This is a genomic window from Corynebacterium sp. SA-MJD20WY100, assembly GCF_039822565.1.
GTDB lineage: Bacteria > Actinomycetota > Actinomycetes > Mycobacteriales > Mycobacteriaceae > Corynebacterium > Corynebacterium phoceense_A.
This window is the reverse complement of the sequence record NZ_JBCJKS010000017.1, coordinates 1-56191: the sequence shown is the minus strand read 5'-3', so window position 1 is coordinate 56191 and position 56191 is coordinate 1. Positions and strand designations below refer to the sequence as shown.

The 56191-nt window shown below is 64.3% G+C and carries 53 protein-coding genes, 1 pseudogene and 1 riboswitch; of the genes and pseudogenes, 38 read left to right on the top strand and 16 right to left on the bottom strand.

Features of this window, described 5'->3' with window-relative positions:
* Positions 1–10: 10 nt before the first annotated feature.
* Together smc and ftsY are read left to right on the top strand one after the other, a co-directional pair.
* Positions 11–3523 (top strand): chromosome segregation protein SMC, encoded by a 3513-nt coding sequence (gene smc, locus ABJ196_RS09820; protein ID WP_347306660.1) that lies wholly within the window; start codon positions 11–13, stop codon positions 3521–3523.
* Positions 3524–3573: 50 nt separating this feature from the next.
* Positions 3574–5328: a signal recognition particle-docking protein FtsY gene (gene ftsY / locus ABJ196_RS09815; RefSeq protein WP_347306658.1), complete on the top strand. Its 1755-nt coding sequence runs from the start codon at positions 3574–3576 to the stop codon at positions 5326–5328.
* Between the two features lie 53 nt (positions 5329–5381).
* On the opposite strand, the gene ABJ196_RS09810 is transcribed toward ftsY, so the two are convergent.
* On the bottom strand, positions 5382–5510 hold the full coding sequence (locus ABJ196_RS09810; RefSeq protein WP_347306656.1) for a hypothetical protein: 129 nt from the start codon (positions 5508–5510) through the stop codon (positions 5382–5384).
* A 224-nt stretch (positions 5511–5734) separates the two neighbouring features.
* On the opposite strand from ABJ196_RS09810, the gene ABJ196_RS09805 reads away from it, so the two are divergent.
* The 6 genes and pseudogenes from ABJ196_RS09805 to ABJ196_RS09780 all read left to right on the top strand — a co-directional run.
* Positions 5735–8710 (top strand): DUF4040 family protein, encoded by a 2976-nt coding sequence (locus tag ABJ196_RS09805; RefSeq protein ID WP_347306654.1) that lies wholly within the window; start codon positions 5735–5737, stop codon positions 8708–8710.
* Positions 8711–9181 carry a cation:proton antiporter subunit C gene (locus tag ABJ196_RS09800; RefSeq protein ID WP_347306652.1) on the top strand — a complete coding sequence of 157 codons (471 nt, stop codon included), beginning with the start codon at positions 8711–8713 and terminating at the stop codon, positions 9179–9181.
* Complete coding sequence (locus ABJ196_RS09795) at positions 9181–10719, top strand: monovalent cation/H+ antiporter subunit D family protein (protein ID WP_347306650.1); 1539 nt, start codon at positions 9181–9183, stop codon at positions 10717–10719. Before ABJ196_RS09800 ends, ABJ196_RS09795 begins: the two co-directional genes overlap by 1 nt.
* Entirely contained in the window at positions 10720–11262 is a 543-nt protein-coding gene (locus ABJ196_RS09790) for a monovalent cation/H+ antiporter subunit E (protein ID WP_347306648.1), read from the top strand.
* The gene (locus ABJ196_RS09785; protein WP_347306646.1) at positions 11262–11552 is read left to right on the top strand and encodes a cation:proton antiporter; all 291 of its coding nucleotides are present in this window, start codon (positions 11262–11264) and stop codon (positions 11550–11552) included. The genes ABJ196_RS09790 and ABJ196_RS09785 overlap by 1 nt, the downstream gene beginning before the upstream one ends.
* A 5-nt stretch (positions 11553–11557) precedes the next feature.
* Positions 11558–11875 (top strand): annotated as a pseudogene (locus tag ABJ196_RS09780) (Na+/H+ antiporter subunit G); the annotation flags it as partial.
* 165 nt (positions 11876–12040) lie between these two features.
* Here ABJ196_RS09780 and ABJ196_RS09775 read toward each other — a convergent pair.
* Complete coding sequence (locus tag ABJ196_RS09775) at positions 12041–12205, bottom strand: hypothetical protein (protein ID WP_347306644.1); 165 nt, start codon at positions 12203–12205, stop codon at positions 12041–12043.
* 545 nt (positions 12206–12750) lie between these two features.
* On the opposite strand from ABJ196_RS09775, the gene ABJ196_RS09770 reads away from it, so the two are divergent.
* The 5 genes from ABJ196_RS09770 (at position 12751) to ABJ196_RS09750 (ending at position 19658) form a co-directional block, all read left to right on the top strand.
* Entirely contained in the window at positions 12751–14157 is a 1407-nt protein-coding gene (locus tag ABJ196_RS09770) for an ammonium transporter (RefSeq protein ID WP_347306642.1), read from the top strand.
* Positions 14158–14160: 3 nt separating this feature from the next.
* Entirely contained in the window at positions 14161–14499 is a 339-nt protein-coding gene (locus tag ABJ196_RS09765) for a P-II family nitrogen regulator (RefSeq protein ID WP_347306640.1), read from the top strand.
* Between the two features lie 4 nt (positions 14500–14503).
* Positions 14504–16606, top strand: a complete 2103-nt coding sequence (locus ABJ196_RS09760) for a [protein-PII] uridylyltransferase (protein ID WP_347306638.1) — start codon at positions 14504–14506, stop codon at positions 16604–16606.
* A 52-nt stretch (positions 16607–16658) separates the two neighbouring features.
* A complete protein-coding gene (ffh, locus tag ABJ196_RS09755; RefSeq protein WP_347306636.1) occupies positions 16659–18293 on the top strand; it encodes a signal recognition particle protein in 1635 nt (544 codons plus the stop codon).
* A gap of 213 nt (positions 18294–18506) precedes the next feature.
* A complete protein-coding gene (locus tag ABJ196_RS09750; RefSeq protein ID WP_347306634.1) occupies positions 18507–19658 on the top strand; it encodes a TIGR04053 family radical SAM/SPASM domain-containing protein in 1152 nt (383 codons plus the stop codon).
* Between the two features lie 113 nt (positions 19659–19771).
* On the opposite strand, the gene ABJ196_RS09745 is transcribed toward ABJ196_RS09750, so the two are convergent.
* Entirely contained in the window at positions 19772–22009 is a 2238-nt protein-coding gene (locus ABJ196_RS09745; RefSeq protein WP_347306632.1) for an acyltransferase family protein, read from the bottom strand.
* 363 nt (positions 22010–22372) lie between these two features.
* On the opposite strand from ABJ196_RS09745, the gene rpsP reads away from it, so the two are divergent.
* Positions 22373–22879 (top strand): 30S ribosomal protein S16, encoded by a 507-nt coding sequence (gene rpsP, locus ABJ196_RS09740; protein ID WP_066486968.1) that lies wholly within the window; start codon positions 22373–22375, stop codon positions 22877–22879.
* A gap of 272 nt (positions 22880–23151) precedes the next feature.
* On the opposite strand, the gene ABJ196_RS09735 is transcribed toward rpsP, so the two are convergent.
* From ABJ196_RS09735 to ABJ196_RS09725, 3 genes are read right to left on the bottom strand one after another with little or no spacing between them, the layout of a single operon-like run.
* Positions 23152–23520, bottom strand: a complete 369-nt coding sequence (locus ABJ196_RS09735) for a hypothetical protein (protein WP_347306630.1) — start codon at positions 23518–23520, stop codon at positions 23152–23154.
* Positions 23484–23849, bottom strand: coding sequence for a TetR/AcrR family transcriptional regulator (locus tag ABJ196_RS09730; protein WP_347306628.1), 366 nt, complete (start codon positions 23847–23849; stop codon positions 23484–23486). The genes ABJ196_RS09735 and ABJ196_RS09730 overlap by 37 nt, the downstream gene beginning before the upstream one ends.
* Positions 23850–23906: 57 nt before the next feature.
* Positions 23907–24320: a cupin domain-containing protein gene (locus tag ABJ196_RS09725; RefSeq protein ID WP_347306626.1), complete on the bottom strand. Its 414-nt coding sequence runs from the start codon at positions 24318–24320 to the stop codon at positions 23907–23909.
* 81 nt (positions 24321–24401) lie between these two features.
* Here ABJ196_RS09725 and rimM point away from each other — a divergent pair, with 81 nt between their 5' ends.
* From rimM to ABJ196_RS09710, 3 genes are read left to right on the top strand one after another with little or no spacing between them, the layout of a single operon-like run.
* Positions 24402–24902: a ribosome maturation factor RimM gene (rimM, locus tag ABJ196_RS09720; protein ID WP_347306624.1), complete on the top strand. Its 501-nt coding sequence runs from the start codon at positions 24402–24404 to the stop codon at positions 24900–24902.
* Complete coding sequence (gene trmD / locus ABJ196_RS09715; protein WP_347306622.1) at positions 24899–25759, top strand: tRNA (guanosine(37)-N1)-methyltransferase TrmD; 861 nt, start codon at positions 24899–24901, stop codon at positions 25757–25759. Before rimM ends, trmD begins: the two co-directional genes overlap by 4 nt.
* Positions 25749–26111, top strand: a complete 363-nt coding sequence (locus tag ABJ196_RS09710; RefSeq protein WP_347306620.1) for a hypothetical protein — start codon at positions 25749–25751, stop codon at positions 26109–26111. The genes trmD and ABJ196_RS09710 overlap by 11 nt, the downstream gene beginning before the upstream one ends.
* 85 nt (positions 26112–26196) lie before the next feature.
* On the opposite strand, the gene ABJ196_RS09705 is transcribed toward ABJ196_RS09710, so the two are convergent.
* Entirely contained in the window at positions 26197–27180 is a 984-nt protein-coding gene (locus ABJ196_RS09705; protein WP_347306618.1) for an FAD-dependent oxidoreductase, read from the bottom strand.
* Between the two features lie 37 nt (positions 27181–27217).
* Between ABJ196_RS09705 and ABJ196_RS09700 the strand changes: the two genes are divergently transcribed.
* Positions 27218–29497, top strand: coding sequence for a Tex family protein (locus ABJ196_RS09700; protein WP_347306616.1), 2280 nt, complete (start codon positions 27218–27220; stop codon positions 29495–29497).
* 65 nt (positions 29498–29562) lie between these two features.
* Positions 29563–30426, top strand: a complete 864-nt coding sequence (locus ABJ196_RS09695; protein WP_347306614.1) for an NAD(P)H-binding protein — start codon at positions 29563–29565, stop codon at positions 30424–30426.
* Between the two features lie 160 nt (positions 30427–30586).
* Here the strand turns inward: ABJ196_RS09695 and ABJ196_RS09690 are convergent, their stop codons facing one another.
* The 6 genes from ABJ196_RS09690 to thiC all read right to left on the bottom strand — a co-directional run bounded on the left by ABJ196_RS09690 (position 30587) and on the right by thiC (position 36144).
* Positions 30587–31657, bottom strand: coding sequence for a ThiF family adenylyltransferase (locus ABJ196_RS09690; RefSeq protein WP_347306612.1), 1071 nt, complete (start codon positions 31655–31657; stop codon positions 30587–30589).
* Positions 31654–32433, bottom strand: coding sequence for a thiazole synthase (locus tag ABJ196_RS09685; protein ID WP_347306610.1), 780 nt, complete (start codon positions 32431–32433; stop codon positions 31654–31656). Before ABJ196_RS09685 ends, ABJ196_RS09690 begins: the two co-directional genes overlap by 4 nt.
* Before the next feature lie 2 nt (positions 32434–32435).
* Positions 32436–32630, bottom strand: coding sequence for a sulfur carrier protein ThiS (thiS, locus tag ABJ196_RS09680; protein WP_347306608.1), 195 nt, complete (start codon positions 32628–32630; stop codon positions 32436–32438).
* Positions 32631–32632: 2 nt separating this feature from the next.
* The gene (gene thiO, locus ABJ196_RS09675) at positions 32633–33745 is read right to left on the bottom strand and encodes a glycine oxidase ThiO (protein WP_347306606.1); all 1113 of its coding nucleotides are present in this window, start codon (positions 33743–33745) and stop codon (positions 32633–32635) included.
* Positions 33742–34395: a thiamine phosphate synthase gene (locus ABJ196_RS09670; RefSeq protein ID WP_347306604.1), complete on the bottom strand. Its 654-nt coding sequence runs from the start codon at positions 34393–34395 to the stop codon at positions 33742–33744. The genes thiO and ABJ196_RS09670 overlap by 4 nt, the downstream gene beginning before the upstream one ends.
* Before the next feature lie 3 nt (positions 34396–34398).
* Positions 34399–36144 carry a phosphomethylpyrimidine synthase ThiC gene (thiC, locus tag ABJ196_RS09665; RefSeq protein ID WP_347306602.1) on the bottom strand — a complete coding sequence of 582 codons (1746 nt, stop codon included), beginning with the start codon at positions 36142–36144 and terminating at the stop codon, positions 34399–34401.
* Positions 36141–36256: riboswitch (TPP riboswitch) on the bottom strand. It overlaps the preceding gene by 4 nt.
* A 171-nt stretch (positions 36257–36427) precedes the next feature.
* Here thiC and rplS point away from each other — a divergent pair.
* The 3 genes from rplS to ABJ196_RS09650 all read left to right on the top strand — a co-directional run bounded on the left by rplS (position 36428) and on the right by ABJ196_RS09650 (position 38373).
* On the top strand, positions 36428–36772 hold the full coding sequence (gene rplS, locus ABJ196_RS09660) for a 50S ribosomal protein L19 (RefSeq protein WP_066486884.1): 345 nt from the start codon (positions 36428–36430) through the stop codon (positions 36770–36772).
* A 94-nt stretch (positions 36773–36866) separates the two neighbouring features.
* Positions 36867–37868: a cutinase family protein gene (locus tag ABJ196_RS09655; RefSeq protein ID WP_347306600.1), complete on the top strand. Its 1002-nt coding sequence runs from the start codon at positions 36867–36869 to the stop codon at positions 37866–37868.
* Entirely contained in the window at positions 37795–38373 is a 579-nt protein-coding gene (locus ABJ196_RS09650; protein WP_347306598.1) for a hypothetical protein, read from the top strand. Before ABJ196_RS09655 ends, ABJ196_RS09650 begins: the two co-directional genes overlap by 74 nt.
* A gap of 104 nt (positions 38374–38477) precedes the next feature.
* Here the strand turns inward: ABJ196_RS09650 and ABJ196_RS09645 are convergent, their stop codons facing one another.
* Complete coding sequence (locus ABJ196_RS09645; RefSeq protein ID WP_347306596.1) at positions 38478–39413, bottom strand: DUF559 domain-containing protein; 936 nt, start codon at positions 39411–39413, stop codon at positions 38478–38480.
* A gap of 286 nt (positions 39414–39699) precedes the next feature.
* Here ABJ196_RS09645 and lepB (ABJ196_RS09640) point away from each other — a divergent pair, with 286 nt between their 5' ends.
* The 8 genes from lepB (ABJ196_RS09640) (at position 39700) to ABJ196_RS09605 (ending at position 46423) form a co-directional block, all read left to right on the top strand.
* Positions 39700–40452 carry a signal peptidase I gene (lepB, locus tag ABJ196_RS09640; protein WP_347306695.1) on the top strand — a complete coding sequence of 251 codons (753 nt, stop codon included), beginning with the start codon at positions 39700–39702 and terminating at the stop codon, positions 40450–40452.
* 82 nt (positions 40453–40534) lie between these two features.
* A complete protein-coding gene (lepB, locus tag ABJ196_RS09635) occupies positions 40535–41191 on the top strand; it encodes a signal peptidase I (protein WP_347306594.1) in 657 nt (218 codons plus the stop codon).
* Positions 41178–41852: a ribonuclease HII gene (locus ABJ196_RS09630; protein ID WP_347306592.1), complete on the top strand. Its 675-nt coding sequence runs from the start codon at positions 41178–41180 to the stop codon at positions 41850–41852. The genes lepB (ABJ196_RS09635) and ABJ196_RS09630 overlap by 14 nt, the downstream gene beginning before the upstream one ends.
* A 38-nt stretch (positions 41853–41890) precedes the next feature.
* Entirely contained in the window at positions 41891–42196 is a 306-nt protein-coding gene (locus ABJ196_RS09625) for a DUF2469 domain-containing protein (RefSeq protein ID WP_257034886.1), read from the top strand.
* Between the two features lie 207 nt (positions 42197–42403).
* A complete protein-coding gene (locus ABJ196_RS09620) occupies positions 42404–42778 on the top strand; it encodes a YraN family protein (RefSeq protein ID WP_347306590.1) in 375 nt (124 codons plus the stop codon).
* Positions 42765–44330 (top strand): YifB family Mg chelatase-like AAA ATPase, encoded by a 1566-nt coding sequence (locus tag ABJ196_RS09615; RefSeq protein ID WP_347306588.1) that lies wholly within the window; start codon positions 42765–42767, stop codon positions 44328–44330. Before ABJ196_RS09620 ends, ABJ196_RS09615 begins: the two co-directional genes overlap by 14 nt.
* Positions 44327–45508 carry a DNA-processing protein DprA gene (dprA, locus tag ABJ196_RS09610; RefSeq protein ID WP_347306586.1) on the top strand — a complete coding sequence of 394 codons (1182 nt, stop codon included), beginning with the start codon at positions 44327–44329 and terminating at the stop codon, positions 45506–45508. The genes ABJ196_RS09615 and dprA overlap by 4 nt, the downstream gene beginning before the upstream one ends.
* Before the next feature lie 21 nt (positions 45509–45529).
* Positions 45530–46423, top strand: coding sequence for a tyrosine recombinase XerC (locus ABJ196_RS09605; RefSeq protein ID WP_347306584.1), 894 nt, complete (start codon positions 45530–45532; stop codon positions 46421–46423).
* A 10-nt stretch (positions 46424–46433) separates the two neighbouring features.
* Here ABJ196_RS09605 and ABJ196_RS09600 read toward each other — a convergent pair whose 3' ends face one another.
* Entirely contained in the window at positions 46434–46961 is a 528-nt protein-coding gene (locus ABJ196_RS09600) for a peptidoglycan DD-metalloendopeptidase family protein (protein ID WP_347306582.1), read from the bottom strand.
* Positions 46962–47256: 295 nt separating this feature from the next.
* Here ABJ196_RS09600 and rpsB point away from each other — a divergent pair, with 295 nt between their 5' ends.
* The 5 genes from rpsB to ABJ196_RS09575 all read left to right on the top strand — a co-directional run bounded on the left by rpsB (position 47257) and on the right by ABJ196_RS09575 (position 51670).
* Entirely contained in the window at positions 47257–48063 is an 807-nt protein-coding gene (gene rpsB / locus ABJ196_RS09595) for a 30S ribosomal protein S2 (protein ID WP_347306580.1), read from the top strand.
* 231 nt (positions 48064–48294) lie between these two features.
* On the top strand, positions 48295–49107 hold the full coding sequence (tsf, locus tag ABJ196_RS09590; protein ID WP_347306578.1) for a translation elongation factor Ts: 813 nt from the start codon (positions 48295–48297) through the stop codon (positions 49105–49107).
* 237 nt (positions 49108–49344) lie between these two features.
* Complete coding sequence (pyrH, locus tag ABJ196_RS09585) at positions 49345–50034, top strand: UMP kinase (RefSeq protein ID WP_347306693.1); 690 nt, start codon at positions 49345–49347, stop codon at positions 50032–50034.
* 91 nt (positions 50035–50125) lie between these two features.
* Positions 50126–50683, top strand: a complete 558-nt coding sequence (frr, locus tag ABJ196_RS09580; RefSeq protein WP_347306576.1) for a ribosome recycling factor — start codon at positions 50126–50128, stop codon at positions 50681–50683.
* A gap of 93 nt (positions 50684–50776) precedes the next feature.
* Complete coding sequence (locus ABJ196_RS09575; protein ID WP_347306574.1) at positions 50777–51670, top strand: phosphatidate cytidylyltransferase; 894 nt, start codon at positions 50777–50779, stop codon at positions 51668–51670.
* A 60-nt stretch (positions 51671–51730) separates the two neighbouring features.
* On the opposite strand, the gene ABJ196_RS09570 is transcribed toward ABJ196_RS09575, so the two are convergent.
* Positions 51731–52141 (bottom strand): lipopolysaccharide assembly protein LapA domain-containing protein, encoded by a 411-nt coding sequence (locus ABJ196_RS09570; protein ID WP_347306572.1) that lies wholly within the window; start codon positions 52139–52141, stop codon positions 51731–51733.
* A gap of 93 nt (positions 52142–52234) precedes the next feature.
* Between ABJ196_RS09570 and rlmN the strand changes: the two genes are divergently transcribed.
* The 3 genes from rlmN to ABJ196_RS09555 are packed head-to-tail and all read left to right on the top strand — an operon-like array spanning position 52235 to position 55749.
* Positions 52235–53341 (top strand): 23S rRNA (adenine(2503)-C(2))-methyltransferase RlmN, encoded by a 1107-nt coding sequence (rlmN, locus tag ABJ196_RS09565; RefSeq protein ID WP_347306570.1) that lies wholly within the window; start codon positions 52235–52237, stop codon positions 53339–53341.
* A 30-nt stretch (positions 53342–53371) separates the two neighbouring features.
* Positions 53372–54175: an ABC transporter ATP-binding protein gene (locus ABJ196_RS09560; RefSeq protein WP_347306568.1), complete on the top strand. Its 804-nt coding sequence runs from the start codon at positions 53372–53374 to the stop codon at positions 54173–54175.
* Entirely contained in the window at positions 54172–55749 is a 1578-nt protein-coding gene (locus tag ABJ196_RS09555) for a hypothetical protein (protein ID WP_347306566.1), read from the top strand. The genes ABJ196_RS09560 and ABJ196_RS09555 overlap by 4 nt, the downstream gene beginning before the upstream one ends.
* Positions 55750–56191: the final 442 nt, after the last annotated feature.

Sequence of the window (56191 nt, the reverse complement as noted above, 5' to 3'; positions counted from 1 at the left end):
AATTGCACGAATGCACCTCAAATCGCTCACGCTCAAAGGATTCAAGTCCTTCGCGTCGGCGACGTCTATGAAATTTGAGCCCGGCATCTGCGCCGTGGTTGGTCCCAATGGCTCCGGCAAATCCAATGTCGTCGATGCCCTCGCGTGGGTCATGGGGGAGGGCTCCGCCAAAACGTTGCGTGGCGGCAAGATGCAGGACGTCATCTTCGCCGGTGCGGGTGACCGCAAGGCCTTGGGGCGCGCCGAGGTGACGCTCACCATCGACAACGCGGATGGTGCGCTGCCCATCGAGTACTCCGAGGTCTCCGTCACCCGCCGCATGTACCGCGACGGCGCGAGTGAATATGAGATTAATGGCGCCAAGGCCCGCCTCATGGACATTCAGGAGCTCCTCAGCGACTCCGGTATCGGCCGCGAGATGCACGTTATCGTCGGGCAGGGCAAGCTCGCGGAGATCCTCGAGTCGCGTCCGGAGGACCGCCGTTCCTATATCGAAGAGGCGGCCGGCGTCCTCAAGCACCGCCGCCGCAAAGAAAAGGCGCAGCGCAAGCTCACCGGCATGCAGGCGAACCTGGATCGCCTGCAGGACCTCACGGATGAGCTGGGCAAGCAGCTCAAGCCCCTCGCGCGACAGGCGGAAGCCGCGAAGCGCGCCGCCACGGTCCAGGCGGATCTGCGCGACGCCCGCCTGCGTCTCGCCGGCGACCAGGTCGTGCGCCTGCGCGCCGAATACGACAACGCGGAGAAACAAGCCGAGCTCCTCGCCGAACAGGTCGCCACGCTCCAAGCCCAGCTCGAAGCTGTAGAAGAAGCCCACGCCGACGTCGAGGCCCAGCTCGCCGTCGCGGCACCGGCTGCCGATGCCGCCCAAAAGCTGTGGTTCGATCTGTCCTCCCTTGCCGAGCGCGTCTCCGCGACCCAGCGCATTGCCACCGAGCGTGCCCTCAACGTCGGCGCCCAGGTCGCCTACTCCGGCCAGGATCCCGAGGACCTTGAGGCCCGCGCTGCGCGTGCCGACGAGGAACACGAGATGCTCCTCGAAGCGGCAGAGGAAGCCGCCATGCGCCTGGAGTCCCTGCGCGAAACCTTGCTGGAGAAGCGGGAGGCCTTCGAGGCCGCCGACCGCGAACACATGGCTCAATTGCGCGCCATCGCGGACCGCAGGGAGGGCGTTGTCCGTCTTATCGCCGCGGAGGAGTCGCTTTCTGCCCAGGTCGAGTCCGTCGAATCCGAGCTCTCCCGCCACGAGGAGGCCCTCGGTTCCACCCGGGAGCGCACGCAGGCCGCCCAGCGCGAGGCCGACAGCGTCGCGGACAAGCTGGCGGCCCTTGACGCGGAGCGCCAGCCCCTCGAAGAAGCCCACGTGCGCGCCGCTACGGAATCCGATGCCGCCGATAAGCGCCTCGAGCAGCTGCGTGACGGCCAGCGCGAACGCGAACGCGCCGTCTATACGCTGCGCTCGCGCATCGAGACGCTGGCAACCACCGCGCCGGAGACCGCTGATCTCGGTCCCGACTTCCATCCGCTCGCGGACTTCCTCACGACCTCGCAGGAAACGGCCGTCGCCGCGGCGCTGGGCGCCTTCGCCGACGCCCAGGCCGGCAGCCTCACCCCTGAGCTGCTCACGCAGCTTTCCGATGCCGCCCGCGCCACGCTCTTCGACACCTCCACGTACCACGACCCGGGGGACTGGCGCCTCGACGCGACGCTCCCAGGTGGCTGCTCGTGGCTACTCGACCACGTCACCGCAGTTCCGGAAGTCCGCGCCGCCGTCACGCGGCTCCTCGCCGACGTCGTGCTTGCCCCCGACGCGTCTGCAGCCCGCGCCCTCGTCGCGGAGGATCCGCGCCTGCGCGCCGTGACGCCTGACGGCCTTCTCGTCGGTGAGGGCTGGGTTCAAGTCGGCACTGGCGCGCAGACCACCGTCGAGGTCGCCGCCCGCATCGCCGCCGCCGAAGCCGAACTCGTAACCGCCCAAGCGGAGCTCGAGGAACTTTCCGGCACGTTCGAGGGCGCCAAGCTCGCCGCGGAAGACGCCCGCGTCACCGCCGCCTCCGCGAAGGCCGCGCTGCGCGAGCACGACACGCAGATTGAGGCGTGGAAGCGCGACCACCAGCGTCTCCTGTCCCAACATGCGGCGAATAAGGCGGAACACGAGAAGGCCGCCGCTCGCGCCACGGACATCGAGGTCCAGCTCACGCAGCTGCGCGAGCAACTCGCCGAGGCCCGCGACCGCCTCGCCCGCGTCGACGCGGACGACACCCCAGACGAGCCCAGCTCCCAGGCCCGCGACGAGGCGAACGCCGCCCTCGAACAGGTCAAGGCCATGGAGGTCGAGGCCCAGCTCGCCGCGCGCTCCGCCCAGGACAAGGTCGCCCAAGTAGCCGGCCGCGGCGATGCCCTGCGCCGCCAGGCTGAGCACGAACGCCAAGCGAAGGCCCGCCACGAACAGGCCATGGCCCGCCGCCGCGCGCAGGCCGAACTCGCCGGCACCGTCGCCCGCCACGCCCGTGACCTCGCCGCGCGCGCGAGCCTCGCCCTGGATCGCGCCACCGAAGAACGCGACGCCGCGCTGGCCGAGCGCACCCGCCTCCAATCCCACGTCCAGCAGGCCGCAGCCCAGGTCTCCGCCGCGCGCTCGCAGCTCGACCGACTCACCTCGAACGCGCATAACTCGGATATCGCGCGTTCCCAGGCCCAGGTCCGCCGCGACGAGGCTGAAGCTAAGCTGGTCGAGCAGCTCGGCCTGTCGATGACGGATCTGCTCCGCGATTACACGCCGGGCGAGGACTTCGACCGCGCCGCGGAGACGAAGCGCCTCAAGCAGGCCGAAAAAGACTTGAGTTCTCTGGGCAAGGTCAACCCGCTGGCGCTCGAAGAATACAAAGCGCTGGAGGAGCGCTACACCTTCCTGTCCACGCAGCTCGATGACGTCATCCAGGCGCGCAAGGACCTCACTGGCGTCATCGAAGACGTCGACGAACAGATTCTCCAGCTCTTCACGGACGCGTGGAATGACGTCGAGGCCGAGTTCCCCAAGGTCTTTCAGACCCTCTTCCCAGGCGGCGAGGGCCGACTCATCCTCACCGACCCGGATGACATGCTCACCACGGGCATTGAGGTTGAGGCTCGCCCGCCGGGAAAGAAGGTCAAGCGTCTGTCCTTGCTTTCCGGTGGTGAGAAGTCGCTCACCGCGCTGGCCATGCTCGTGGCCATCTTCCGCGCGCGCCCCAGCCCGTTCTACGTCATGGACGAGGTCGAGGCCGCCCTCGACGACGTCAACCTGCGCCGACTTATTGCGCTCTTCGAGGAGCTGCGCAAGGACTCGCAGCTCATCGTCATTACACATCAGAAGCCGACGATGGACATCGCGAACGTGCTCTACGGCGTGACCATGCGCGGCGACGGCGTGACGCGCGTCATCTCGCAGCGCATGACGCGCGCCGGCGACGCCCCAGGCTCGGAGGTCGCGGCTGCCGATGCCGCCCGCCTGGGCGTGGACGCCCCCGCTAGCCGGGGGTGAGTCGCGGCTTTGCTGTGCCCGACTCGCGCGTCTTTGGCACTATAGAGAGCATGAACACAACTCTTATCGTCGTTATCGTCGTTGTTGTCCTGCTTCTCATCATTCTTGGAGTGATTATTGGAGGCAAGAAGCGCGGCGAAGCGAAGAAGGTCTCTTTCGAAAAACCGGCTGAGATCGAGGAAAAGCAGCTCACGCAGGAGCAGAAGTCCGGCAACTACCAGGCCCAGGGCGGCTTTAACTTCACACAGGCGGGCCCGGCGAAGGAACCGGTGACTCCGCCGTCGAACCCGAGCACACAGCCGGGTTCGGCTGAGCCGAACGCAACGGCGATGGCCAACGAGCAGTTGCGCGGCGAGACCCCGAAGACTGAGCCTAAGAAGCCAGAGCCCGTGAAGTCGGATCCCGCTGCGCCGGTCCAAGACTCAAAGGTCGTCGAGGAAACTAAGCCAGAGCCGGTGAAGTCCGAGCCGACCGCCCCGGTTCAGGAACCGGAACCGGAGAAGCCTGCTGCAGCAGCAGCTGTTAGTGCGGCGGCGGCCGAGAACGTGGAGGCCGAAGAAGCCGCTGCCAAGGCGGATGCCGCGGCGGAGACCACGCGCGACGAGGTCGAGGAAGAATCCGCGACGGAAGACTCGCCGGTCTTTGACGAGGTTGCTGAGGATACGGATGACGCCGACACCGCGGATGCGGTCGGCGACATCGAAGACGACGCGGATCGCGAGCGCACCCAGGAGGCTGCGGCAGCGGCCGAGGCACAGACGGCATCGGCAGCTGAAGCCCGCGAGGTCACCGAGGTTCCGGAGGAGCCGACGTCCGAGACCGCGTCCGCGGACACCGAACTGGTGGAGACGCCGGAACAGCCGATGGAGGACATTGCGCCGGCGGCTGGCCGTCTGGGCAAGCTGCGTGGACGCCTGTCGCGTTCGCAGAATGCCATCGGACAGGGCCTCATGGGCATCCTGTCTGCGGGCGACCTCGACGATGACGCGTGGGAGGAAATCGAAGATACCCTCATCATGGCGGACCTAGGTACTAAGGCCACGATGAAGGTCACCGAGTCTCTGCGCGAGAAGATCGCCGAGCGCGGCGTGAACTCCGAGGCGGAGGCCCGTGAGATGCTCCGCGAGTCGCTCATCGAGGTCGGCCACCCCGAGATGGACCGCTCCATCAAAGCCATGCCGAACGAAGGCAAGCCGGCGGTCATCATGGTTGTGGGCGTCAACGGCACCGGCAAGACGACGACCACGGGCAAGCTCGCCCGCGTGCTCGTCGCCATGGGCCACCGCGTCCTGCTCGGTGCGGCGGATACGTTCCGTGCCGCGGCTGCTGACCAGCTCGAGACCTGGGGTCGCCGCGTCGGCGCCGATACCGTGCGCGGCAAGGAAGGCGCGGATCCTGCATCCGTCGCATTCGATGCCGTCGCGAAGGGCGTGGAGCAGGGCGTCGACGTGGTACTCATTGACACGGCCGGCCGTCTGCACACGTCGACTGACTTGATGGATCAGCTGGGCAAGGTCAAGCGCGTGGTCCAGAAGAAGGCGGAGGTCGACGAGGTCCTCATGGTCATTGACTCGACCGTGGGCCAGAACGGCCTCGTACAGGCGCGTGTGTTCCGCGAGATCGTGGATATCACGGGCGTCGTGCTCACGAAGCTCGATGGCACCGCTAAGGGCGGCATCGTCTTCCAGGTTCAGGAGGAGCTCGGCGTGCCGGTCAAGCTCGTGGGCCTGGGCGAGGGCGCCGATGACCTCGCGCCGTTCGAGATTGAGGGCTTCGTTGACGCCCTGCTTGGCGACAAGAAGTAAATCGCACAAGTGCTAAGCTCCGCAGTTCATTGCGGGGCTCCTTTTTTGTCTGCTTAATCGCCGGCGGTCTTCGTTGCGACGAAATCCGGATCCTCGGCGCCGTCCGCGTCGATGATGAAGTCGCCGTCGCGCATGTCGACGCTGAACGTCCAGGTGGGGAGTGCGAGAAAGCGAGGGTGCATAGCGGTGTCCTTAGGAGATAGTGACTTTATTTCACCGTACCTAACCATCTTGTTTCCCGCATCACATATGCGGACGTGGTAAGGGGGCATCGGAAAGCTCTGTGCCTCATCGAACGAACGAAAGGTAATGTGACCTGGGACGAGGCCCGATGGTAGGGTTGAAAACGCTGTATTTAATGCGCATCTGTCCTATTTCAACCAATGTTTGTGAGGCGAGTTCTTTCGTGACTCTTAGCTTTGTTGTCCTCCTCGCAGCCTTGGCATTGATCTTTGCACCCGGGCTCGTCAAGCTCATGGACCGGCAGGCGGGCTATCCGCTTGCGGTCCTTTTTGTTGTGGCCGCGGGACTCATCATCTCTCGTCTGGGGGACGTGCTGGACGGCACGCCTCTCACCGTCACGTATACCTGGGTTCGCGATTTCGTGGAACCGGGCACGGACGTGAGCGTGTCCCTGCGCGCGGACGCGCTGAGTGCTTTCTTTGCCTTGCTTGCTCTCATCATCGGCGCTGTGGTTTTTACCTACTCGGCGGCGTATTTGCCAAAGAGACAGGGAAATACCAGTTTCTACGTCCTGATGACGGCGTTCATGCTGTCCATCCTCCTGCTGGTGTTAGCTAATGACGTGGTGTTGCTCTTCGTCGCGTGGGAGCTTGTCTCCCTGGCGTCGTTCATGCTCATCGCGCGTTCCGGCTCCGGCGGCGAGGCAGGCTCCCAGCGCACGTTGATCCTCACCTTCATTGGTGGACTTACTTTGCTCACCGCGCTGGCGATTGCGGCGACGGCGGCAGGGACGACGCACATTGAGCTCATTCTGGCCTCCGACGTGTGGGCGCAGCGCCCGGGTCTGACCGCGGGCGTCGCGGTGCTCGTGGCGATTTCCGCGTTTACGAAGTCCGCGCAGTTCCCATTCCACTTCTGGCTCCCAGAAGCCATGGCAGCGGCGACGCCGGTCTCGGCCTTCCTGCACGCCGCGGCCGTCGTCAAAGCGGGCATCTACCTGCTGGTGCGCTTCTCCACCATCTTCCACGACGTGGCCGTATGGAACTGGCTACTCATCGTGGTGGGCATGGGCACGGCGATCATGTCCGCCGTCTTCGCGGTGCAAAAGACCGATCTGAAGAAGCTCACGGCATACTCGACCGTCTCGCACCTGGGCTGGATTGTGGCGACCATCGGCGTCGGCACCCCCTTCGCCATTGCGGCCGCCATCGTGCACACAGCGGCGCACGCGCTGTTCAAGTCTTCGCTGTTCATGCTCATCGGCGTCATCGACCACGAGACGGGCTCCCGCGACATTCGTCGCTTGGGTGTGCTGTGGAACAAGATGCCGTGGACCTTTGGTTCCGTGGTCATCGGCGCAGCCTCCATGGCGGCGGTCCCGCCGCTGCTGGGCTTCGTGTCCAAGGAAGGCATGCTCACCGCGTTTGAGGATGCCCCGATTGGATCAGCCGGCCAGGTGATCCTATTGCTTGCCGCGGGCATCGGCGCGTTCTTTACCTTTACGTATTCCGCGAAGATCGTCTTCGGCGCCTTCTTCGACGGCCCGCGTGATGTCAGTGGCGTCCACGAGGCTCCGGTGCGCCTGTGGCTCCCGGCCGCGTTGCCCGGATTCATGTCCTTCCCGCTCGTGTTCATCATGGGGCGTGCGGACAAGCCTGTTGATGCCGTCGTGGATGCGGTCGGCTTAGAGTCCCACACCCACTTGGCACTGTGGCATGGTCTTACCATCCCGCTTCTCATTTCGGTGACGGTGCTCGTGCTGGGTGTTGTGGGCGTTGTGTTCCGCACGCGCTTCTGGGCCGCGTTCGAGTCCCGCCCGTTCCTGCCGCGCAGCGGCAACGAGCTCCTACACTCCATGCAGAAGGGCGCGACGTGGATTGGCCGCCAGCTCGGCCGCATGTCTGATACGCATAATCCCTCGCGGCTCATGCTGCCAATCGTGCTGCTCATTATCGTCCTTGCAGGTGCCGCTCTCATTGGTGAGGGCGTTGACGGCGTCGCGTTGGCACCGCGCGTTCCTGGCTTGGACAACCCGTGGGATATCATCCCGCTGCTCATCGTGGCGTTGTCCATGATTGGCCTGGTGCGCACGCACAACCGACTCACCGGTGCTGTCATGATTGGTATCGCTGGTGCGGGCGTGACGCTGCAGATGCTCATCATGGGCGCGCCGGACGTGGCGCTTACGCAATTCCTCGTTGAGGCGTTGTCCGTCATCGTCATGATGATGGTCCTGCGTTACCTGCCGGAGCGTTTCCACACCGTGCAGAACACCTCGCGTCGCACAGGCTCGATTGTCATCGCCATCCTTGCGGGTATCGCCGCCTTCCTCGGCGTGTGGGCTCTCATGGGTCGCCGTGAGCGCTCGAGCCTCGCGGAGTGGTACCTCAACGAGGCCCCCGGAATTACTGGCGGCGACAATGTTGTGGCGACCATCATCGTCGAGTTCCGTGGACTTGATACCTTGGGTGAGCTGTCCGTGCTGGGTATGGCCGCCGTCGTCATTGCGGCGATTACCTCGACGCTGCCGCGCTTCCCGTTTACCTCGGGTACGCGCCCGGCGCCCTTTGGCCAGTCGCAGCTCAATTCCGTGCCGCTGCGCAAGGCGCTCATTCTGGTGGCGCCGCTGCTGGCCATCTTGTCGCTCATCGTCTTCTACCGCGGACACCAGGCCTCGGGCGGAGGCTTCCCGGCCGCGCTCATCATGGGTGCCGCCATCGGCTTGGCGTACATGTCCCGTGGCTCGGATGAGATCGTCTTCGGCCGCATGACGCCTATCCACCTCACCGGTATCGGCATCCTTGTCGCGCTGTCCGCCGGTTTTGTGGGCTACTTCCACCACGGCTGGGGCAACGGCGGCTTCCTTGCTGCTATTCACGCCGAGGCCTTTGGCGAACACTGGACAACGTCCATGATCTTCGACTTGGGTATTTACCTTGCGGTGTTGGGCATGCTCACCATGGCCATCAACGCCCTGGGCGGTTATTTGCGCCCCGGTACAGAGCGTGACTACCTGCCGTGGGTCCACGGGGACGACTCCTCGCTTCCCACGACGCCGCGCATCACTATGGATAACGCGGACGATCCGTACCCGGCCCCGATCAACCCCTCGAGCGACCCGTTGGCCTTGCTCAATGAACGCGAGGCCCGCACCAAAAAGCCGTCTGTTCGCGCAGCACGGAAGAAGGGGGAGAAGTAAATGTATCTCGCACTTACCATCGGTATTTTGATGGCCGCTGCGGTCTATCTCATCCAACAGCGTGGCCTTGTCCACATTGTGTTGGGCATGATGGCCTTTAGTCACGCTGCGAACCTTACGTTGCTGGCCACGGGCGTCTACTCCTACCGCGGCGAATCCTTCCCGTCTCGCGTCGATGCCGCCGAGATGGCAGACCCGCTGCCGCAGGCTTTCGTGCTTACGGCGGTTGTCATCTCCATGGCGACAACGACGATTCTGCTTACCATGGCGGCTATGGGCGCCAACGACGACACGGATGTCGTCGAGCCTGTGGATGACAACACCGTCGACCACGCGTTTAGCACCTTGGGTCGCGACGCAAAGAACCGCGACATTCTGGAGCGCTCCGCTAATGCGGTGCAACGCATTAAGAACCAGGATGAGGGCGCGGTTTCTCCCAACGCCGCGGATGTTGAAGGAGGCGAGAAGTAATGCAACTTGCAAGTCAGCTCCTCCCGCTGTTCCCCGCGGTCCCGCTCGTTTCTGCTGCGCTGGCTCTACTGGCGCCATGGCGCCGCGTGCGTGACGCCATCATGCTCATCATCCCGGGTATCGGCATCTTCGCCGGCCTTGGACTGCTGGCGTTTACGTCGCAGAACGGCGTCGTCGCGCATACCGTGGGTCTGTACGTGGGCAATGCCGGTATCGCCTTTGCGGCCGACTCTTTCTCAGCCTTGCTCATTATCACGACGATGATCGTCTCGTTCGGCGCAAACTGGTTCGCCATCGTGGGCGGCGAGACCAAGTCCCGCTACTATCCCGCGTTGACGCTCATCCTCATCACCGGCGTCAACGGCGCGCTCATCACCGCGGATCTCTTTAACTTCTTCGTGTTCATCGAGGTCATGCTGCTGCCGTCCTACGGCCTTATCACCATGTCCGGTACGTGGTCGCGTCTCGCGGCAGGCCGCGCCTTCGTCCTCGTCAACCTCTTTGCGTCGACGCTGCTCATGGTGGGCGTAGGCTACATTTACTCGGTCGCTGGAGCGGTCAACCTCGCGGCGCTCAAAGGCGCTGCCGCTGGCAACGGCCAGGTCACCGTCGCGGCCGGACTCATCGTCATCGCCATCGCAGCGAAGGCGGGTGTCTTCCCCGTGCAGTCCTGGCTGCCGCGTACCTACCCGGGCACCTCGGCAGCGGTCATGGGCCTGTTCTCCTCACTCCACACCAAGGTCGCCGTCTATATGCTCTTCCGCCTGTGGGTCGTGCTCTTCGACATGGACGCGCGGTGGAACGTGCTCATCATCGTCATCATGATCATCTCCATGGCGATTGGCGCCTTTGGCGGCTTGGCGGAAAACTCCATCCGCCGCGTGCTGGGTTATCAGATGCTCAATGGCATGCCGTTCATCTTGGTCATGCTCGCCTTTACGAGCGAGGACCCGCAGCGCGCGCTGGCTGCCGGCATTCTCTACACGATTCACCACATGATTACGGTGGGTTCGCTCATCCTGGCCTCCGGCGCCATCGAGGAAACGTATGGCACCGGAACCTTGTCCAAGCTGTCTGGCTTGGCCCGCCGCGACCCGCTCATCGCGTGGATCTTCGCAGCCGGTGCCTTCTCTATCGTGGGCTTCCCGCCTTTCTCCGGTATGTGGGGCAAGGTCATGATCGTCTTCGAGGTGGCGCGCACCGGTACCGCGTGGGCCTGGGTCGTCATCGCCGCTATCGTCATCGCGTCCTTCGCGGCCTTCTTGTCCATGCTGCGCGTGTGGCGTGAGGTCTTCTGGGGCAAGCCGCTGCCGGTGGAGAAGGTGCCTGATGAACTCGTCATTCGCAAGTACCTCATGGCGCCGTCCTTGGCGCTCATCCTGGGCTCGCTGTGCATGTTCATCTTCGCCGGTTTCATTGTCGACGTGACGCTCACGGCGTCGGGCGATCTCCTCAATGTGGATGCCTACTCCGCCGCTATTTTGGGCGATGACCCGGTAGGTATTCCGCAGCTCGATGGAATTCAGGAGGGCCGATAAATGGATATTAAGCGGATTCTGCATGGCTGCGTCTATACACCGTGGCTCGTTAAGGAAATCTTTGTCGCAGGTTTCTCGCTCGCACTCGATTCTTTGAAGCCGAACAATGGCTATCATCCGGTCGTGTTGCGTTACCCGCTGCGCGTGACCGATGCCTGGGATATCTTCTGGTTTACGTCGTCGATTACGGCGACTCCGGGAACGCTGTCGCTGGGTTTGCGCGAACCTCCGCGTGAAGGCTTGCCGCGCATCGTCCTCGTGCAAGCAGTACAGGGTGACGATCCTGCTGACCTGATGGCGAGCCTCGCAGACATGGAAGAGCGCCTGGCGCCCCACGTTAAGGGCATCGACTACGGCGTGCCCGGACAAGGAGACGCGACAGAGCTCGACCCAGCGTTCTACGAATATCCTTTGGAGACCGTTGGCCGACACATGCGCGCGCCGGATATGGCTCAGGCGGATGACACACCGCTGGCGGCAGAGGACACGCCGAAGACGACACCGGCTGATCTCCTCCGCGCCAACCGAAAGGAGCAGAAGTAATGATTGACTTCGCGAATCTTTCCCTCTTCGGGTGGATCGTTGCAATCTGCATCTTCATCATGGGAGGTGCCGTGTGCGCGGGCCTCCTGCTTGCCTTGCGCTCGCGTGATGAGCTCACCCGCACGGTGATTTCGGACCTCGTGTTCTACGGCATGATCGCCATGTTTATTTCGTGGACGCTGCTCAACGACATGTCCATTGCGTACGACATCGTGTTGCTGGGCGCCATCGTCGCCGGCGTGCTGCCCACCCTGTCGATGTCCCGCATTATTTCGAAGGGCAGGAGGTAAACCCCATGACGATCGCAGAAATCATCGCGGCGGTGCTCGTCATCGCTGCCACCGTCATGGTCGTTGCAACGGCCGTGGCGCTATGGCGCGCTCCCGATGCCCTCACGCGTGTCAACCTGCTCGGTCCCACCGTCGGTGTGGCCGTGCCCTTGCTCCTTTTCGCCAAGCTCATCATCGATTGGTCGATGACTGGTTTTGACTTCTGGAACCTAGTCAAGGTGCTGCTCACGCTGTTTGGCGTGTGGATTATCGGGTCAGTGGGCTCGTTCTACATGGGCCGTTCCATCTACGGTGTGACGGTCACCGACGTGAAGTTTGCACGCCGCAAGGCCGCGCGTGAGTCTAAGGATCACAAGGTGGCGGCAGACAATCCACTGCCGGCCGGCATTGTGCCGGATTCTGACGACCCGCAGTCCCCGGGGGATGCTGCAGCACAGTAGGAACGAGGCGCCGGTGAGCTTCTGCTCGCTGGCGTCTTTGTGTGTTTTCTAGTCGTCGAAGCTGATCTCCTCGGGTTCGGGGTGGGGGACGAGGTTGCGTTCGGTGGATTCCCAGGTGCCGTCTTCAACGAGCCAGTAGACGGTTCCGGTTGCGGGGTCGAGGATGTAGTCCCACCGCCGGTCTGTCTTCCCGTTGTGGTGGTGTTGGCACACGGCGATGAGGTTGTCGGTGCAGGTGTCTCTGCCTTCGCCGTATACGACGCGGTGGTCACGCTGTGCGTGCTTGGCGTCCACGGTGCAGTCGGCGCGGCGTCAGGTGCTGTCGCGAGCTTAGATAAACGCGCGGATGGCATCTGTGGGGACGTAGGCGTCGGTGCGGCCGGGTTCGAGGTTGCGGATGACGATCGGGTGGGTGGTTCGGGTTGAATGGCGGAACGGTGGCCATGAGAGGCTACCTCCATTCAAGGCGTTGGATTATGTGTTCGGGAGCTAACCCAACCCGGCATATCCATCCCCGTTGGTTCTCGTCAACGCTGTCGAATGCTTAGGGTGGGAAGCTGTATGGGCGGGCGAGGTGTGTTTGGGGGCAGGTCTTTACATTCAGGCCGGGCGTTCGGGTGATTGGGGGTAACAGTGCAGGTGATAGTGCCTACCGAAGTAAGGACGGCATCCGAAAGGTGAACCCGAGCTGCTTTTCTATGGCCTGATAGGTAATGTCCTACGTGTACCTATCAATCTATAGAAAAGGGGCGAGACGGATGACTCCCGATCAACTGGCCGCGGCTTCCGGCAACTCCGCATGGATGCTGATTTCTGCTGCATTAGTGCTTCTCATGACGCCGGCCCTGGCGTTGTTTTATGGCGGACTCTCGGATAAGCGAAGTGTCCTCAACATGATGATGATGTCCTTCGGCGCGCTCGGCGTGGTCTGCGTCGTCTACGTCCTGTGGGGCTGGTCGATGTCTTACGGCACGCAGTCGTGGGGCGGCGTGGTCGCGAACCCGTTCGAGTTCTTCGGACTGCGTGACTCTATTACAGACGCGGATGGCAACTACGTTGAGGGGGCGTCCGGGTATGCAAACGTCATCGATATCGGATTCCAGCTCACCTTTGCGGTGATCTCTACCGCAATTATTTCCGGTGCGCTGCTGGGTCGCGTGAAGTTCAGTTCGTGGCTGGCTTTTAGCGGTCTGTGGGCGACTTTCGTTTACTTCCCGCTGGCACACATGGTCTGGGGCGGGGGATTGCTCTCCCACGCGGAGCGTTCCCTTTCCTCCTGGATCTTCGGCACCGTCACTGAGGCTGGTGAGACCACCGCGGCAGTCGCGCCGGTGGACTTCGCAGGCGGCACCGTTGTGCATATCTCTGCTGGTACCGCGGCACTCGTTCTCGCCATCGTCGTGGGCAAGCGTGCCGGCTGGCCCACCAAGGTCTCTCGTCCGCATAACCTTCCCATGGTCATGACGGGCGCGGCGCTGCTCTTCTTCGGCTGGTTCGGCTTCAACGGCGGCTCCGCCTTCGCCGCGGACGGTCTGGCGGGCCTGGCGTGGCTCAACACGGCGGCGGCGACCGCGGCGGCCATGCTCGGCTGGATGGCCGTGGAAGCCATTCGCGATAAGGCGGCCACGTCTCTCGGCGCGGCCTCCGGCGTTGTTGCTGGACTGGTCGCCATTACTCCCGCCGCTGGCGCGCTGACTCCAGCGACCTCGTTGATTCTGGGCGGCATCGGCGGCGCGGTGGCGTGCCTGGGCGTGGGGCTGAAGTACACGTTCGGCTTCGATGACTCGCTCGACGCGGTCGGTGTGCACCTCGTCGCTGGTCTGTGGGGCACCATCGGCTTGGCACTCTTCGCCAGCGAGGGCGGCCTGCTTACGGACGATGCAGGCTATGGCGTCAAGCTCCTTATCATTCAGACCGTCATCGCGGTGGTCGCTATGGTCTTCGCTGGAATCGTCACGCTGGTCATTGCGCTGGCACTCAAGTACACCCTCGGCTGGCGGATTGAGGCCGAAGAAGAGGAGACCGGTGTCGATGTTTCCGAGCACCGTGAGTCGGGTTACGATCTGGCCGCACAATCGGGCATGCGAGCACACGCTACTATGATTGGCAGTACGAATAATTCCACGGCGCCTACCATCCCGCCGCGCACCGACGTCAAGGAGTAAACCATGAAGCTCATTACCGCAGTAGTCAAGCCCTTTACCCTTCCGGACGTGCGTGCAGCGCTGGAGCAGCTCGATGTCCACGGCCTGACCGTGACGGAAACCCAGGGCTTCGGCCAGCAGCGCGGCCACAGCGAGGTCTACCGCGGCGCCGAGTACGCCACGGACTTCGTGCCGAAGGTCAAACTGGAGATCGTCCTCGCCGATGAGCAGGTGGACGAGGTACTCAACGCCATCGTCGAGTCCGCGTACACCGGCAAGATTGGTGACGGCAAGGTCTGGGTCACCACGGTCGAGGACCTCATCCGCGTCCGCACCGGCGAGCGCGGCGAAGCCGCCATTTAGTCCCGTGACACCATCCGACATTCGCGCCGAGGCTTATGCCTCGGCGCTTGCCGTTGTCCGCTCCCTCGATCTACCCGAAGGCACCGCGCTCGCCGCGACAGGGTCGTTCGCCCGCCAGGAGATGACCCCGCACTCGGATATCGACCTCATTCTCCTCCATCCCGCTGACAAGGAACCGGACGAGGAAAAGGTCGCGCAGATGTGGTACCCCGTGTGGGGCGCGAAGTACCACCTCGACTACTCGGTGCGAACGCCGGACGAGTGTGCGGACATTGCGGCAGAAGACGCATCGGCAGGCTTTGCGCAGCTGGATCTTGCCTACGTCGCGGGCAATAAGCTGCTCGTCGATGAAGCCCGTGCGAAGCTGCTCGCCGTCTGGCGGCGCCAGCTCCAGCGTGGGTTCGATGCGTTCATTGATACCGCCATCGCGCGCTGGCACCGGTCCGGGGCCGTCGCCGCGATGACGAACCCGGAGCTTAAGAACGGCAGGGGAGGGCTGCGCGATATTCAGCTCCTGCGCGCACTCGCGCTGGGTAACCTCTGCGATAGTCCGCGGCTCGATACGCAAAAAGAGCTTTTGCTCGACGTGCGCACCCTGCTCCACGTCCACGCGCGCCGCCATCGCGACGCGCTCGACCCCGAATTCGCCGCAGATATCGCGGAAGACCTGGGTTTTAAGGACCGCTATGAGCTCTCCGCCGCGCTCGTCGAGGCCGCCAGCGCGGTCGACCACGCCCTAGAAAGAGGCCTGGCCACCGCCCGCGGGCTCGTAGGAAAAACGGAGCGGAAAGGGACCCGGCGGCCGCTCGACATCGACGTCATCGACGCCGGGGGCACCATTACGCTCTCGCGCAACCCCAACCTAGAGGATCCGTGGCTGCTCACGCGCGTTGCGGCGGCGTCGGCACGCACGGGCATTCCCGTGTCCGAGGCGACGTGGGCGCAGCTCCAAGGGCTACCCACGGTCACGGACCGGTGGCCACACGCCGCGGTGGATGACTTTTACTCCATCCTGTCCTCGCCGCGCCATACCCCGCGGGTCATCGGAGACCTCGACGCGCATGGCCTGTGGGAGCGGCTCGTGCCTGACTGGGCGCATATCCGTGGCCTTCTGCCGCGGGAGCGGTCGCACACGCATTCCGTCGACGCGCATTCCATCAACACGGTGGCGCGCTGCGCGGAGGCCCGCACGACCGTCGCGCGGCCGGACCTTCTGCTTTTGACTGCGCTTTTTCATGACATGGGTAAAGGCTACGACCGCCCGCACGAGCAGGTCGGCGCGGAAATTGTCGTCCGCCAAGCCCAGCGCATGCGGCTCAACCTCGCGGATATGTCGCGCGTGCAGACCATCGTCGCTGAGCACACGACGTTGGCCAAGCTCGCCGCGCGCATGGACCCTTGGTCGGATGAGGCGCGCGACGCGCTTCTCGATGCCGCCCGTTACGACCAGCTCACCGTTTCCCTGCTCGCCGTGCTTGCGGAGGCCGACGCCCGCTCGACGGGTCCCGGCGTGTGGACCTCGCGGCTGGCCTCTGCTGTCCACGTGATGACGACCCGCGCGCTGGAGGCGCTCGAGCCTTGGGCGCTTACCCGGCCCATCGTCGATGCCCCGCGCGATATCGGCCTGCGCGTCGACTGGGAGGAGGAGCGGCTTACCGTGTACTGGTGCGGCGAGTACCAGCGCGAGATGGTGCGCCCGCTCGCACTCATCGCGGCGCTGGGCTGGACCGTCATCGGCTCGCGGATTATCCGCGAGCGGGACGGCAGCTACGCCGCGGAGTTCGATATCCGCACCGTCCAGCAGCAGCTTGCCGATGCCGCCAATGAACAGCGTTTCCTCCAATCCTATGCGTCGGGCACATACTCGGTTCTTCCCGAGATTAAGCCCGCCCCGACCACCGCTGTCTTTGAACTCGGCGCGGTGCTTACTGTGCGCACTGCGGAGCGGGTGGCCGCGTTGGGCCATCTGCTGGGCGCGCTGCCGGAGGTGGAGTGGCTGCGCCACGAGGTTCTCGGCGCCACAATGATCGTCCATGCGCGTCTGCGCGGCGAGGTAAGCCGCTCTGCCGTGGTAGCGAATGTGACCCGGGCCTTGGCAAGCGACTAGAGTAGTTAAAAGCGAAAATCCGTCAAAATTTATTTAAGGGAGCGCCACCGTAGTGTTTGAATCACTATCTGACCGCCTACAATCCGCCCTCTCCGGGCTGCGCGGCAAGGGCAAGCTGACCGAGGCCGATATCAACACGACGGCCCGCGAAATCCGCCTCGCGCTGCTCGAGGCCGACGTCTCGTTGACCGTCGTCCGCGGCTTTATCAAGCGCATCAAGGAGCGCGCCGCTGGCGCCGAGGTCTCCGAGGCGCTCAACCCTGCCCAGCAGGTGGTCAAGATCGTCAACGAGGAACTCGTGGAGATCCTCGGCGGCGAGACGCGTCGCCTCCAGTTCGCGAAGAACCCGCCCACCGTCATCATGCTCGCCGGCCTTCAGGGTGCCGGTAAGACGACGCTCGCCGGCAAGCTCTCCAAGCACTTGGCGAAGAACGGACACACGCCCATGCTCGTGGCCTGTGACCTCCAGCGTCCGGGCGCGGTCCAGCAGCTCCAGATCGTGGGCGAGCGCGCCGGCGTGCCCACCTTCGCGCCGGACCCCGGCACGTCCATCGACACCAGCGAGCACGAGATGGGCACCTCCCACGGCGACCCGGTTGCCGTCGCCCAGGCCGGTATCGAGGAAGCCAAGCGCACCCAGCACGACGTGGTCATCATCGATACCGCCGGCCGCCTCGGTATCGACGAAACGCTCATGACGCAGGCTCGCAATATCCGCGACGCTGTGAACCCAGATGAAGTCCTCTTCGTCATCGACTCGATGATCGGCCAGGACGCCGTCCAGACTGCCGAGGCCTTCCGTGACGGCGTGGACTTCACCGGTGTCGTGCTCACCAAGCTCGATGGCGACGCCCGCGGTGGTGCCGCGTTGTCCATCCGTGAGGTCACCGGCAAGCCCATTCTTTTTGCATCGACCGGCGAGAAGCTCGACGACTTCGACGTCTTCCACCCGGAGCGCATGTCGAGCCGCATCCTCGGTATGGGCGACCTGCTCACCCTCATCGAGCAGGCTGAGGCCACCCTCGACCACCAAAAGGCCGAGCAAGCCGCAGCGAAGATCGGCTCGGGCGAGATGACGCTCAACGACTTCCTTGACCAGATGCTCATGGTCCGCAAGATGGGCCCCATCGGCAACCTGCTCAAGATGATGCCGGGCGGCAAGCAGATGTCGCAGATGGCTGACATGGTCGACGAAAAGCAGCTCGACCGCATCCAGGCAATTATCCGCGGTATGACCCCCGAAGAGCGTGAGAATCCCAAGATCCTCAACGCCTCGCGCCGCAAGCGCATTGCCAACGGTTCTGGCGTGACCGTCTCTGAGGTCAACTCCCTTATCGAGCGCTTCAACGAGGCGAAGAAGATGATGTCGCGCATGGCCGGCCAGTTCGGCATGCCTGGCATGGGCGGCGGCCGCTCCGCCACGAAAAAGAAGCCCAAGGGCCGCAAGGGCAAGAACGGCAAGCGTAAGCCCGCCAAGCAGCGTCTCGGTGGCGGCGGTGGCATGCCTGGAATGCCGGGTATGCCCGGCGGCATGCCCTCCATGCAGGAACTGCAGAAGATGCAGGAGCAGATGGGCCAAGGCGGTGGCTTCCCCGGCATGGGTGGCATGGGAGGCATGAAGCTGCCCAAGGGTATGGAAAACATCGACCTCGACAACCTCGATTTCGGCCAGGGCAAGAAGAAGTAACCCGTTCACCTGCCCCACTCGTCATGCGCCTTTTATGAGGAATGCATGACGAGCCAGTGGACTATCCTTCCCGTCCATCCGCAGGCAACGACCAGCCTCGCTCGTGGAATCGAGCGTGTGGATTACTGGCCGCTGCACAGCGGCGTGTGATTTCACGGAAATGTTTTCTACGACTAAAATTGTAGAAAACATTCGCTTCAGTGAGGGGACTCCGTGAAGGACACGCCCATCGTGCGCCAGGTGCGCCACGATATTAACGCCAAGCCGTTCATCGCTATTTGGGAGGTCACGCGTGCGTGCCAGCTCGTGTGCAAACACTGCCGTGCGGACGCGCAACACGAGCCGGCGCCGGGGCAGCTCACCACGGCGGAAGGCAAGGCGTTGCTCGACTCCATCGCGACTTATGACAAGCCGCGTCCCATCGTCGTCCTCACCGGCGGCGATCCGTTCGAGCGCGGTGACCTGGAGGAACTTACGGAATACGGCACCTCGCTGGGGCTCAACATTTCGTTGTCGCCGTCCGTGACGCCACGGTTGACCCGCGAGCGCCTGGAAGGCCTCAAGGCGGTGGGAGGCTCGGCACTCTCGCTGTCCCTCGACGGTGCGACGGCCGCAACGCATGACTACTTCCGCGGTTTCAGCGGCACGTTTGACCGCACCGTCGAGATGGCGGAGATTGTCACGGACGTGGGCTTCCGCCTGCAGATCAACTCCACCATCACGTCGAACAACGTGAAGGAAGCCCCGGCGTTGCTCAAGCGCGTCATCGACATGGGCGCCAAGCTGTGGAGCGTATTCTTCCTCGTGCCCACCGGCCGCGGCACGGGACTTGGTGCGCTCAACCCGCTCGAGCGTGAAGACGCCATGAACTGGCTCCACGACGTGTCCAACCGCGTCGCCATCAAGACGACGGAGGGCCCGCAGTACCGGCGCATTGTCATTCAGCGCTCCAAGGGACAGCCCTACGAAGGCGGCGAGCTCTATAAGTTCCTCACCGCGGAAACCGAGCGCCTGCTGGGACCGGCCGAGCATACTCGCCGTCCGCGTCCGCCCATGGCCATCAACGCGGGTTCCGGCTTCGTCTTCATCGACCATCTCGGCGACGTGTACCCGAACGGCTTCCTGCCCATGCACTGCGGAAACGTCAAGGAGCAGACCCTGCCGGATATCTACGCCAACTCGCCGGTGTTTAAGAAGCTGCGCGATCCGCAGCAGTGGTCGGGTAAGTGCTCCGTGTGCGAATTTGCCTCCGTGTGCGGTGGCTCGCGGTCGACTGCGTTCGCCATGACGGGCGATCCGCTCGCCTCTGACCCGACGTGTGCGTACGTGCCGCAGGCATGGAAGCAACTCCAAGCCGCCTCGTAAAACGAGAAGGCCCTAGCAGGTTGGCCATTCGCGCTGTTCACCGAAATTCATAGGAATTCGGCGAGCTGGGTAAATGACCAACCTCCTAGGGCCATGTGCGGCGTGAGGCGGGTTTAGACCGCGGTGGGTGCCGCGACCATGGGGTAGGGGGCAACTTGCGCCGTGGTGCGGGGGTTCTGGTGTGCTTCGTCGTATGGCGTGGCGGTGGGGGCTGCGGGGTCGTCGCCCGCGGGGGCATCGGGAGCCTCTTGCTGGACCGTCTCGCCCTTCATGAAGGGCTCGATGTACTGGCGCAGCAGCGGCATCGCGGAGTCTGCGAAGGCATTCGAGATGTGGTGCATGTCGCGGTAGACGAAGACGTTGCCGATGATGACGGGGCACTGCGTGTCGTCACAGAACCAGTTGGAGGTATCGATGGCGATCATGTTCTTGTACTTCGCAAGCACAATCGCGGCCGGATCCACTGGGGCGTAGACCTGGTTGCGGTCCATGCTGCACGCGTCCACGTCCTGGGTTGCGACGTAGCACTCGTCAAACTCGCGGCCCACGCCAGCGGCGTCGAAGCCCCACGGGTTATCGCGCAGGCCCATGAACGGAATGTTCTGCTCCGCGAGGTAGTCCCAGAACGCGGCGTAGCCGGCCGGCACGACGTCGGGGCCGTGACCGAAGAAGTCCTGTGGGCGCGTCGTGTTGGAGATGACGAGGTCCGCACCGCCCTCGACGATCTGCGAGACGGCGCCTTCGGCCCAGGTCTTGCACTCCGGGGTGACCGTGACGTCATCGCCCAACTCGATGGGGCAGTCCTGGCGGAGAATCGGAACGAGCTGGAAGTGCATCTCGCGGCCAAGCTTGTCTAGGCCCGAGGCCCATTGCTCGGCGTGGGAACCGCCGACGAGGTAGACCTTGAAGTCCGCATCCTGGTCGCCGAAGATGCACGGCGTGCCGTCGACGCGTTCCGTGTTGTAGAAGTCCGGATCCGCCTGCTTCGCCACGAAGCAATGCGAGGTCGAGGTCGGAGGCATGATGCCGCCCACGAGGATAGGATCCGGCTGGACCGTGACACCCTCTGGGGCCGGGGTGCCGTTGAACGCCATGGCGCCGGGGTAGCGCGCGGGGTCGAGGGTGAGACCCTCGCCGTCGCGGACCTGGGACATCCACACGGGCTGAATAGTAAGCAGTGCAATGGTCGCAGCGCCCATAAGCACGCCGCCCACGCCGCGCCAGGCGCCGGCCGTAGTGCGCAGAGAGGCGAGCGCAGAATTGACCGGCATATCGTCACGCGTCGGGCGCTTGCGGCGCTGGCGCAGCGGACGCTCGAGGAAGCGGTGCGTGAGATCCGCGAGGACGAGCGAGATGGCGATGATGATAACGCCCAGCCACCAGGTGGGGCGCTCCATGCCCAGGTACGCCGTGGACAGGATGAGTAGCGGCCAGTGCCACAGGTAGAGCGGGTAGGCGATGTCGCCGAGCCAGCGTGCCTTCTTCGAGGCCATGGCCTGGGACAGGGATCCGCCGCCGCCCAGAATGATGAGCACGGCACCGCCGAGCGGCAGCAAAGACAGGGGGCCGGGGTAGGCCGTCGTATTCGCGATAAGCGCGCCCGTGCAGATGAGCGCGAGGAGGCCGAAGCCCGTAAAGAAGTTGGAAAAGCGCTGGGGGATGGCCAGCTTTGCGCCGTAGATGGCGAGCACGCCGCCGAGCGTGAGCTCCCACGCACGCGACCACGTAGAGTAGTAGTTTGCGGCCGGGCCGTAGAGACCAAAGCGGCAGGCGTACGCGAAGGACGCGATCGTGACGATAACGAGGATGGGGCCGGCGATCTTCTGCACGGTGAGGGTGCGGCGGCCTAGTGCGCGGACGAGGAGCCCCAGGCCCAGCGCAAGCGCGATGGACATGACATAGAACTGGCCCTGCACGGCCATGGACCACAGGTGCTGCAGCGGCGAGGTGCTTGCCGATGCCGCCGCATAATCGGCGTTCTGCCGTGCCAGCTCCCAGTTCTGGTAGTAGAACACCGTCGCCGTGATCTGCTGGACGAGCTCCGTGCGCAGCAGTTGCGGGGTGAAGAACTTGACGAGGAGGTACGTAGCGCCCACCGTAAGCGCAAGCGCCGGGACCAGGCGGCGCAGCGTGCGCCAGATCGGCCACCACGGGTTAAAGGAGGCATGTGGCTTTTCCACGTAGCGTAGCTGGGAGCCTAGGAAGAAGTAGCCGGAGAGCAACAAGAAGACGTCCACGCCGCCGGAGACGCGTCCCACGAAGACGTGATAGAGAACGACGAGGCCGATCGCGATGCCGCGCAGCCCATCAAGATCGTAACGGTAGCGGAAATTTCGTGTTGATTCTGCCATGGTGTGGGTGGGTCCTGACCTCGTCCTTAGTGCTCCTCCTATAATCCCGTCGCAGGAGACGGGGGAAAGAAAGAGCAGGCAAACGGGAAGCTATAAACTAGGTACGGCCCGTAAGGTTACCTGGCGCATGCATGAAAACCGGAACTGACGCGACGTGATTTCCGGAATTGGCCTGGTTGCCTGTAATATATGTCGGGTTGCCACGCATGTGGCGGCACAATTTGATACTTATCCTGCGTAACGCCCCCACCGCCTACGGACGGCGGGCATGTCACACGCAGGCTAAATCCGAGGGTTGAACCGGCGCGAGCACACGGCTCGCGTGTCTGTACTGCCCAGTGACTACACACAAAGGAGCCAATCATGGCCGTTAAGATTAAGCTGCAGCGTATCGGTAAGATCCGTACCCCTGAGTACCGCGTGATCATCGCTGATGCCCGCACCCGTCGTTCCGGTAAGGCTATCGAGAACATCGGCATCTACTCCCCGAAGCAGCAGCCGTCCCTCATTCAGATCGATTCCGAGCGCGCACAGTACTGGCTGGGCGTCGGCGCACAGCCGACCGAGCCGGTACTCGCTCTGCTGAAGGTCACCGGTGACTGGCAGAAGTTCAAGGGCCTGCCGGGCGCCGAGGGCACCCTCCAGGTTGCCGAGGAGAAGCCGTCCAAGCTTGACCTCTTCAACGCTGCTCTGTCTGAGGCTGCCAACGGCCCGACCCTCGAGGCCATCACCGAGAAGAAGCGCAAGGCCAAGGAAGAGGCCGAGGCTAAGGCTGCTGCTGAGGCTGCTGCCGCCGCCGAGGCTGAGGCCAAGGCTGCCGCTGAGGCTGAGGCTGCTGAGGAAGCTCCGGCTGAGGAGTCCGCAGAGTAATTCTGCTTAAGCGCTACCCCGTAACCGTTCGCAATTGCGGGGTCGCGTGCGTTCTTGCCCATACAATGTGCCCCTAGAGCAGGAACACCCCCCGGATCATTGTCAGACAGGGACAGGAATAGGCCATACGAAGCCAGTGGCTAGTTCCGCTGTCCTTTCGGATGGCGGGAATGGACATAAACCATCAACATAGCCCGCCCACCCGGGTGGACGGGCTATGAATCTTCGGTGCCCTAGGGTGGAACTGCTACCAACGTAATGGGCGCGACGGCCTAGGTATCGTCGTCCGAATCCGGCTGGCCGTCGGGGTAGTTGCGGAACGGGTCGTTGACATCCGCGAAGTCTGTGCCGCGCATGGCAGAGGCGAAGACGCCTTGGGCGAGCTCGTTCTTCATCTCACGCGGCAGATCCGCCATCTGGCCGGTCGTACATAGGACGGTAAAGCCGTGGACCGTGGACCACGCGGCGAGCGCGTTCTGCATGAAGTACTGGAGGTGGCTCACGCCATCCGTGCGCTGGGCATGGATGCGGAAACACTCGGAGAATTCCCGCAGCGCCTGTACGTGCGGCTCGAGATGCTCCTCATCACCGCCGCTGCCGCCCATCACGGTGGGAAGGTCCAAGCCACGTCCGGCGAGCATGCAACGAAACATTTGGGGCTCTTCCATCGCGAAGTTGAAGAGACCCACGCACACGCCATCATACGGTCCGCAACGAGGGGGCGGCTCTCGTGATCGGTGAGGACCACGTTGAGACGCGCGATGAGCTCGTCGACCGCGCGGGTGGATACGGCGTTGAGAAGCTCCTCCTGGTCCGTGTAGTGGCGGTAGGCCGCCGTGGGGGACACACCGACGCGGCGGGTGACTTGGCGAATGGAGATCGCCTCGGGGCCTTCTTCGCGGCCGATCTCTTCGGCGACGCGCAACAACTCGCCCTTGAGGTTCCCGTGGTGATAAGGCTTAGTACTCACAGAAACAGATTATAAGTGTCTCAGGCCAGTGGGTGTTATCGCCAGCTCTTATCGGCTTTATTTACCCGTGTGCATGGTGAGCAGCATGATCGCCTGGCTGTGATCAGAGTCTTCCGGCAGCCGCACCGCATGCGGAAGGTAGGCCGGCAGGTGGACTGCGACACCCGGGTGCAGTTCGTGGGTGTCGCCTTCGCACTCGAAGAGCACAGAGCCCTTGAGGACGTGCACGGTGATGGGATGGGCCGCCTTATGATCCGGCAAGGTCTGGCCGGGCACGAAGGTGAAGACGATGTAGTTGGCGCGGTGTCCGCTGAGGACACGCTTGACTGCGGGGCGCGGGCGGGAGGCATCGGCAGCAGGCGCCTCCGCAAGAAAATCGAGGAAGACGAGTCCGCCGCCCTCGTGCGCGGCGTCGCCGAAGGTCGTCACGTCATTGATGGGCAGGGAGGAAGGGTTTTCTGGAGTTGTCATGTGCCTAGCCTACGGGCTCGCTCTACCGCCTGGTAGGTGTTCTTAGTCGCAGCGAAAGCCTGACCCGATAGAGTAGGCGGCATGGAATTACTCATCGGCCGCGTCATCAAATCGCACGGCATCAAGGGCGAGCTCGTTGTCGAGCCCACGACGGACGAACCGGAGATCCGGTACGCCGTGGGCGAGGTCCTGCATGGCACGCAAGGAAAGAAGGAACACACGCTCACGGTGAAGTCCGTGCGCGAACACAAGGGACGACTCCTTATCTTCTTCGAGGAGATTCAGGATCGCACGACGGCGGATACGCTGCGCGGCACCCAGTTCTTCGCGCCGCCGCTTGACGACCCGGACGATGATGGCTTCTACGACCACGAGCTCGAAGGCCTGCGCGTCATTCACAACGGTGCCGATGTCGGTGAGGTCACCGGTGTCACGCACGGCCCCGCGCAGTCGCTCCTCGAGCTCACTCTCGACGGTGGCAAGGAAGTCTTGGTCCCGTTCGTCGAGGAAATTGTGCCCGACATTGACCTGGAGGCTGGCACGTGCACCATCACTCCGCCAGAGGGGCTGTTCGATCTATGAGGCTCGACGTTGTCACCATCTTTCCCGAGTATCTCGACCCGCTGCGCCACGCGCTGCTGGGCAAAGCCATCGAACAAGGTCGCCTTTCTGTCGGCGTCCACGACCTGCGCGGCTGGGCCACGGACGTCCACAAGTCAGTGGATGACTCGCCGTTTGGCGGCGGCCCTGGCATGGTCATGAAGCCGGAGGTCTGGGGCCCTGCGCTGGATGATGTCGCCGCGGGGACCGCCGCGGCCACTGAACTCGAGTCCTCGCTTCCGCACCTTGCTCGTCCGACGCACGACGATGTTGAGGGCGTTGAGGCAACCCCCTACGAGGGTCGTGACGTGCGTGAAGGCGAAGACCCGTCGTTGCCGCTGCTTATCGTGCCAACTCCCGCTGGAAAGCCTTTCGCGCAGCCCGATGCCCGCGCCTGGTCCCGCGAGGAGCACATCGTCTTCGCATGCGGACGCTACGAAGGCATCGATCAACGCGTCGTCGATGATGCGGCGCACCGGTACCGCGTGCGCGAGGTCTCCATTGGCGACTACGTCCTCATCGGTGGGGAAGTTGCCGTCCTCGTCATCGCCGAGGCCGTCGTACGCCTGATCCCGGGCGTCCTGGGCAATAGACGCTCGCACGAAGAGGATTCCTTCTCCGATGGGCTGCTCGAGGGCCCGAGTTACACCAAGCCCCGCGAATGGCGCGGGCTCGAGGTTCCCGAAGTGCTCACCTCCGGTAACCACGCGCTCGTCGACCGCTGGCACCGCGACCAAGCCCTCAAGCGAACTCTGGAGCGCCGCCCCGAATTGCTGGAAGGCGTGGCGTTGGACATCAAAGACCGCGCTTACTTAAAGGAACTTGGATATGAAGGCTAATACTGATCTCACCGTGCTCATGTCGCCGCAGGACATCGCGGGCCTCGACCTCGCTGCGGCCCTCGCTCCCGAGACGACCGTCGAGCGTGAGTCATGTACCCTCGTCGAGTCCGCCTGCACCCCGGAGAACATCCTGGTGTCCGAATACACTGCGAAGTACGACTCCATGCCGATTACCCAGGGCACGTACCGCCTCACCCTCAACGTGGAGACCGAACTTGCCCCGCGCGCGTTGACGCAGGCCGTCGTCGCGGCCCTGCCGGAGAACGCGCTCTGGTACGGCACCTCCAACGAGGGCCACCTCGCTGACGATGCCTTTGATACGCGTCCCGGCAAGGCGCAGTGCCTGTAGCATGCCGAGCCCCAGCGCTTTCCCCACCCTAACTCTTAAAAATCTGTCAGATTTTCGAAGTTATGGTGGGGAAAGGGCGTTTAGCCTAGTCGTTGAGAAGCTCTTTAACTCCGGCCGCTGCGCGCTTGGCATACGGACCTACGCCGGTTATCGTCGCGGCGCCCGGGCCCACGATGTCGCCGTAGCCCACGAGAAAGAGACCCGGATGGAGCGGCACTGGCGTGCCGCTCGAAGAGTCAAGGACAGCCCGCAGCGCGCGCAGCGCCGGACGGAACCCGGTGCACCAAATCAAGTGATCTGCCTTGACCCGGTCGAGGGAGTCGAACATCGGTGTCGCTTTCAACCTGCCGGAATCACGCGCTTCGAGGATCTCTGGCAGCATGACGATGTCCCCGGTAGGGCCTGGCCCGGGATCCGGCTCGCCGCGCATCAGCGCAATGGCGCGGCGGTGTGCGTCCTCAAAAAGCACGCGCCCGTCCACATCATCCGCCATCCACCGCGGCTCGTGGCGGGTGTACCACGTCACGTCAGCGACGCGGGTGAGCTCCGCTGCGATCTGCGCGCCTGAGTTCTTCGCGCCGACGACGGCGACGCGCGTGCCCTCAAAAGGCTGAGGTCCGGGGTAGCGGGCCGAATGCCATTGGGTCCCGTCGAAGGCGCCGGGGACGAAGGGCACGTACGGCGCGGACCACGTGCCCGTCGCTGCGACGACGGTGCGCGCCTCCATCGCGCCGACGGAGGTCTCCAGCGCATAGGAGCAACCAGTCCACGACAAGGAGGACACGTGTACGGGCCGGTGCACCTCGAAGCCGTAGCGCTCCTCGTATTTCTCTAGGTATGCAATGACGTGACTGGCTGGCGGGAAACCGTCATAGTGCGGCATAGGCATGCCCGGCAGATTAGAAAAGCTCGCCAAGCTAAACAGCGTCATGGACGGCCACACATGGCGCCACGCCGCGCCGGGGCCGTTCTGATCGTCGAGAATGAGCGGTTCGATTCCAGCTCGGCGCAGGTAGTACGCGGTCGCGAGTCCGGCTTGGCCGCCGCCGATGACGATGCAATCCCTCATACAGATCGAGTCTAAAGCGACCGGTAGAATCAGGCGAATGATTGCAGCTACCATTGCACAAGAAATCGGGGTACGCGAGTCCCAGGTCGAGGCAGCGCTCAAGCTGCTCGCCGAGGGCAATACCGTGCCGTTTATTGCGCGTTATCGCAAGGAAGTCACCGGCGGGCTCGACGACAGTCAGCTGCGCACCATCGAGGAGCGTGCGACGTACCTGCGTGAACTCGAGGAGCGCAAGGAGACGGTGCTTGCCGCCATCGAGGAGCAGGGCAAGCTCACGGACGACCTCAAGGCGCTCATTCTCGGCTGCGAGACCAAGGCGCGCCTGGAGGACCTGTATCTGCCGTACAAAAAGCGCCGCAAGACCAAGGCGGACATCGCGCGCGAGGCTGGCCTCGAGCCGCTCACCGATAAGCTGATCGAGAATCCGACCGCGGACCCGGCCGAGCTGGCGGAACACTACAAGACCGAGGGCTTCGAAGACACGAAGAAGGCCCTCGAGGGCGCCCGTGCCATCCTCATCGACCGTTTCGCACTCGACGCGGACCTCGTCGGCGAGGTCCGCGAGAAGATGTTTACCGACGGCACCATGACCGCTGGCGTTGTTGCGGGCAAGGAGCAGGAAGGCGTGAAGTTCAAGGATTACTTCGGGTTCTCTGAGCCTTTCGACAAGCTGCCGTCCCACCGAATCCTCGCGCTCCTGCGCGGTGAGAGCGAAGGCATCCTGCAACTGAACCTCGACGCGGGCGACGATGCGCAGTACGAGGGACTCATTGCCGACCGCTTCGACTTGGATGTCAAGGACTCGAAATGGCTGTCTGACGCCGTCCATTGGGGCTGGCGCACCAAGCTCTACATCTCGTCTGGCCTCGACGTGCGCATGCGCCTCAAAGAAATCGCTGAAGAGGGCGCGCTCAAGGTCTTCGCCACGAACCTGCGCGACGTCCTGCTTGCTGCCCCCGCCGGCCAGCGCGCGACCCTGGGCATCGACCCGGGCTACCGCAATGGCGTGAAGTGCGCGGTCGTGGACCCCACCGGCAAGGTGCTCGACACCGCGATTGTGTATCCGCACCAGCCGCAGAACCGCTGGAACGACGCCGTGCAGACCCTCGCCGGGCTCTGCGCGACGCACTCCGTCGATCTCATGGCCGTGGGCAACGGTACCGCGTCCCGTGAGTCCGAGAAGATGGCCAACGAAGTCGCGGACCTCATCGCGAAGGCCGGCGGCAAGCGCCCCACGCCCGTCGTGGTCTCCGAGTCCGGCGCCTCCGTGTACTCCGCCTCGCAACTGGCCGCCGATGAATTCCCGGACATGGACGTTTCCCTCCGCGGCGCCGTGTCAATCGCGCGCCGCCTCCAGGACCCGCTCGCGGAGCTCGTCAAGATCGACCCCAAGGCTATCGGCGTGGGGCAGTACCAGCACGACGTGAACCAGACCGCGCTTGCTCGCACCCTAGACGGTGTGGTCGAGGACGCCGTCAACGGCGTGGGCGTGGACCTCAACACGGCCTCGGCCCCGCTGCTTGAGCGCGTCGCCGGCGTGAACTCCACCATCGCGGGCAATATCGTTGCTTACCGTGACGAGAACGGTTCCTTTGCTTCGCGCAAGGAACTCAAGAAGGTCCCGCGACTTGGCCCCAAGGCGTTCGAGCAGGCCGCCGGCTTCCTCCGCATTACCGGCGGCACGGATCCCCTCGACGCGTCCGCCGTCCACCCGGAGGCCTACCCGGTCGTCGCTCGCATCGCTGAGTCCACCGGCCTGGGAGTTGGCGAACTCATCGGCAACTCCGCCGTCCTCACCAAGCTCAAGCCCGCGGATTTCGCGGACGAGACCTTCGGCGTGCCCACCGTCACCGATATCATTGCGGAGCTCGACAAACCCGGCCGCGACCCGCGCCCAGAGTTCAAGACCGCGTCCTTCAAGGAGGGCGTCGAGAAGGTCTCTGACCTGAAGCCGGGCATGATCCTCGAGGGCACCGTCACCAACGTCGCGGCCTTCGGCGCCTTCGTTGACGTGGGAGTCCACCAGGACGGCCTCGTCCACGTCTCCGCGATGAGCGACAAGTTTATCTCGGACCCGCATGAGGTCGTTCGCTCCGGCCAAGTCGTCAAGGTTAAGGTCATGGAGGTCGACGTCGAGCGTCAGCGCATCGGTTTGTCGCTGCGTCTTAATGACGAGCCGGGTCAGCCTGCGCCGAAAAAGCGCGGCGGGGGCCGCCAAGGCGGCCCGAAGAGCAAGGGCGGCAATAAGCAGTCCCGTGGCAACCAGGGCGGCGGCTCGCTTGCCGATGCCCTCCGCAACGCAGGCTTTGGCCGCTAGCTCGCCGCTTCAAGATTAAAGCGGGGTAGAGTCGTGGAAAACACACTAACTGTAAGGAGTTTTCCATGACCACCATCGGCATGACCGGCGCGACCGGCCAGCTCGGCGCGCTCACCGTCGTCGCACTCATGAATCGAGGCGTGCAGCCCGGCGATATCCGCGGCATGGGCCGTCACGAGGGCAAGCTGCAGGCACTCGCCGACGTGGGTCTGCAGACCGCCGTCGTGGACTACCACGATCCGGCGACCCTCGACGCCGCGCTCGATGGCGTCGAGACGCTCATCTTCATCTCCGGCTCCGAGGTGGGCCAGCGCGAGCAGCAGCACGCCAACGTCATCGACGCAGCCGAGAAGGCCGGCGTGAAGGAGATCATCTACACCTCGGCGACCCGCGCGGATAACTCTCCGCTCTTCGTCGCGCCGGAGCACAAGGCGACGGAGGAGCGTCTCGCTGCTTCGCCGATTACCACGACGATTGCTCGCAACAACTGGTACAACGAGAACTACCTCGACGCCTACCAGCTCGTCGTCGCCCGCGGTGCACACTTTGCCCACTCCGGCGACGGCACGATCGCATCCGCTTCCCGCAAGGACTACGCGGAGGCGCTCGCTGTTCTCGCCACGACGGATGAGCACCGTGGCGAAACCCTCGAGCTCGGCGGCCAGACCGCCTGGACCGCGCTCGAATTCGCCCAGACCGTCGCTGACGTCTCGGGCCAGCAAATCGAGTTCCTCGAGTCCGACGAGGATGGCCACCGCGCCAAGCTCGAGGCCGAAGGCGTCGACGAAGGCACCATGGGCTTCCTGCTTGGCATGGACACCGCCGTGGCCCAGGGCGGCCTCGACGGCCCGTCCGAGACCCTGGCTCAGCTCATCGGCCACGACACGACGACGTTGGAGCAGACCTTCCGCGAGGAAATCGCTGGCTAGTCGTCCATCGTTTGACGCGCAGGGGCACCCCGACGGCGCGGAGCGACTTCACGATCTCGGTGAGCTGCGATCGGTCGAGAAGGCGGCGATGGTTTCAGGGCTGTCGAGATAGTCGGTCACCGACCAAGACTTGAGCTCGATAGACATGCCACTGGTTTAGCTAGGAACCGAGGACACGCGCTCCGCCGTCAATGTTGTGTAGGCGTGCACCGCACGTGTTCGCGAGCTCCTCGTAACGCAGTGCGAAAGCGGCGGACTTCTTGCCCAGAGCACACAGGACTCCCACGTCGTCGGCGTCGAGCTCTCGGAGGGCGTTGGCGACGTGGGCGTCGTCGTGGATGCGGGAGAGTGGCAGCTCAACGAGACGTGTGCCGGGCGGGGGCGTGAGCTCAACCAAGAGTCGCTCCTCGTATTCGCGGATATCGAGAACCGCGCCGGGCCATCGCGCGATAGCGCTAGTCTTCTGTGCTTCCGGCAGGTGGGTGACGAGTGGGCGCGCCGGGTCTGCGCCCACGGTGAGCGTGCGGAACTGGGGCGGGAAGGCGTCGTAGCTCGTCACCCGTCCGACCGGTGCGTCGAGTTCAGAGAGAAACCCCAAGGCCGTGGTCGCCATGAGTCCGCCCACGACGGATGTCGTCGCGCCGAGGACGCCGGCGGTCTCGCACGTCGCGGTGTCTGACGGCGGGGAGGGGAGGAGATCACGCAGGCCCACGCCACGACCGTCCGGGGTGTGGGCGCCGGAATGGAAGAGCGCGACGTCGCCGTGGAAGCGTAGGACTGTGCCCCAGACGAGCGGGGTCGACGTCATCTCGCAGGCGTCCGCGACCAGATACTTCGTTGCATAGGTGTCACTGCCGTCGAGGACGAGGTCTGCCACGGCGACGAGGTCGAGCGCGTTGTCTGAAGTGAGACGCTCGCGTCGCGCGTCGATCTGCACGCCGGGCTGGAGGTCGCGTACTCGGGCGGCTGCGACCTCCGCCTTGGGGCGACCAACGTCCGCTGCACCAAAGAGCACCTGCCGGTGGATGTTTGTCAGATCCACGACGTCGTCATCGACGAGCGTGAGCTTGCCAATGCCTCCTGCTACCAGCTGCTGCAGTGCCGGGCAGCCCAGGCCGCCAGCGCCCACGACGAGGACGTGTGCGTTGTGGAGTCGTTGCTGCGCGTCGCGACCGATGAGCAGGGTTTGGCGGGCGGTCCGACGTTCTTCCTCCGGAGATAAGGGCGTCACAGAACCGCCTCTTGCCACGACGCGAAGCCCTCGAAGGTGGAGGAAGCTTGGGCATGTTCGCGCTTCGGAATGCGGCCAGCGTCGCGCGCAAGAAGGCCGGATTCAACTGCGAGGCGCATGGCGTTCGCCATGGCCGTCGGATCCTGGCAGCGGTTGACGGCGCTGGCGAGGAGGACACCGGAGCAGCCGAGCTCCATGGCGCGGGCGGCATCGGAAGCTGTGCCAATACCGGCGTCGATGAGGACGGGAACCTGCGCGCGGGAGCAGATGAGCTCGATATTGTGCGGGTTGAGGATGCCTAGTCCCGTGCCGATGGGTGCGCCGAGCGGCATCACTGCGGCGGCGCCGGCGTCCTCGAGGCGCTGTGCTGCGGCCGGGTCGTCGCTGGTGTACGCGAGAACTGTGAAGCCCTCGGCGACGAGGAGCTCGGTGGCGTCGAGGGTCTCCACGATATCGGGAAGCAGCGTGTGCTCGTCCGTGATGACCTCGACCTTCACCCAGTTCGTGCCGAGCGCCTCGCGGGCGAGCTGTGCCGTGAGCACGGCGTCGCGGGCCGTGCGGCAGCCCGCCGTATTGGGCAGCGGTGCGATACCCAGTCGCTTGAGCAGCCCGAAGACGGACTCGCCGCCGGCGTGAGGGTTGAAGCGGCGCATGGCGACGGTGGTGAGCTGCGTGCCCGAAGCCGCGAGCGCGGACTCGAGGGCGTCGAAGCTCGTGGCGCCGCCGGTACCCATGATGAGGTGGGAGTCGAAGTTCTTATCAGCGATGGTGAGCATTCTTAGCCTCCTTGGACGGCGGTGAGTAAGTCAACGGTCGCGCCGGGTTCGAGCGCTGTGTGCCACCCCGACTTGGGCACGACGCGGGCATTGATAGCGGCGGCAGTGCCGTCCTCAGGCGCGCCGAGTTCGGTGATGAGCTCGGCGAGTGTTGTGGCGTTGGTCTCGTGTGGGGAGCCATTGAGGGTGATGTGCATGGTTAGTCCTTATGCCGAAGCGGATGGCAGGCGGTGAGGTCGAGAGTGAGAGGCTGCTCTTCGATGAGCTCGCGGGTCATGCGAGCAGCGAGAGCGGAGAGCAGGATGCCGTGCCGGAAGTAGCCGGTGGAAACGATGATCTGTGGCGCGTGCGGGAGGCGCCCGAGGTAGGGGAGATCGTCGGGCGTGCCGGGGCGGGCGCCGGTGGTGACTTCGAGGAGTTCGCATTCCTCGAGGCCGGGGACGACGCGGATGGCGTCGCGGAGCAGGTCGTAGACGCTGCCGACGCGGCGGGGAAGGTCGTCTTCGCGGGTTGTCGCTCCCACTGCGATGGTGCCGTCGACGCGGGGGATGACGTAGAGGGGGCGGTCCTCGACGAAGCCGCGGACAACGCGAGTGACAAGCGGCTGGAGAGACTCGGGTACGCGGAGACGCAGAATGTCGCCATAGACGGGACGCAGCTGAAGCGGGTTCGTGTCCTCGTACCAGCCGTTGATGTGGGCGGCGCCGAGTCCGGCTGCGAGCACCACAGCGTTAGCGTGGTGGGTGCCCTGGTCGGTGGTGACCTCGCCGTCTGGGGTGATACGGGTGACACGCTCGGTGCGGACGTCGGCGCCGAGATTGCGCACGGCGTCGAGGGCGGCCGCGGCGAACATCCGCGGGAAGAGCTGCGTGTCGCCGGGGATGGAGACGGCACCGGCGAGACGCGGGGAGAGCGCAGGCTCCATGGAACGGGCGGCTCGGGTCGTGATGCGTTCGACCTCCATGCCGTGGGCGGTCTGGTAGTCGAGCAGTTCGGAGAGATGTTGCGCGTCCGCGCGGTCCGCGGCGACGACGAGGGTGCCCTCGGTGCGGTATCCGGTGGGCAGGTCCGTGTGCGCTGCGACGAGTTCGATAAGCCGCGGGTGCCAGGCGCCGGCCGCCTGCATGAGCGGGAAGAGCGGGTCTTGCTGATAGACGACCTCGGCGGCGGGCGCAAGCATGCCGCCAGCGTGGTGCGTGGCGCCGGAGGCAGGCGCGGGATCAAGAACCGTGACGTTGTGGCCGGCGTTCGCGAGCTCGACGGCGGTGGTGAGCCCAACGATGCCGGCACCGACGATGACGACGCGGCTCATGCGTTCTTCTCCGAGAACGCGTCGCGGATCCGCGTGCAGTAGGCGGCCGGATCGTCGGCATGCATGATGCCGCGGACGACGGCGACGCCCGCGACGCCGGTGCCGGCGAGGTCGGCTGCGTCGTCAGCAGTGACGTCGCCGATAGCGACGACGGGCAGCTGCGAGGCGGCGACGATGGCGGGATAGCCCTCGAGCCCCAGCGGTGGGCGGCCGGAGTCCTTTGTGGGGGTGGCACGGAAAGGACCGCAGCCGACGTAGTCGAGGACGTCCGCGTACTGGTTGGCATCCTCGATGAGGGCCAGGGTGCCGGTGGTGAGCCCGATGAGGGCGTCGGGGCCGAGGAGCGCGCGGGCCGCGCGGACGGGGAGATCGTCCTGACCCAGGTGGACACCGGCGACGGGAAAGCCCGCCTCGCGCAGGGCGAGGGCGACGTCGACGCGGTCGTCGATGACGACGGCGGTGTCTGGATTCGCGGCGTGGACGGCGGTGGATACCGCCGCACCCAGGTCATAGAGATCGCGCGCCGAAATGGGTTTCGAACGTACCTGGATGACCCCGGCCCCACCTGAAGCGGCTGCGGCGGCGCGGCGGGCGAGGGCACCGGCAGGCTCGGAGCCTGTGACAAAGTAACAGCGCAGATCGGCGCGCATGGATTAAACCTCCTGGTAGATTTCGGAGCCGGCGGCGCGGAATTCGGCGGCTTTGAGGGCTTCTCCTGCTGCTTCTGCGGACGCGCCAGCGGGCGCAGGCATGGTGGGCATGCCGAGCTTCGCGCCGAAGGTGTCGCGAATGTCCTGGCTGATGCGCATGGAGCAGAACTTCGGGCCGCACATGGAACAGAAGTGGGCGGTCTTCGCAGGCTCGGCCGGCAGGGTTTCGTCGTGGTAGGCCTGCGCGGTATCCGGATCGAGGGAGAGCGCGAACTGGTCGTGCCAGCGGAACTCGAAGCGGGCCTTGCTCATCGCGTCGTCCCAGGCGCGGGCTCCGGGATGACCTTTGGCGACATCGGCGGCATGGGCCGCCAACTTATACGTAATCACGCCGGTCTTCACGTCGTCGCGGTTGGGCAGGCCGAGGTGCTCCTTCGGCGTGACGTAGCAGAGCATCGCCGTGCCGCCCATCGCGATGTGGGCCGCACCGATGGCCGAGGTGATGTGGTCGTAGCCGGGCGCGATATCGGTGACGAGGGGACCGAGGGTATAGAAGGGGGCATCGGAAGCCCAGTCCTGCTCCAGCTCGTTGTTTTCCTGAATCATATTGAGCGGGACGTGGCCGGGGCCCTCGACCATGACCTGGACGTCGTACTCCCAGGCGCGACGGGTGAGCTCGCCGATGGTCTTCAGCTCCGCAAACTGCGCGGTGTCATTGGCGTCCGCGAGGCAGCCGGGGCGCAGGCCGTCGCCGAGGGAGAAGGCGACGTCGTAGCGGGAGAAGATCTCGCAGAGCTCGTCGAAGTTCTCATAAAGGAAGGATTCCTTGTGGTGGGCGAGGCACCAGCCGGCCATGATGGAACCGCCGCGGCTGACGATGCCGGTGACGCGCTCGGTGGTGAGCGGAATGTAGGGAAGCAACACGCCGGCGTGGATGGTCATGTAGTCCACGCCTTGCTCGCATTGCTCGATGACGGTGTCACGGAAGATCTCCCAGGTGAGGTCCTCCGCGATGCCGTTTACCTTTTCCAGTGCCTGGTAGATGGGCACCGTGCCGATGGGGACGGGGGAGTTGCGCAGGATCCACTCGCGGGTCGTGTGGATATCGTCGCCCGTGGAGAGATCCATGACGGTGTCCGCGCCCCAGCGGGTGGCCCAGCGCAGCTTCGACACTTCTTCCTCGATGGAGCTTGTGACCGCCGAGTTGCCGATGTTGGCGTTGATCTTGGTGAGGAACTTCCGGCCGATGATCATGGGCTCGGACTCGGGGTGGTTGATGTTGTTGGGGATGATGGCGCGCCCGCGGGCGACCTCGGAGCGGACGAACTCTGGATCGCAGTGCTCGCGCAGGGCGACGAATTCCATTTCCTTGGTGATAATGCCCTGGCGGGCGTAGTGCATTTGGGTGACGCGCTGGGTTCCCCGCTTTGGAGCGCGGCGTTCGCCCTTCCATTCCTGGGACGCGGCACCACGCTTCTGGGCAGACTTGCCGTCGTCAGCGAGATCGCGTGCGCGGCCCTCGTATTCTTCGGTGTCGTTACGCTCTTCGATCCACGCTTTCCGCAGGGGCGGAAGCCCTTGCGTGGGATCGCACTCCGGGCCGCGGGTGCGGTAGATGCGGAAAGGCTCGTTGGGGCCGGTGGGGGAGTCGTCGAGTCGGATTTCGGTTTCCGGGACCTCGAGACCCTTCTCACGGATCGGCGAGTAGGAGTGCTTGGGGTGGATTTCTTGCTCATGGGTAGCCGACATGGGCCTGACCTCTCTTCCTTCGCTGGTGCTAACCAGACAGGTTCGAACGGTGCGGCCGCGGTTCCAGCGGCCATCTCAGCCCGCTTCCATGCGGGCTCCCGTGGGGATAAGTGCAAGTCCTAGACTAAACACAAGGCCTCGGGTTTGTCAGCGATTTGAGAGATTTTGTTTGGGTGCAGGGGTTATGGAACAATAGATGGCTGTTCTATGTAACAGGCACGAACCGGTCAGCTTCCGTGCGGAAGCGCTTGGGTCCTCTGTCTCAAATTGAAAAGGAAAATCAATGACCAACAAGATTGATCTGCTGGACAAGGCCTCGCTGCGCGAGGATATCCCGAACTTCCGCCCGGGCGATACCCTTGACGTCAACGTCAAGGTCATCGAGGGCACCACCGAGCGTACCCAGCTGTTCAAGGGTGTCTGCATCCGCCGCCAGGGCGCTGGCATCCGCGAGACCTTCACCGTCCGTAAGGTCTCCTTCGGTATCGGCGTCGAGCGTACCTTCCCGGTGCACTCCCCGAACATCGCCTCCATCGAGGTCGTTCGCCGTGGCCGTGTCCGCCGTGCGAAGCTGTACTACCTGCGCGACCTGCGTGGCAAGAAGGCTCGCATCAAGGAGCGCCGCTAGTTCTAGCGCGCTGTTACCGCCTCGTCTCCTGTACTGGAGCGGGGCGGTTTCGCCGTTTTATGTGGGGCTCCGCGGCACGGCTTAGAATTCCCTCGTGACTGCCTCTGCTCTCCGCTCTGTGCTTGCCTGCCTTCGGGTCGCTGCGATTGCCGTGCTTTCGGTGCATGCGACCCCGCGCGCGGTCGCACGCCAGTGCACGGCCATTCACGTTCTGCAGGCGGCCGGCACGGGATTTAGCGCGCGGTATTACACCGCGGAGCCGGTGGGGCTCGACTTCAGCGGGTGGAATCCCGTGGATACGCTCCAGATTCGTCTCGGCGCAGATGATGTGAGCGGTACGAATATCCAATATCCGGCCTCCCTCGGCCGATTCAGCGCTTTCCAACCCAACGCGCTGGGTTCGGAAGCCGCGACCTATGGTGAATCCGTGCGTGCAGGCGTCGAGGACGCGCGCCGCGAGCTCGAGTACGTCGAGCGTGCGTGCCCTTCCACGCGCTACATGGTGATTGGCTACTCCCAGGGTGCCTCGGTCGCCGGTGATATCGCCGCAGAGATTTCCGCCGGCCGCGTGAAGGACGTGACGCCTGACGATGTCGCCGCGGTCATCCTTGTTGCCGACCCCGGCCGCGCACGGCTCGGCGCCCCACCGGCACGACCCGCAAAGCTCTACGGTCCGGTGCCCGCGGGCACACGCGCGGCGAATGGCGAGATCATCCTCGACGGCGGGACGGGCGTGAGCGCTGGTCGCGAGGGCATGACCGGCCAGCGCCCCGGAAACTTCGCAGGCATGGAGGGCAAGGTTGTCTCCCTGTGCAATAACACGGACATGGCATGCGCGACTCCCTCGGACACCATCGTGCGCGATATCGCAGACTACGCCAATCGCGTCGAATGGGAAGGCCCCTCGGATACGTTAACGCCCCGCGTGGTGGAAGCGCTTCCTCGCCGGGATGTCAGAGGGCAAAGAAGTGGGCGCGGCCCTAGACGAGTCGGGTGCGTCCATCCTCCAGGTGCCCGCACTCGTGGCGACCGTGGCGGAGCTGTCCCAGTACTACCTGATTCTCGAGTCGCATACGCACCCGGGACTGTCTATTGAGCAGCTCGTGGGCATCGGGCTCATCGCGGCGTTGCCCAACCTTGCGTATGAGGGCGCGATGTCGGACTACCTCATCCCGGTGCTTGAGGGCGCGTCCGAGCCGCTGAACTCGATAAGTCCTGAGGCGGGCGCCTGGTTCGACGTAGCAGTCGAGGGCTTCAAGGCCGTCGATGCCGCCGAGTCCGTCTACTGGCAGGCCTATCACCTGGGACTCGTGCCGAAGCTGGACACGCCCACGCAGCTGCGCCAGCGCGCGGCCAAGCAGGTCACGACGCAGCTCGTCGCGCAGCTTCAACACGCCGCGGGTCTCGACGCGGCGATGGCGGATCCAGCCAACCAAGGAACCATCAACTCGCTGCGCGTCGCTGGCGACTTCGGCTATACGCACGTGTCCTACTTCGAGCAGGGCTTCTACGTTGACGGCAAGCTTGGCCGCGACTGGGCGGACGAGTGGCTGCTCGAGGTCGCGCGGGGAGTGCTGCGGGAGCGCTCAGCGTCGCGCTGACTCGATGCGTGTTACCCAAAAGGTGTGAGGCAGAAGGTTTATTTCCCCCTCTGGAGGGGCGAAATACACCTTGTGGCGTACACCCTTTGCTACAGCAGCAGAGACTAGGCCACCGAGCGGGGACCGGACGCCTGTTCGTTCAGCGCCTGCTCGAGAATGCGGATGCACTCATCCGGCTTGCGTAGCAACTGCATGGGATCGAAGCGGATGACACGGTAGCCCTTGTTCGTCAGATCGCGTTCACGCTTGCGTTCCTGGACGAGCGCCGCCTGTGCATTCTGCTGATACTTGATGTCCCCGTCAATTTCGACGATGAGGAAAGAATTCACGATGAAATCGACGCGATACGGCTCGACCCTACCCTGGACCGTGAGCCGCTTGGCACTGGGAAACGCCCCATCGAGGTACATGGCGCGGAAATACGATTCATAGGCAGACTCAGACTTGGGGTCGACCTCCGCGTACGCGCGGCGGGCGTGGGCGATGCCTTTGCATCGGCGGGCGCGTTCGATGGCGGCGCGCAGCTCAGCTTTGCGACCACCGGTGCGAAGGAAGCTGTCCATGGCGGCGAGTCCTGCGCGGAATCCTTCGAAGCGTGCGATGTCGACGCAGGTCCGTGCGCGCGTGGTGACACGGACCCCGTGAAGGATGTCGATTTCGTCGGGAAGGATAGGGCTCTTGTGGTACTTCGAGAACTTCGGCCAGGCTCGTTTGGAACGACTGTGGCCGCCGGGTACTGCTATATGGACATGGTCGTAGGCGACCGAAAGCGTCCACAGCCCGTGGAGTAAGCCGGCGGAGCGGGCGATGAGCACTCCCTTGTAGAGCTCGCGGCCGATGGCGACGCAGCGCAGCGTCCACTGGAGATGTCGGGGGAGTGGCTCCCAGTCGCTCACCCGGACGGCGTGCTTGCTGCCTAAGCGGATGAGACGCCGCGCGGCGAGGTCGTCGGCGATGTCGGGATGGGCGCGTGGCGCGTGGTCAAGGTTGATAAGGAGGTCGAGGACGGGTGAGACGTGGTTCTGAGATAGAGAGTTCATGGCTCGATAAGTAATGACGTGGTAGGGCGAATTCAAGGGATTGCCAAATAGAGTGTGCAGCCTGTGGGGGTGCCGGGGGTAGCAGCACAGAGGCCAAGAATCCAAAGGGTGTGAGCCAGAAGGTTTATTTAGCCGTCGGGAGGGGGAAATACACCTTCTGGCTTACACCTTGTGCGTAGCCGACGGACAGACTCGGGCGTCCGAGGAATCTGCAGTACGCGGCGAGTCGTGTTGTAGGCTGTAGCCCGTGACTAATAATGCTGTACCCGCATCCGGCGACGCGCACGTGCAGGGTGTGCCGGATGAGACCTGTTCGAAGAACGAAAAGAAGCAGAAGAAGCAGCTGCCGTGGCTGGTAGAGACTCTGCTCATCGTCGTCGCGGTGCTCGCGGTGGTGGGTTTGGTGCAAAACACTATCGGCCGCCAGTATGTCATTCCGTCCGCGTCCATGGAACCGACGCTGCATGGCTGCCAGGGATGCACGGGCGACCGCATCTTCGTCGAGAAGGTCAGCTACTACGGGGATAAGCATCCGGAGCCGGGCGATGTTGTGGTCTTCAAGGGCACGGACTCGTGGAATGGCGCGTATACCTCGCCGCGCTCGGATAACCCGACCATCCACAAGATTCAGGACGCACTGTCCTACGTCTCGCTGACGCCACCGGATGAGAACACGCTGGTCAAGCGCGTCATTGCGACGGGTGGCCAGACGGTCTCGTGCCAGGCGGGCGACCCGGCCGTTATGGTCGACGGCAAGCCTATCGATCAGTCCTATATCCAGAACCCGCCCACGTACCCCGTCGATGAGTCGAACGGCTCGGAGGAGTGCGGTGGCCCGTACTTCGGTCCGATCACCGTGCCGGAGGGCAACTATTGGGTGATGGGCGATAACCGCACGAACTCGCTTGATTCGCGTTACCACATGCAAGACGAATACCAGGGCACGATCCCGGAGGAGAATATTCGCGGCAAGGTCGCCTTCATCTTCTTCCCGTTCACGCGCATTGGCGGCGTTGATGCCATCGACATCCAGGGCTGATACCCACCGCCTGCCACGCGAACCTCAGCGCATTACGCTGGGGCAATCCGTGCGGGATGACGCCTCATGGCTGCTGAAAACCATGCTCGCCGCCTTCGTACTGTTGGCGGTGGGCTCGGCGCTCATCGGACGCATCTACGTTATCCCGTCGGGGTCCATGGAGCCGACACTCCACGGGTGCCAGGGCTGCAACGGGGACCGCATCGCGGTGGAAAAAGTGAGCTACTACTTCGCAGATCCCAAGCCCGGGGATGTCGTCGTCTTCGAAGGTGAGCCCTCGTGGAACACGACGTATGAGCTTAAGCGCTCGCATAACGTGTTTATTCGTGGCCTGCAGAACCTCTTCGCCGCGGCGGGCCTTATTCAGGGCGACGCGAATATCCTCGTCAAGCGCGTCATCGCGACCGAAGGCCAGACGGTCTCGTGCCAGGCGGGGGACCCCGGCATCATGGTTGATGGCCAGGCGCGCACGGAGCCGTACGTGCTTCAGCCCCCGCAGAATCCCATTTCGCCGGAGACGGGCTCGCTGGCCTGCGGCGGCGATTACTTCGGACCGGTCACAGTACCCGAGGACCACATCTGGGTCATGGGGGATAATCGCACGAACTCCGCAGATTCCCGCGCGCACTTGGGCGACGCGGAGCAAGGCACCATTCCGGTGGACAACGTGCGCGGCAAGGTTCGCGCCATCGTCATGCCGTTGAGCCGCATTGGCACCGTTGAGCATGCGCACGCTTAAGCAGCAGCGTACCTACGAGGTCGCGCTCGCCAAAGCCGGCTTGGGGCCCGTCGCAGGAGTAGACGAAGCCGGCCGTGGCGCGTGCTGCGGTCCTCTCACCATCGCCGCGTGTGTGCTGCCCCAGCGGATTATCCCGGAGCTGGCGACGCTCACGGACTCGAAGAAGCTCACGCCCGCCGCACGCGAGAAGCTCTTTCCTATCATCAAGGCGAAGGCGCTTGCGTGGTCGGTCGTCCACATCGAGGCCTCAGATATCGACTACTGGGGCATTCAGCATGCCAACGTCTCCGGCATGCGCCGCGCCGTCGCGCGCCTCGATGTGCGCCCGCGTTATGTGCTTACCGATGCCCTCAAGGTCCCCGGTCTGCCCGTGCCCCAGCTCCCGATGGTAGGCGGTGACGCCGCTGCGCGATGTATCGCCGCGGCGAGCGTGCTGGCCAAGGTGAGCCGTGACCACATTATGGTGGACCTCGACGAGCGTTACCCAGGCTATGGGCTTGCGGGGCATAAGGGATACGGGACCAAGGCGCACGAGGGGGCCATCGGAAAGCTGGGCGCCACGCCGGAGCACCGCATGAGCTATGCGAACGTGGCCCGGGCGCAGGCGGAATTTCTCGCGCGTGGCAACGCGGCGCGGGAGCAACGGGGCGCTAGAGTTTAAAGCCTGTAAGAACGAGGCAATTTTCTCAAGGAGCAACGATGAGCGCTGAGGAACTGGACAACTACGAGGCCGAAGTCGAGCTGTCCCTCTACCGCGAATACCGCGACGTGGTGAGCCAATTTTCCTATGTCGTGGAGACCGAGCGCCGCTTCTACCTTGCCAACGCCGTCGAGCTCATCCCGCACACCTCCGGACCGGACGTCTACTACGAGGTCCGCATGTCTGATGCCTGGGTGTGGGACATGTACCGCTCCGCGCGTTTCGTCCGTTACGTCCGCGTCATTACGTACAAGGACGTCAATATCGAGGAGCTCGATAAACCGGACTTCATTATGCCGGATTAGGCGCGTTCGTGCCGGTGCCGTTCACACCGGCATGAGACGTGTCAATGTGTTGAACAATCTCTCTGTGGATAACTCATATCGTGAACTACGTTATCCACAGAATCGGGGCCGCCCGCGAGGCGGCCCCTTGTCGTTGTGGGGCATCTGCCGCTTGGCTAGGTACGAGGCCGTAGTACTGCGGTCCGTAACTAACTAGGAGACAGACACATGCAAACGAAAACTCAGGCTCGTACGCACCTGGCCCGGCGCGGGGAAAGCTGGGCTGCCCGCTTTTATTGCGCTCGGGGCGCGACGGTGCTGGGATGCAACGTCGCTTACGCGTGCGGCGAATTAGACCTCATTGTCCGTGAGAAGGACGGCACCATCGTCTTCGTGGAGGTGAAGACGCGTTCCACGCCGGCCTTCGGCGTGGCGGAGGCCGTCACGCCGCGCAAGCTCAAGCGCATGCGCAAGGCCGCGCAGCAGTGGCTCGCCGGGGTCCGGCCGCTCGCCGAGGTGCGCTTTGACGTCCTGGCGCTCACCGCCCGCGGCGACGACTTTGACGTGGACTATTACGTAGGAGTCGAACATGGCGCTGGGTAAGGCCGCGACGACGGCCCTCGACGGCGTGCTCGCGCATCCGGTCCACGTCGAGGCGAACATCGGGGTGGGCCTGCCCGGCATTCAGATCGTGGGTATGGCCGATACCGGAATCAGCGAGGCGCGCTCGCGGATTCGCACCGCCGTGTCGAATAGCAAGCTGCCGTGGCCTAAGACGAAGATCATCGTTTCCATGGCGCCCGCGAGCCTGCCCAAGTCCGGCGCGCACTTCGATCTGCCCATTGCACTGGCCATTCTCACCGCGGGGCTTACGGAACAGGAAGAACAGCTGGGCGGCTTCGGGCTCGCCGGCGATATCGTGCGCCGTCTGGAGACAACGCTCTTCCTCGGGGAGCTGGGCCTCGACGGCACGGTGCGTCCCGTGCCCGGCGTTATTCCTGCGCTGCTCGCCGCGCAAAACCGCGGTCTCGAGTCGCTCGTCATACCGCCCGGCAACGCGGCGGAGGCCGCACTCGTGCCCGACATGCCCGTCTATGTTGCGCGCACGCTTGCCGATGCCTTCGGCTGGGCATGTGGCCGTCGCCTCCTGCCTCGCGCGGGGGCGCTCGCGCAGCCCACGCGCCCCGAGGCTGGGCCGGCGCCCTGCATGAGCGATATTGCGGGACAGCATGCGGCCAAGCACGCGGCCGAGGTCGCTGCCGCCGGTGGGCACCATCTGCTCATGCTCGGCCCGCCCGGCGCGGGCAAGTCCATGATCGCCGCTCGCTTGCCCTCCATCCTGCCGCCGCTCACCACGGAGCAGTCGCTGGAGGCCACCGCCATTCACTCCATCGCGGGTTCGCCGGGACGCGTCGTGGAGGCCGCGCCCTTCGTCGCGCCGCATTCCTCCATTACCCGCGCCTCCTTGCTCGGCGGCGGCTCGGGGCGCCCGCGGCCGGGCGCGGTCTCGCTCGCACACCATGGCGTGCTCTTCCTCGACGAGGCCTCCGAGGTCGCCGCCGGTGCCCTCGATGGCTTGCGTGCCCCGCTCGAGGAAGGCGAGGTGAGGCTCGTGCGCTCGCGCCGGGAGGTCGTCTACCCGGCGCGCTTCCAACTCGTGCTTGCCGCGAACCCATGCCGTTGCGCCGCCGAGGACCCGGCACGGTGCACGTGCACGCCGGGACAGCGGCAGGCCTACCTGTCCAACCTTTCCGGTCCGTTGCGCGACCGCCTCGACATGGTCCTGCGGCTCTCGGGACGTTCGGCGCAGCTCCACGCGGACGGGGAGGAAACCTCGGCGGCTATCGCGGACCGCGTCGCCGTCGCGCGCGAGCGTTCTCGTGCGCGCTGGCAGGCGGCCGGTCTCCATGTCCATACCAACGCTGGCATGCCCTCGGCCCTCCTGCGTCGGCGCTTTCCCGCGGAGGACGACGCGATGGAGCTTCTGCGCGCGTACCTCGCGACGGGGGAGCTAAGCCAGCGCGGCGTGGACCGCACGCTCAAGCTCTCGTGGACGCTCGCGGATCTGGCGGGGCAGGATCACCCGAGCATCGAACACGTGTCGTCTGCCCTTGATCTGCGCGGCGACGCCGTGCGCGAGGAGGTGGCGGCATGACCGAGCTCAAGTTGGATACGCCGCTGCAGGCGTGGGTCTACCTCAACCGCGTGGTGGAAGGTCCGTCGCGCACGCTGGCCGCGCTGCTGCAGGATTACACCCCAGAGCACATTGCGCACGGCATCTATCACCAGGCCGACTGGCTCGGTGCGCTGCGTGACGAGACTTCGGCGCGCCGGGACTGGCTGCGCCAGGACGAGGACATCGCGGCCGCGGAGAAAGTGGGCGCACGGCTCATCACGCCGGAAAGTTCCGAGTGGCCGGCCGCGCAGTTGAACTCCGCGTTTGGCTTCTACGCGGCAGGGCTTGCCGATGCCCCCGCGGACTTCGACAAGGCTGCCGTCGCGCCCCATTCCCTGTGGGTCCGCGGTGCTCCGGTGGGCGAGGTCGTCAGCCAGGCCGTCGCCGTCGTGGGCACGCGCGCGATTACCCGTTACGGCTTTGACGCGACGCGCCTCATGGTCTCCGGACTCGTGCCACACCAGTGGACGATTGTCTCGGGTGGCGCGATGGGCGTCGACACCGTCGCACATGAGCAGGCGCTCGAACATGGCGGTATCACCGCGGTGGTCGCCGCGTGCGGCATTGACGAGCCGTATCCCGCGCGCAACGCAAAGCTTTACGAGCGGATCGTGGACCGCGGCGGGACCATCCTCACTGAATTTGCACCGGGTTCGAAGCCGCAGCGCCACCGCTTCTTAACCCGCAATCGCCTGGTCGCGGCACTCACGTCGGGCGCGGTGTGCATCGAGGCGGCCTTCCGTTCGGGGGCGCTTAATACGCTCAACTGGACGGAAGCGCTCGGCCGTGTCGCGATGGTGGTGCCCGGACCGATTACGGGGCCAGGCTCGGTGGGATGTCACAAGCGCATCCAGGAACATCGCGCGCAGCTCGTCATGAGCCCCGACGGTGTGCGCGAACTCCTCGAGCAGGTCGGTGCCGTCGACGAGGAAGCGCAGTTGGAACTCGTCTACGCGCCCTCGAAGACACAGCGGCTGTCCCGCAACGAGCTGCAGGTTTTCGGCTCGACGCCGGTCGGCGAGACGGCGAGCGCCCAGGACATTGCACGCGAGGCAGGGCTGCGGCTGCCGCTTACCATCCATCTGCTCGTCACCTTGGAAAAGCAGGGTCTGGTCGTGCGTCGCGGCGGGCAGTGGCAGCGCCTCGACGTGGACTAACCACGGGTATACTCTGGCCCCATGAGTAACACTCCGGGCGGTCAGCTTGAGCAGGCCATCGAGGATTTTGCCGAGCACCAACGCTTGGTGCTCGGCCGATCCGAGGCCACCATCCACGGCTACCGCTCGGATCTGCGCGACCTGGCCGCGCGCGTGCCGGACTTCGCGCATTTCACGCTCGACGCCCTGCGTGCGTGGCTGGGCGACGCCGTGGCAGCGGGGAAGTCCCGCGCTACGCTCGCTCGGCGCACCGCGGCCGCGCGTGCTTTCTCCACGTGGGCGGCGCGCGAGGGCTACCTCGCCGCGGATGTTGCCGCGCGGCTCGTCGCGCCCAAGGTGGGCCGCCACCTGCCCAAGGTTCTCGCCCAGGACGAGGCAGGGGAGCTTATGAGCAATGCTGTGTCTCCGGACGAGAAGCACTTCCTGCGCGACAGCGCGATGCTCGAGCTGCTCTACGCTACGGGCATGCGCGTCGCGGAGCTCACCGGGCTCGATGCGGGCGATGTCGACCTGTCACGCCACACCGCGCGCGTGACCGGTAAAGGCAATAAGCAACGCGTCGTGCCCTTCGGACATGCCGCCGCAGACGCCATTGCCGCGTGGCTCGACGTGCGCGGTGAGTTTCAGCCCGCGGAGGACGAGAACGCACTTTTTCTCGGTACGCGCGGCAAGAGAATCGACCAGCGCCAGGTGCGCCGCGTTGTGGAGCGTGCCAGCCAGGTCACCGGGACGACAGGACTAACACCACACGGGCTGCGGCACTCGGCGGCGACGCACCTGCTCGAGGGCGGCGCCGACCTCCGCGTGGTCCAGGAAGTGCTGGGACACGCCTCGCTCCAGACGACGCAGGTCTACACTCACGTCTCTGCGGCACGCCTGAAGAAAATTTACGAGCAGGCGCACCCGCGGGCTTAAGGACGCAGATCTAGACGGGCTTGAGGCGGATCGTGGGGGCATCGAGAAGCTCGAGCGGATTGAGATAAGAATCCGGGCCGTCGAGTGCGCCCCAGTGCAGGCCGGGATAGCCGTCGAAGGTAGGCGCGAGCGTGCCGAGTATGTCTCCGGCGGCGACTGTCTGCCCGACCTGGACCTGGGCGTAGACGGGGGAGTAGGTGGTGCGCAGTCCGTCCGGGTGCTCGACGGAAACCGACGGGGTGCCGGCGACAACGCCCGCGAAGGCGACGGTCCCGTTGCCCGCCGCGGCAATGGGCTGGCCGACGTCGGCCGCAAGATCGACGCCGCGGTGTCCAGGCAGCCAATTGTGGTCTGGTTTATCGAAGGCGCGGATAACGCGGAGTGGAACGGGTGGCGAATAGCCGCGGGCGGAGGGCTGCGTGGCGGTGGGCTGCCTGGCGGTGAGCGATGGTGCGGCGGCGGCCGGGAGCGTGGCGCCTGTGGCGAAAGTGGTTGCAGTGATAAGGAGAGAACTAAAAATGAGGCGAGAGAGTTTCATGGTCTCCACCATGCCGGATTTTGAGGCAGGGCGCTAGGTTGTGTCGGTAAGATTGTGCAGGCAGTCCACGTGCGCGCCGTTTTGGCAAAGCGTGGCAAAGCATATAAGCTGTCCAGCAGCAGTGCGTCCTTTGGACTCATTGACTACGCGCGGCAAGGACAATGACGCAGTCGACGTGGTCCCGAATCTGTTGATGACTTGGGTGTTGACGGCTAGGACTTGCAGCCAGGGTGTGGGATAAAAGCCCGCACAACCCGTATTGGAAAACCTAAAGAAAATAGAAAGCGAGCGAATCATGGCAGTTGTAACCATGCGCGAGCTCCTCGACGCCGGTGTCCACTTCGGTCACCAGACCCGTCGCTGGAATCCGAAGATGCGTCGTTTCATCTTCACCGACCGTAACGGCATCTACATCATCGACCTGCAGCAGACGCTGACGTACATTGACGAGGCTTTCGAGTTCGTCAAGGAGACCGTCGCACACGGCGGCACCATCCTGTTCGTGGGTACGAAGAAGCAGGCTCAGGAAGCCGTGGCTGAGGAAGCTGCCCGCGTGGGTATGCCGTACGTCAACCACCGCTGGCTGGGCGGCATGCTCACCAACTTCCAGACCGTGTCCAAGCGTCTGAAGCGCATGAAGGAGCTTCAGGCTATGGATGCTGCTGAGGACGGCTACAAGGGCCGCACCAAAAAGGAAGTTCTCATGCTCACCCGCGAGCGCACCAAGCTGGAGCGCGTCCTGGGCGGCATCTCTGAGATGTCCAAGGCTCCGTCCGCACTGTGGATTGTTGACACCAACAAGGAGCACATCGCGGTCAAGGAAGCTCACAAGCTCAACATCCCGGTTGTTGCCATCCTCGACACCAACTGCGATCCGGACGAGGTCGACTTCCCGATCCCGGGCAACGACGACGCCATCCGCGCCACCAAGCTGCTCACCGGCATCATCTCCACCGCTGTGGAAGAGGGCAAGAAGGCTCGCGAAGAGCGCCAGCTTGCCGCTGCCAAGGAAGCTGCTGGTGACTCCGCAGAAAAGGAGCAGCGCGACGCCGTTGAGGCCGCTGCTGCATCCGACCCGGCTTCTGCCGAGTCCGCTGAGTAATACAGATTAATTTCTGTGGCTGACTTTTAAACCCCCGTTGTGCCGACTGCGGCCACGGGGGTTTGTCGTGACACGACGTGTCTCACGTGCATGACGCGCGTGTGGAGCCGTGGCACGGTATTTCGACGGCGCGGGGGCAATTTTCTAGCCCCTAGAGCGACGCGCGACGCGTGCGTCGACTACGCTGTTTCAACGAACATTGTTTGATCAACAAGGAGGATCGCCCCAACTATGGCGAACTACACTGCTGCAGACGTCAAGGCCCTGCGCGAAGCTACCGGCTCTGGCATGCTCGATTGCAAGAAGGCCCTGGAAGAGTCCAACGGCGACTACGACAAGGCTGTTGAGATCCTGCGCATCAAGGGCGCAAAGTCTGTCTCCAAGCGTGCGGACCGCGAGGCTTCTGAGGGCCTTATCGCCGTCTCCGGCAACACCATGGTCGAGATCAACTGCGAGACCGACTTCGTGGCAAAGAACGACGCTTTCAAGTCCTTCGCTGCCAAGATCGCTGAGGCCGCAGGCGAGGCCAAGGTCAACTCGGCTGAGGAGCTCAATGCTCTCGAGCTCGACGGCAAGACCGTCGCCGACATTGTGACCGAAGAGTCCGCGAAGACCGGTGAGAAGCTGCAGGCTTCCCGCGCTGCCACCATCGAGGGCGACAACGTCGCCGTCTACCTTCACCAGCGTTCCGCAGACCTGCCGCCGGCAGTGGGCGTTCTCGTTGCCTACGAGGGCAACGCTGAGGCCGCACACCAGGCTGCTCTGCAGATCGCCGCGATGAAGGCTGAGTACCTCACCCGCGAAGAGGTTCCGGCTGAGGTCGTCGAGAAGGAGCGCGCAATCGCTGAGGCCACCACCCGCGAAGAGGGCAAGCCGGAAAAGGCTATCCCGAAGATCGTGGAAGGCCGCCTGGGCGGCTTCTTCAAGAACGTTGTCCTGCTCGAGCAGGCCGCTCTGGAGGACCACAAGAAGACCGTCAAGCAGGTTCTTGACGAGGCTGGCACCACCATCACCGCCTTCAAGCGCTTCGAGATCGGCGCCTAAGTCCCACTCCCGCGGCAGGGTTATTTCTGCTGCGTGAGGGCGAACTTTCGCTCGAGAATCAGCCCACGCTCCGCTTCCGCGGGGACGTGGGCTTTTGCGTGCCGCCGGCGAGGGGCGGTGTTAGGTAGCGGGGCGTCCTAACAGGTAAGATGGTCGGAGAAAATTGTGCCCCTTTAAGTGGAAGGACGTCTCCAGGTGACTACCCCGGATTCCAAGCGAACTGCGTACAAGCGAGTGATGCTCAAGCTGGGTGGTGAAATGTTTGGCGGCGGCAAGGTCGGCATCGACCCGGACGTCGTCGAAAATGTCGCCCGTCAGATTGCGGACATTGCCAAGCAGGGGACCGAGGTTGCCGTGGTCATCGGTGGCGGCAACTTCTTCCGTGGCGCGGAGCTTTCCCAGCGCGGCATGGACCGTGCGCGCTCGGACTACATGGGCATGCTCGGCACCGTCATGAACTGCCTGGCCCTCCAGGACTTCCTGCAGCAGCAGGGCGTGGATTGCCGCGTGCAGACCGCCATCAACATGGCGCAGATCGCGGAGCCGTACCTGCCGCTGCGCGCTGACCGCCACCTGGAGAAGGGCCGCGTGGTTATCTTCGGCGCCGGCATGGGTATGCCGTACTTCTCCACGGATACGACCGCGGCACAGCGTGCCCTGGAGATCGGCGCCGAGGTCCTCTTCCTCGCCAAGGCCGTGGACGGGGTCTACTCGGACGACCCGCGCACCAACCCGGAGGCAGAGCTCTACACGGAAATCACGCCGCGCGAGGTCATCGAAAAAGGCCTTAAGGTTGCAGACGCCACGGCGTTTAGCCTGTGCATGGACAACAACATGCCCATTTTGGTCTTCAACCTGCTCACTGAGGGCAATATCGAGCGCGCCGTCAAGGGCGAGCCTATCGGTACCCTCGTTCAGTCGAAGTAAGCCCCGCCGGGGAATATGTCCCGCAGGTGGCGAAAAACCTGCTAGATTTTCTACCCAGCACCTACGACACACAGAAGGAACATTCTTCCTCATGATTGATGAGATTCAGCTCGACGCCGAAGAGCACATGACCGCCTCGGTGGAGCACACCCGCGAGCAGTTGGTGACCATCCGCACGGGCCGTGCCAACCCGGCCATGTTCAACGGTCTCGTGGCCGAGTACTACGGCGTGATGACCCCCATTACCCAGATGGCGACCATCTCGGTTCCGGAGCCACGCATGCTGCTCATCAAGCCCTACGAGCAGTCCATGATGAACGAGATCGAGAACGCTATCCGTAACTCGGACCTGGGCGTCAACCCGACCAACGACGGTCAGGTTCTGCGTGTGACCATTCCGCAGCTTACCGAGGAGCGTCGCCGTGACATGGTCAAGCTCGCCAAGTCCAAGGGCGAGGACGGCAAGGTGGCCATCCGTAACCTGCGCCGCAAGGCCATGGAGCAGCTGAAGAAGCTGCAGAAGGATGGCGACGCGGGCGAGGACGAGGTCGTCGCCGCAGAAAAGGAGATGGAGAAGACCACCGCCTCCTACATCGACCAGGTGGACAAGCTCGTCGCCGCTAAGGAAGACGAGTTGATGGAGGTCTAGACCCTCCGCACCACATGTACACAACAAGCCGTCGGACGCATTTACGCTTCGGCGGCTCGTTTCATGCCCTACCCCGCGAAAGGACGTCTGGTCGTGCCTAATACCGCCTCCCAGAATCGCCACCTGCCTAGGCCGAAGAATGGCGCCGGCCGCAACCTACCGGCTGCCATCGGCGTGGGCGTGGGGTTGGGCGCACTCGTCGTCTTCGCTGTGTGGGCGGGTCCGCTCGCCTGGTACATCGTGGTGGCGGCCGCGCTGGGCGTTTCCATGTGGGAGGTCACCACGCGACTGCGTGAGCATTCCTACCAAGTGCCGCGCACGTTGCTGATCGTCTTGTGCCAGGCCATGATCTGGGCCTCGTGGATGGCAGGGGCGTCAGGCCTCGTGGCGGTCTACGTGTTGAGCGTCCTGGCGCTCATGTTTGGCCGACTCTTCCACAACGGTCGGCACCGTCCGCCCATTAACTACCTGCGCGATATGTCCGTCGGGTTGTTCGTGCTCACGTGGATTCCGCTCTTCGGCTCATTCGCGGCGATGTTGTCGTACATCGATACGCCCTTGGCCTCGGGTGCCGCGTCGATTATCGTATTTATGCTCTGCGTCGTCGCGTCCGATACCGGTGGTTACGTCGCTGGTGTTATGTTCGGCTCGCACCCCATGGCCCCGGCTGTCTCGCCGAAGAAGTCCTGGGAGGGCTTCGTGGGCTCCATCGTCTTTGGCGCGTTCACCGGTGCGCTGTCGGTGAAGCTCTTGCTCCATCACGACGCATGGGTGGGCGCCATCATGGGCGTGCTGCTCGTCTTTTGCGCGACGCTGGGTGACCTCGTGGAATCCCAGTTTAAGCGCGAGCTGGGCATCAAGGACATGTCGCATATCCTGCCCGGACACGGCGGACTCATGGACCGCCTCGACGGCATGCTGCCGTCGGCCATGGTGACCTGGGTGGCGATGAACGCCCTCGCCACCGGCTTCGTGCCGTTGCCGTAGCCACCACGCACGAAAAAGCCGCGTCCATGAGGACGCGGCTTTTCTTTATACGGTGAAGCGTTAGTGGCGCTGGGCCTGCTTGCGCACCTGGCGACGCAGTTCGAACATGCGCCAGCCGCCCACGAGCGCCATGATGAGCGCGCCGGCGATCGCGAAGATGAGGAACGCCACGCCTGCGGGCAGCTGGCCGGACCAATTGAAGAAGTTGAGCTCGGCTGGCTGCTGGTTCTGCAAGATAAAGATGATGAGCAGAATCAGCAGCAGGAAGCCCACGATGAGCGCGGCCCACGTGCTGGCAGCAAAGGACCCCTTCACCTTGGATTGCTCCTTTTGAAATTCGGCGAAGGCGACGCGGTCCTCCGCGCTCAGCGAGTCCTGCGTGGCGGGGACGGGAGTAGGCGTAGAGGAGGGGGTATCGGAAAGCTCGGCGGAGGAGTCGGGCTGTACGTTGTGGGGGTCATGGGCAGTCATGGATACCAAGATACCGGCGCCGCGTTGGCTTCATCACTTTAGCTTCCTCTTAATTAGCCCTTGAGCGCCGAGAGTGGGACAATGGCGTGCACCATGGCTGAACCTTTGAAACTGAATTTCTCCGCCCCGCGGCGCGGCATGCCGCCGCAGCACTTTGCGGACTTTACTGTCGACGAGCGCGTTGAGAAGCTCGCCGAGCTGGGACTGCCCAAGTTCCGTGCCAAGCAGCTGGCGAAGCATTACTACCAGCACCTCACCAACGACGTTGAGAAGATGACGGATATCCCGGCCGAGAAGCGTGCGGCCGTGAAGGAAGCTCTCTTTCCGGACCTGATGACGCCCATCCGCCAGACCTCGACGGACGATGGCTCGACCACGAAGTCCCTGTGGCGCCTCCACGATGGCACGCTGCTCGAGTCCGTGTTGATGCGCTACCCGGGTCGCGCCACCCTGTGCATTTCGTCCCAGGCGGGCTGCGGCATGGCCTGCCCGTTCTGTGCCACCGGCCAGGGCGGCCTCGACCGCAACCTGTCCACCGCGGAGATCGTGGAGCAATTCCGCAACGCTTCCGCGCAGATGGAGGCCGAGGGCGGTCGCCTGTCCAACGTCGTGTTCATGGGCATGGGCGAGCCGCTGGCCAACTACAAGCGTGTGATGCACGCGGTACGCCAGATCACCGGCCAGGACGGCGAAGGCTTTGGCCTCTCCCAGCGCAACGTCACCGTGTCCACGGTGGGCCTGGCGCCGGCCATCCGCAAGTTCGCGGACGAGGGTCTGTCGTGCACCCTGGCTGTCTCGCTCCACACGCCGGATGATGAGCTGCGCGATAGTCTCGTACCGGTAAACAACCGCTGGCCGGTCTCCGAGGTCCTCGACGCCGCGCGTTACTACGCCGATAAGTCGGGCCGCCGCGTCTCCATTGAGTACGCGCTCATCCGCGACAAGAACGACCAGGGCTTCCGCGCGGACATGCTCGGCCGCAAGCTGCACCAGGCGCTGGGCTCCAAGGTCCACGTCAACGTCATTCCGCTTAACCCGACCCCGGGTTCCGAATGGGACGCAGCACCGAAGGCCCGCCAGGACGAGTTCGTCCGCCGAGTCATCGCGCAGGGCGTGCCGTGCACGGTGCGCGACACCAAGGGCGACGAGATCGCCGCGGCTTGCGGCCAGCTCGCCGCCGACGAGCGCGAGTCCGCATAGAGCAGAACATTTCAGCTAAGGTGTGGAGACATGACGTCTCCACACCTTTCTGCGTTAGTGCCCGACCCGCGCGAATGCGCCTTCGCGGTGCGCGACCTCGCCAAGGCCTTTGACGGCCGCCCCGCGGTCCACGGCTTGAGCCTCGACGTCCCACGCGGCGCCATTTACGGCGTGGTGGGTCCCAACGGCGCAGGCAAGACCACCATGCTCACCATGGCGTGTGGACTGTTGCGCCCGGACCACGGCGCGTCCTTTATCGCGGGGCACTCCGTCTGGGAGGAGCCACTGCCTGCCAAGGCCGCCGTCGGCTTACTCATGGACGGCGCTCCCGTCTTCGACCGGCTTAGCGGCGCGGAATATCTTTACTACTTGGGCGCCCTGCGCCGCCTCCCGGAGGAGGAGTCCACCCGTCGCGCCGCGCAGCTCCTCCAGGCCCTGGGGCTTTCCGATGCCGCCTCCAAGCCCATCGCCGATTACTCCGCCGGTATGACGAAGAAGATCTTGCTCGCCGGCGCGCTGCTCCATGCGCCGGAGGTGCTCGTCCTGGACGAGCCGCTCGAGGCTGTTGACCCTGTCTCCGGACGACTTATCCAACAGATGCTGCGTTCCTTTACTGCGCGCGGTGGCACCGTCGTGTTGTCTTCCCACGTCATGAGCCTCGTGGAGGGACTGTGCGATCACGTGGCGATCATCGACCAAGGTCGCGTCGTCGCGTCCGGTCACGTGGATGAGGTGCGCGACGGGCGCAGCCTCACCGACGTCTTCGTGGACCTCGTGGGTGGCGGCGACTTCGATGAGGCCTCGCTCGACTGGTTGGAGGAGGGCTCGCGATGACCCGCACCCTCATCACACTTCACCGCACATTGTGGACCCGCGCGCTGCACTCCAACCCGCAGCAATTCATCCTGGCTTTCCTCATCGGGTTCTACGGACTGCTCGGGCTGGTCTCGCTCAGCCTGGCGGGCTACATGGATTTTGCCGATGCTACCCACAGCTTCCACGTCCTCACCGTCATCAACGGTCTTGGCGTCGCCATGTATATTCTGCTGTCCGTCATGATGCCGGCGGGGGAGAAGCAGCTCACCCCTGCCGTCCTGGGGACTTTCCCGCTGAGTTACCGCGAGGTACGCCCCGCGCTCGCGTGGTCCCTGTTTCTCACCACCCGTTCCATCATCGCGACCCTCTTCACCGTCGTCTTCGCCGTGGGCGGCGCGGTCTTTCTCACCATGCACGGCCGTCCCCTGCTCGCGGCCGCATTCGTGGTCTCCATGGCGTTCTCGCTCGCGCTCACGGTCTTTGCCGCGGACCTCGTGGGCGCCCTCGGCTCGGCCGCGCTAAGCAAGGACAAGACGAACCTCGTCATGGGCCTGGGCGGCGTGGCGCTCCTCTTCCTCTTCACGAACCTGCAGGGCATCCTGAACAACGTCGCGCCGCTGGGCACCGTGGGTGGGGTCCTCGCCTGGACGCCGCTGTCCGCGCTCACCGGATGGGTGGCCTCGCTGGCCGACGGCGCCCTCGCCCCCGCGCTGGCGCAGCTGCTCATCGGCCTGGTGACCCTCGCCCTCGTCGCCTGGGGTTGGGACCTCACCGCGCGCCATACCTTCGAGAGCCCCGTTCACGGCAACGCCCCGAGCACCGCCCCACGCGCCGAGGGCGTCACGGCCCTCTCGCTCGGCGGTCTGGCCTACCGCAGCCCCGCATGGATGGAGTACTCTCGTTCCCTGCGCTACTTCTTCCGCGACTCGCGGCTTACCATGACGCTCGTCATGCTGCCCGTCTTCCTCGCCTTCGCCTTTTACCAGCTCTGGCGCGGCGAGGAGTTCCTCGGGTACTTCTTCGTGGGGTGCCTGGGCCTTCTCGGCGGCATCGTGGCCATCAACGACTGTGGTTACGACGGACCCTCCCTGTGGGTAAAGATGCTCGCCCCCGTGCGCGCCTCGTTCCTCTTCCGCGCGCGGCACTGGGCGCACCTTACAGCCACCGTCGTGGTCATGGCGCTAGGCGTAGTCGTCCTTCTCCTCCTGGCACCGGACCGCGCCTTCGCCGCCTGCATCGCAGCCCTTGCCGTGGGCATGGTGCTCTCTTCCGGCAGCTTCGCCGCGCTGCTCTCCGCGTTCAACCCGTATCCCGTCTCGCCGCCCGGCACCAACCCATGGACGGATAAGTCCGGATACTCCGCCGGCGCCTTCATCGCTACAATCGTGTGCTTCTTCTTCGGCTGGCTCCCCGTCGCCCCTGGCATCATCATGGTGATCCTCGGCGCCGACTCCGGTCTCAAGTTTGCTGGCGCCGCCGTCGGGCTCGCTGTCCCCGCCGCCGTCTACGTCCTTGCGCTGTGGCTGGCCTCCCGCCGCGTCGACGCTCAGATGCCGGAGATCTATGCGAAGGTGCGCACGTACGTGTCGTGATAGAGCAACGGCGAATAACCTTCGGCTGATGGTTAGACTCCGGTATAGACATCTCTCACGCTGGCCAAGGCGGACAACCACGACGCGCAGTGTCTTGACTCCCCACGGTCGAGGTTGAGTTACTAGAGATTTGATGGCCGAGATGATGCGTTGTTGATCGTGTTGTGCCAGTGTGTGTAGTTCTTTGCGTACCGACGACGTATAAGCAACCACGGAGGAACGCGACGACAAGGAATTGATCGATGTGCGCTGTACTTAAAGAAGGCCTAGCTCTTTTGTGAGATCTTCGGGGGAGCTCTCGTCGTGTTCCTTGCTCGCTGCAACGGCCTGTCGAAGCTCCTCCCATTCCTTCTGCGCTTCGAGAGTGTCTGGCAGCTTAGATGGAAAGTATGATTCCGGTGATCGGAAAGCATGCGCTGCGGGGACTGCAGCGGGGGTGATT

Coding starts and splice junctions, on each gene's coding strand:
- trmD (WP_347306622.1), top strand. CDS start 24,899: ATGAGGCTCGACGTTGTCACCATCTTTCCCGAGTATCTCGACCCGCTG.
- thiO (WP_347306606.1), bottom strand. CDS start 33,745: ATGAGCCGCGTCGTCATCGTCGGTGCCGGCATCGTTGGGCTCACCACC.
- ABJ196_RS09745 (WP_347306632.1), bottom strand. CDS start 22,009: ATGGCAGAATCAACACGAAATTTCCGCTACCGTTACGATCTTGATGGG.
- rplS (WP_066486884.1), top strand. CDS start 36,428: ATGACCAACAAGATTGATCTGCTGGACAAGGCCTCGCTGCGCGAGGAT.
- ABJ196_RS09625 (WP_257034886.1), top strand. CDS start 41,891: ATGAGCGCTGAGGAACTGGACAACTACGAGGCCGAAGTCGAGCTGTCC.
- ABJ196_RS09645 (WP_347306596.1), bottom strand. CDS start 39,413: ATGAACTCTCTATCTCAGAACCACGTCTCACCCGTCCTCGACCTCCTT.
- ABJ196_RS09790 (WP_347306648.1), top strand. CDS start 10,720: ATGGATATTAAGCGGATTCTGCATGGCTGCGTCTATACACCGTGGCTC.
- smc (WP_347306660.1), top strand. CDS start 11: ATGCACCTCAAATCGCTCACGCTCAAAGGATTCAAGTCCTTCGCGTCG.
- ABJ196_RS09705 (WP_347306618.1), bottom strand. CDS start 27,180: ATGAGGGATTGCATCGTCATCGGCGGCGGCCAAGCCGGACTCGCGACC.
- ABJ196_RS09600 (WP_347306582.1), bottom strand. CDS start 46,961: ATGAAACTCTCTCGCCTCATTTTTAGTTCTCTCCTTATCACTGCAACC.
- ABJ196_RS09560 (WP_347306568.1), top strand. CDS start 53,372: ATGACGTCTCCACACCTTTCTGCGTTAGTGCCCGACCCGCGCGAATGC.
- ABJ196_RS09735 (WP_347306630.1), bottom strand. CDS start 23,520: ATGCTCGCCGGACGTGGCTTGGACCTTCCCACCGTGATGGGCGGCAGC.
- ABJ196_RS09725 (WP_347306626.1), bottom strand. CDS start 24,320: ATGACAACTCCAGAAAACCCTTCCTCCCTGCCCATCAATGACGTGACG.
- ABJ196_RS09765 (WP_347306640.1), top strand. CDS start 14,161: ATGAAGCTCATTACCGCAGTAGTCAAGCCCTTTACCCTTCCGGACGTG.
- ABJ196_RS09570 (WP_347306572.1), bottom strand. CDS start 52,141: ATGACTGCCCATGACCCCCACAACGTACAGCCCGACTCCTCCGCCGAG.
- ABJ196_RS09785 (WP_347306646.1), top strand. CDS start 11,262: ATGATTGACTTCGCGAATCTTTCCCTCTTCGGGTGGATCGTTGCAATC.
- thiS (WP_347306608.1), bottom strand. CDS start 32,630: ATGCACATCACCCTCAATGGCTCCCCACACGAGACCAACGCCACAACA.
- ABJ196_RS09770 (WP_347306642.1), top strand. CDS start 12,751: ATGACTCCCGATCAACTGGCCGCGGCTTCCGGCAACTCCGCATGGATG.
- frr (WP_347306576.1), top strand. CDS start 50,126: ATGATTGATGAGATTCAGCTCGACGCCGAAGAGCACATGACCGCCTCG.
- rpsB (WP_347306580.1), top strand. CDS start 47,257: ATGGCAGTTGTAACCATGCGCGAGCTCCTCGACGCCGGTGTCCACTTC.
- rimM (WP_347306624.1), top strand. CDS start 24,402: ATGGAATTACTCATCGGCCGCGTCATCAAATCGCACGGCATCAAGGGC.
- ABJ196_RS09810 (WP_347306656.1), bottom strand. CDS start 5,510: ATGCACCCTCGCTTTCTCGCACTCCCCACCTGGACGTTCAGCGTCGAC.
- ABJ196_RS09685 (WP_347306610.1), bottom strand. CDS start 32,433: ATGCTCACCATCGCTGATAAGAACTTCGACTCCCACCTCATCATGGGT.
- ABJ196_RS09795 (WP_347306650.1), top strand. CDS start 9,181: ATGCAACTTGCAAGTCAGCTCCTCCCGCTGTTCCCCGCGGTCCCGCTC.
- ABJ196_RS09605 (WP_347306584.1), top strand. CDS start 45,530: ATGAGTAACACTCCGGGCGGTCAGCTTGAGCAGGCCATCGAGGATTTT.
- lepB (WP_347306594.1), top strand. CDS start 40,535: ATGCTCGCCGCCTTCGTACTGTTGGCGGTGGGCTCGGCGCTCATCGGA.
- ABJ196_RS09630 (WP_347306592.1), top strand. CDS start 41,178: ATGCGCACGCTTAAGCAGCAGCGTACCTACGAGGTCGCGCTCGCCAAA.
- ftsY (WP_347306658.1), top strand. CDS start 3,574: ATGAACACAACTCTTATCGTCGTTATCGTCGTTGTTGTCCTGCTTCTC.
- ABJ196_RS09800 (WP_347306652.1), top strand. CDS start 8,711: ATGTATCTCGCACTTACCATCGGTATTTTGATGGCCGCTGCGGTCTAT.
- ABJ196_RS09710 (WP_347306620.1), top strand. CDS start 25,749: ATGAAGGCTAATACTGATCTCACCGTGCTCATGTCGCCGCAGGACATC.
- dprA (WP_347306586.1), top strand. CDS start 44,327: ATGACCGAGCTCAAGTTGGATACGCCGCTGCAGGCGTGGGTCTACCTC.
- rpsP (WP_066486968.1), top strand. CDS start 22,373: ATGGCCGTTAAGATTAAGCTGCAGCGTATCGGTAAGATCCGTACCCCT.
- rlmN (WP_347306570.1), top strand. CDS start 52,235: ATGGCTGAACCTTTGAAACTGAATTTCTCCGCCCCGCGGCGCGGCATG.
- ABJ196_RS09615 (WP_347306588.1), top strand. CDS start 42,765: ATGGCGCTGGGTAAGGCCGCGACGACGGCCCTCGACGGCGTGCTCGCG.
- ABJ196_RS09700 (WP_347306616.1), top strand. CDS start 27,218: ATGATTGCAGCTACCATTGCACAAGAAATCGGGGTACGCGAGTCCCAG.
- ABJ196_RS09555 (WP_347306566.1), top strand. CDS start 54,172: ATGACCCGCACCCTCATCACACTTCACCGCACATTGTGGACCCGCGCG.
- ABJ196_RS09670 (WP_347306604.1), bottom strand. CDS start 34,395: ATGCGCGCCGATCTGCGCTGTTACTTTGTCACAGGCTCCGAGCCTGCC.
- tsf (WP_347306578.1), top strand. CDS start 48,295: ATGGCGAACTACACTGCTGCAGACGTCAAGGCCCTGCGCGAAGCTACC.
- ABJ196_RS09620 (WP_347306590.1), top strand. CDS start 42,404: ATGCAAACGAAAACTCAGGCTCGTACGCACCTGGCCCGGCGCGGGGAA.
- thiC (WP_347306602.1), bottom strand. CDS start 36,144: ATGTCGGCTACCCATGAGCAAGAAATCCACCCCAAGCACTCCTACTCG.
- pyrH (WP_347306693.1), top strand. CDS start 49,345: ATGCTCAAGCTGGGTGGTGAAATGTTTGGCGGCGGCAAGGTCGGCATC.
- ABJ196_RS09695 (WP_347306614.1), top strand. CDS start 29,563: ATGACCACCATCGGCATGACCGGCGCGACCGGCCAGCTCGGCGCGCTC.